The sequence below is a fragment of the Pseudomonas sp. 21LCFQ010 genome (assembly GCF_024129905.1).
Taxonomy (GTDB): domain Bacteria; phylum Pseudomonadota; class Gammaproteobacteria; order Pseudomonadales; family Pseudomonadaceae; genus Aquipseudomonas.
Genome location: NZ_JAMYDZ010000033.1, coordinates 1 through 57,671 on the forward strand (window position 1 = coordinate 1; position 57,671 = coordinate 57,671).

The 57,671-nt window shown below is 57.5% G+C and carries 54 protein-coding genes (1 of these 54 running past the window's edge); 26 read left to right on the forward strand and 28 right to left on the reverse strand.

Translation table 11 applies throughout. The features are described 5' to 3' along the window. The coding region (locus tag NJC38_RS25880; protein ID WP_253117773.1) for a transposase at positions 1–686 on the reverse strand (686 nt) is incomplete at its 3' end. 259 nt (positions 687–945) lie between these two features. Between NJC38_RS25880 and NJC38_RS25885 the strand changes: the two genes are divergently transcribed. Continuing rightward, complete coding sequence (locus NJC38_RS25885; RefSeq protein WP_045485495.1) at positions 946–1,338, forward strand: DUF3301 domain-containing protein; 393 nt, start codon at positions 946–948, stop codon at positions 1,336–1,338. A 4-nt stretch (positions 1,339–1,342) separates the two neighbouring features. On the opposite strand, the gene NJC38_RS25890 is transcribed toward NJC38_RS25885, so the two are convergent. Continuing rightward, entirely contained in the window at positions 1,343–2,314 is a 972-nt protein-coding gene (locus tag NJC38_RS25890; protein WP_253117774.1) for a CobW family GTP-binding protein, read from the reverse strand. Positions 2,315–2,359: 45 nt separating this feature from the next. On the opposite strand from NJC38_RS25890, the gene NJC38_RS25895 reads away from it, so the two are divergent. After that, positions 2,360–2,707: a hypothetical protein gene (locus tag NJC38_RS25895; RefSeq protein ID WP_045485491.1), complete on the forward strand. Its 348-nt coding sequence runs from the start codon at positions 2,360–2,362 to the stop codon at positions 2,705–2,707. A gap of 3 nt (positions 2,708–2,710) precedes the next feature. Here the strand turns inward: NJC38_RS25895 and NJC38_RS25900 are convergent, their stop codons facing one another. After that, positions 2,711–3,361, reverse strand: coding sequence for a DUF1826 domain-containing protein (locus NJC38_RS25900; protein ID WP_253117775.1), 651 nt, complete (start codon positions 3,359–3,361; stop codon positions 2,711–2,713). Continuing rightward, positions 3,361–4,569, reverse strand: a complete 1,209-nt coding sequence (gene zigA, locus NJC38_RS25905; RefSeq protein WP_253117776.1) for a zinc metallochaperone GTPase ZigA — start codon at positions 4,567–4,569, stop codon at positions 3,361–3,363. Before zigA ends, NJC38_RS25900 begins: the two co-directional genes overlap by 1 nt. 134 nt (positions 4,570–4,703) lie before the next feature. Here zigA and NJC38_RS25910 point away from each other — a divergent pair, with 134 nt between their 5' ends. After that, positions 4,704–5,105: a glutamine synthetase gene (locus tag NJC38_RS25910; protein WP_253117777.1), complete on the forward strand. Its 402-nt coding sequence runs from the start codon at positions 4,704–4,706 to the stop codon at positions 5,103–5,105. 169 nt (positions 5,106–5,274) lie between these two features. Here the strand turns inward: NJC38_RS25910 and NJC38_RS25915 are convergent, their stop codons facing one another. Continuing rightward, positions 5,275–5,796, reverse strand: coding sequence for a DUF3617 domain-containing protein (locus NJC38_RS25915; RefSeq protein WP_253117778.1), 522 nt, complete (start codon positions 5,794–5,796; stop codon positions 5,275–5,277). A gap of 149 nt (positions 5,797–5,945) precedes the next feature. Between NJC38_RS25915 and cls the strand changes: the two genes are divergently transcribed. Next, positions 5,946–7,385 carry a cardiolipin synthase gene (cls, locus tag NJC38_RS25920; protein ID WP_253117779.1) on the forward strand — a complete coding sequence of 480 codons (1,440 nt, stop codon included), beginning with the start codon at positions 5,946–5,948 and terminating at the stop codon, positions 7,383–7,385. Here the strand turns inward: cls and cfaB are convergent. Continuing rightward, positions 7,382–8,569: a C17 cyclopropane fatty acid synthase CfaB gene (gene cfaB, locus NJC38_RS25925; RefSeq protein WP_045485479.1), complete on the reverse strand. Its 1,188-nt coding sequence runs from the start codon at positions 8,567–8,569 to the stop codon at positions 7,382–7,384. The two genes, cls and cfaB, sit on opposite strands and share 4 nt — an antisense overlap. 219 nt (positions 8,570–8,788) lie before the next feature. Here cfaB and NJC38_RS25930 point away from each other — a divergent pair, with 219 nt between their 5' ends. The 11 genes from NJC38_RS25930 (at position 8,789) to NJC38_RS25980 (ending at position 22,433) form a co-directional block, all read left to right on the forward strand. Next, positions 8,789–9,421 carry a CDP-alcohol phosphatidyltransferase family protein gene (locus NJC38_RS25930; RefSeq protein WP_253117780.1) on the forward strand — a complete coding sequence of 211 codons (633 nt, stop codon included), beginning with the start codon at positions 8,789–8,791 and terminating at the stop codon, positions 9,419–9,421. Between the two features lie 42 nt (positions 9,422–9,463). Then, on the forward strand, positions 9,464–11,221 hold the full coding sequence (locus tag NJC38_RS25935; RefSeq protein WP_253117781.1) for a bifunctional alpha/beta hydrolase/class I SAM-dependent methyltransferase: 1,758 nt from the start codon (positions 9,464–9,466) through the stop codon (positions 11,219–11,221). Next, complete coding sequence (locus NJC38_RS25940) at positions 11,218–12,567, forward strand: phosphatase PAP2/dual specificity phosphatase family protein (RefSeq protein ID WP_253117782.1); 1,350 nt, start codon at positions 11,218–11,220, stop codon at positions 12,565–12,567. Before NJC38_RS25935 ends, NJC38_RS25940 begins: the two co-directional genes overlap by 4 nt. Then, positions 12,557–13,009: a hypothetical protein gene (locus NJC38_RS25945; protein WP_253117783.1), complete on the forward strand. Its 453-nt coding sequence runs from the start codon at positions 12,557–12,559 to the stop codon at positions 13,007–13,009. Before NJC38_RS25940 ends, NJC38_RS25945 begins: the two co-directional genes overlap by 11 nt. A 55-nt stretch (positions 13,010–13,064) precedes the next feature. Beyond that, positions 13,065–13,682, forward strand: coding sequence for a lysophospholipid acyltransferase family protein (locus NJC38_RS25950; RefSeq protein ID WP_253117784.1), 618 nt, complete (start codon positions 13,065–13,067; stop codon positions 13,680–13,682). Positions 13,683–13,684: 2 nt separating this feature from the next. Next, positions 13,685–14,614 carry a phosphatidate cytidylyltransferase gene (locus NJC38_RS25955; protein ID WP_045485470.1) on the forward strand — a complete coding sequence of 310 codons (930 nt, stop codon included), beginning with the start codon at positions 13,685–13,687 and terminating at the stop codon, positions 14,612–14,614. A gap of 301 nt (positions 14,615–14,915) precedes the next feature. Continuing rightward, positions 14,916–16,535 (forward strand): glucan biosynthesis protein D, encoded by a 1,620-nt coding sequence (locus tag NJC38_RS25960; RefSeq protein ID WP_045485468.1) that lies wholly within the window; start codon positions 14,916–14,918, stop codon positions 16,533–16,535. A gap of 290 nt (positions 16,536–16,825) precedes the next feature. Then, positions 16,826–18,136 (forward strand): hypothetical protein, encoded by a 1,311-nt coding sequence (locus NJC38_RS25965; RefSeq protein WP_253117785.1) that lies wholly within the window; start codon positions 16,826–16,828, stop codon positions 18,134–18,136. Positions 18,137–18,145: 9 nt separating this feature from the next. Then, on the forward strand, positions 18,146–19,456 hold the full coding sequence (locus NJC38_RS25970) for a hypothetical protein (RefSeq protein WP_253117786.1): 1,311 nt from the start codon (positions 18,146–18,148) through the stop codon (positions 19,454–19,456). Between the two features lie 203 nt (positions 19,457–19,659). Then, the gene (locus NJC38_RS25975; RefSeq protein WP_253117787.1) at positions 19,660–21,534 is read left to right on the forward strand and encodes an acyltransferase family protein; all 1,875 of its coding nucleotides are present in this window, start codon (positions 19,660–19,662) and stop codon (positions 21,532–21,534) included. A gap of 116 nt (positions 21,535–21,650) precedes the next feature. Continuing rightward, entirely contained in the window at positions 21,651–22,433 is a 783-nt protein-coding gene (locus NJC38_RS25980) for a transporter substrate-binding domain-containing protein (RefSeq protein ID WP_253117788.1), read from the forward strand. A 1-nt stretch (position 22,434) separates the two neighbouring features. Here NJC38_RS25980 and NJC38_RS25985 read toward each other — a convergent pair whose 3' ends face one another. Together NJC38_RS25985 and NJC38_RS25990 are read right to left on the reverse strand one after the other, a co-directional pair. After that, positions 22,435–23,709 (reverse strand): glucarate dehydratase family protein, encoded by a 1,275-nt coding sequence (locus tag NJC38_RS25985; protein ID WP_253117789.1) that lies wholly within the window; start codon positions 23,707–23,709, stop codon positions 22,435–22,437. A gap of 77 nt (positions 23,710–23,786) precedes the next feature. Continuing rightward, positions 23,787–25,130, reverse strand: coding sequence for an MFS transporter (locus tag NJC38_RS25990; protein WP_045485456.1), 1,344 nt, complete (start codon positions 25,128–25,130; stop codon positions 23,787–23,789). A 105-nt stretch (positions 25,131–25,235) separates the two neighbouring features. On the opposite strand from NJC38_RS25990, the gene NJC38_RS25995 reads away from it, so the two are divergent. The 4 genes from NJC38_RS25995 (at position 25,236) to NJC38_RS26010 (ending at position 28,395) form a co-directional block, all read left to right on the forward strand. Further along, the gene (locus tag NJC38_RS25995) at positions 25,236–26,141 is read left to right on the forward strand and encodes a LysR substrate-binding domain-containing protein (RefSeq protein ID WP_045485454.1); all 906 of its coding nucleotides are present in this window, start codon (positions 25,236–25,238) and stop codon (positions 26,139–26,141) included. A gap of 262 nt (positions 26,142–26,403) precedes the next feature. Beyond that, a complete protein-coding gene (locus NJC38_RS26000; RefSeq protein ID WP_253117790.1) occupies positions 26,404–27,222 on the forward strand; it encodes an alpha/beta hydrolase in 819 nt (272 codons plus the stop codon). A gap of 107 nt (positions 27,223–27,329) precedes the next feature. Then, entirely contained in the window at positions 27,330–27,728 is a 399-nt protein-coding gene (locus NJC38_RS26005) for a DUF6508 domain-containing protein (protein ID WP_052483375.1), read from the forward strand. A 79-nt stretch (positions 27,729–27,807) separates the two neighbouring features. Then, positions 27,808–28,395 carry an SMI1/KNR4 family protein gene (locus tag NJC38_RS26010; RefSeq protein ID WP_253117791.1) on the forward strand — a complete coding sequence of 196 codons (588 nt, stop codon included), beginning with the start codon at positions 27,808–27,810 and terminating at the stop codon, positions 28,393–28,395. A 107-nt stretch (positions 28,396–28,502) separates the two neighbouring features. Here the strand turns inward: NJC38_RS26010 and NJC38_RS26015 are convergent, their stop codons facing one another. The 5 genes from NJC38_RS26015 to NJC38_RS26035 form a co-directional block, all read right to left on the reverse strand. Next, positions 28,503–29,741 carry an OprD family porin gene (locus NJC38_RS26015; RefSeq protein WP_084710217.1) on the reverse strand — a complete coding sequence of 413 codons (1,239 nt, stop codon included), beginning with the start codon at positions 29,739–29,741 and terminating at the stop codon, positions 28,503–28,505. Positions 29,742–29,949: 208 nt separating this feature from the next. Continuing rightward, positions 29,950–30,879, reverse strand: coding sequence for a dihydrodipicolinate synthase family protein (locus tag NJC38_RS26020; RefSeq protein WP_045485448.1), 930 nt, complete (start codon positions 30,877–30,879; stop codon positions 29,950–29,952). Between the two features lie 125 nt (positions 30,880–31,004). Then, positions 31,005–32,486, reverse strand: a complete 1,482-nt coding sequence (locus NJC38_RS26025; RefSeq protein WP_253117792.1) for an MFS transporter — start codon at positions 32,484–32,486, stop codon at positions 31,005–31,007. 37 nt (positions 32,487–32,523) lie between these two features. Then, positions 32,524–33,372 carry an IclR family transcriptional regulator gene (locus NJC38_RS26030; protein ID WP_253117793.1) on the reverse strand — a complete coding sequence of 283 codons (849 nt, stop codon included), beginning with the start codon at positions 33,370–33,372 and terminating at the stop codon, positions 32,524–32,526. Positions 33,373–33,950: 578 nt separating this feature from the next. After that, positions 33,951–34,841 (reverse strand): LysR family transcriptional regulator, encoded by an 891-nt coding sequence (locus tag NJC38_RS26035; protein ID WP_253117794.1) that lies wholly within the window; start codon positions 34,839–34,841, stop codon positions 33,951–33,953. A gap of 145 nt (positions 34,842–34,986) precedes the next feature. On the opposite strand from NJC38_RS26035, the gene NJC38_RS26040 reads away from it, so the two are divergent. Genes NJC38_RS26040 through NJC38_RS26050 form a run of 3 tightly spaced genes read left to right on the forward strand, consistent with a single transcriptional unit; the run spans position 34,987 to position 37,855 of the window. After that, a complete protein-coding gene (locus tag NJC38_RS26040) occupies positions 34,987–36,222 on the forward strand; it encodes an argininosuccinate synthase-related protein (RefSeq protein ID WP_045485441.1) in 1,236 nt (411 codons plus the stop codon). Then, positions 36,222–36,977 carry a 2OG-Fe dioxygenase family protein gene (locus NJC38_RS26045; protein ID WP_045485439.1) on the forward strand — a complete coding sequence of 252 codons (756 nt, stop codon included), beginning with the start codon at positions 36,222–36,224 and terminating at the stop codon, positions 36,975–36,977. The genes NJC38_RS26040 and NJC38_RS26045 overlap by 1 nt, the downstream gene beginning before the upstream one ends. Next, positions 36,974–37,855, forward strand: a complete 882-nt coding sequence (locus NJC38_RS26050) for an EamA family transporter (protein ID WP_045485437.1) — start codon at positions 36,974–36,976, stop codon at positions 37,853–37,855. The genes NJC38_RS26045 and NJC38_RS26050 overlap by 4 nt, the downstream gene beginning before the upstream one ends. 121 nt (positions 37,856–37,976) lie before the next feature. Here the strand turns inward: NJC38_RS26050 and NJC38_RS26055 are convergent, their stop codons facing one another. From NJC38_RS26055 to NJC38_RS26105, 10 genes are all read right to left on the reverse strand, one after another. Further along, a complete protein-coding gene (locus NJC38_RS26055; protein ID WP_045485435.1) occupies positions 37,977–38,726 on the reverse strand; it encodes a class I SAM-dependent methyltransferase in 750 nt (249 codons plus the stop codon). A gap of 868 nt (positions 38,727–39,594) precedes the next feature. Continuing rightward, positions 39,595–40,902 (reverse strand): PAS domain-containing methyl-accepting chemotaxis protein, encoded by a 1,308-nt coding sequence (locus NJC38_RS29095; RefSeq protein ID WP_290447404.1) that lies wholly within the window; start codon positions 40,900–40,902, stop codon positions 39,595–39,597. A gap of 239 nt (positions 40,903–41,141) precedes the next feature. After that, positions 41,142–41,438: an STAS domain-containing protein gene (locus NJC38_RS26070; RefSeq protein WP_253117795.1), complete on the reverse strand. Its 297-nt coding sequence runs from the start codon at positions 41,436–41,438 to the stop codon at positions 41,142–41,144. A 13-nt stretch (positions 41,439–41,451) separates the two neighbouring features. Beyond that, complete coding sequence (locus tag NJC38_RS26075; RefSeq protein ID WP_253117796.1) at positions 41,452–41,820, reverse strand: response regulator; 369 nt, start codon at positions 41,818–41,820, stop codon at positions 41,452–41,454. Positions 41,821–41,873: 53 nt separating this feature from the next. After that, positions 41,874–43,193: an HD domain-containing phosphohydrolase gene (locus NJC38_RS26080; RefSeq protein WP_253117797.1), complete on the reverse strand. Its 1,320-nt coding sequence runs from the start codon at positions 43,191–43,193 to the stop codon at positions 41,874–41,876. Positions 43,194–43,195: 2 nt separating this feature from the next. Continuing rightward, entirely contained in the window at positions 43,196–44,524 is a 1,329-nt protein-coding gene (locus NJC38_RS26085) for an ATP-binding protein (protein WP_253117798.1), read from the reverse strand. Positions 44,525–44,537: 13 nt separating this feature from the next. Beyond that, positions 44,538–45,149, reverse strand: coding sequence for a chemotaxis protein CheC (locus NJC38_RS26090; RefSeq protein ID WP_253117799.1), 612 nt, complete (start codon positions 45,147–45,149; stop codon positions 44,538–44,540). Next, complete coding sequence (locus NJC38_RS26095) at positions 45,149–45,508, reverse strand: response regulator (protein ID WP_253117800.1); 360 nt, start codon at positions 45,506–45,508, stop codon at positions 45,149–45,151. Before NJC38_RS26095 ends, NJC38_RS26090 begins: the two co-directional genes overlap by 1 nt. A 181-nt stretch (positions 45,509–45,689) precedes the next feature. Beyond that, a complete protein-coding gene (locus NJC38_RS26100; protein WP_253117801.1) occupies positions 45,690–46,319 on the reverse strand; it encodes a response regulator transcription factor in 630 nt (209 codons plus the stop codon). Positions 46,320–46,321: 2 nt separating this feature from the next. Further along, on the reverse strand, positions 46,322–47,782 hold the full coding sequence (locus NJC38_RS26105) for a PAS domain-containing protein (protein ID WP_253117802.1): 1,461 nt from the start codon (positions 47,780–47,782) through the stop codon (positions 46,322–46,324). 222 nt (positions 47,783–48,004) lie between these two features. Between NJC38_RS26105 and NJC38_RS26110 the strand changes: the two genes are divergently transcribed. Next, a complete protein-coding gene (locus tag NJC38_RS26110; protein WP_253117803.1) occupies positions 48,005–50,494 on the forward strand; it encodes an ATP-binding protein in 2,490 nt (829 codons plus the stop codon). A gap of 71 nt (positions 50,495–50,565) precedes the next feature. Beyond that, positions 50,566–51,636 carry an HD domain-containing phosphohydrolase gene (locus NJC38_RS26115; protein ID WP_253117804.1) on the forward strand — a complete coding sequence of 357 codons (1,071 nt, stop codon included), beginning with the start codon at positions 50,566–50,568 and terminating at the stop codon, positions 51,634–51,636. A gap of 133 nt (positions 51,637–51,769) precedes the next feature. On the opposite strand, the gene NJC38_RS26120 is transcribed toward NJC38_RS26115, so the two are convergent. Further along, the gene (locus tag NJC38_RS26120; protein WP_253117805.1) at positions 51,770–52,003 is read right to left on the reverse strand and encodes a hypothetical protein; all 234 of its coding nucleotides are present in this window, start codon (positions 52,001–52,003) and stop codon (positions 51,770–51,772) included. Positions 52,004–52,601: 598 nt separating this feature from the next. Between NJC38_RS26120 and NJC38_RS26125 the strand changes: the two genes are divergently transcribed. Next, the gene (locus NJC38_RS26125) at positions 52,602–53,060 is read left to right on the forward strand and encodes a hypothetical protein (protein ID WP_253117806.1); all 459 of its coding nucleotides are present in this window, start codon (positions 52,602–52,604) and stop codon (positions 53,058–53,060) included. A 263-nt stretch (positions 53,061–53,323) separates the two neighbouring features. On the opposite strand, the gene NJC38_RS26130 is transcribed toward NJC38_RS26125, so the two are convergent. Both NJC38_RS26130 and NJC38_RS26135 read right to left on the reverse strand, forming a co-directional pair. Next, positions 53,324–53,947 (reverse strand): hypothetical protein, encoded by a 624-nt coding sequence (locus NJC38_RS26130; protein ID WP_253117807.1) that lies wholly within the window; start codon positions 53,945–53,947, stop codon positions 53,324–53,326. A gap of 6 nt (positions 53,948–53,953) precedes the next feature. Then, entirely contained in the window at positions 53,954–54,991 is a 1,038-nt protein-coding gene (locus NJC38_RS26135; RefSeq protein ID WP_253117808.1) for an ImmA/IrrE family metallo-endopeptidase, read from the reverse strand. A 493-nt stretch (positions 54,992–55,484) separates the two neighbouring features. Here NJC38_RS26135 and NJC38_RS26140 point away from each other — a divergent pair, with 493 nt between their 5' ends. Further along, the gene (locus NJC38_RS26140; protein ID WP_253117809.1) at positions 55,485–56,048 is read left to right on the forward strand and encodes a sce7726 family protein; all 564 of its coding nucleotides are present in this window, start codon (positions 55,485–55,487) and stop codon (positions 56,046–56,048) included. Here NJC38_RS26140 and NJC38_RS26145 read toward each other — a convergent pair. Both NJC38_RS26145 and NJC38_RS26150 read right to left on the reverse strand, forming a co-directional pair. Next, on the reverse strand, positions 56,029–57,054 hold the full coding sequence (locus NJC38_RS26145) for a beta family protein (RefSeq protein ID WP_253117810.1): 1,026 nt from the start codon (positions 57,052–57,054) through the stop codon (positions 56,029–56,031). The two genes, NJC38_RS26140 and NJC38_RS26145, sit on opposite strands and share 20 nt — an antisense overlap. Before the next feature lie 173 nt (positions 57,055–57,227). After that, positions 57,228–57,671, reverse strand: the final stretch of a protein-coding gene (locus NJC38_RS26150; RefSeq protein ID WP_253117811.1) for a hypothetical protein. Its footprint extends 585 nt past the window's final position; the window shows 444 of its 1,029 coding nt (coding positions 586–1,029); its start codon lies off the right edge, out of view; it ends in the stop codon at positions 57,228–57,230.

Consider the following 57,671-nt stretch of genomic DNA (forward strand, 5'->3'; position numbering starts at 1 on the left):
AGGCAATCCTTGCGGCGGTTCGCAATTTTGGCGTGGATCGCCCGCACACGGGCCTTCTTGCCGGCGCGCTGGGCCGTGCCCAGGGCGCTCTCCAGATCCCGGTAGAACCTGCCGCTTTCAAGGCGATGACCGTCGCTACAGGTGGCCGTGGTTTTCAGTCCGAGGTCGATACCCACCGCGTCCTGGCCTGGCGATAACTGCCGGTCGACCTCGACCACGACGTTGAAATACCAGCGTCCACGGGTGTCTTCGTTGAAGCTACCGGATCTGAATTTAAAGCCCGCCAGGCCGTAGCTGTCCCAGACCTTGAAGTGCTGTCTGTTGAAGACGACCTGGCCGTTTTTCCAGAAAGCAGCGCCGGCCTTGAGGGGCACCCAGCCCAGGCTGCGCCGAGCGCCGCCCGAGCAGCGCCAGCGTAGCTGGCGCTTTTTGAACTGCTTGCGCCGTGTGACATATTCGTCGGCAACAGCCTGCACCGATTGGCTGTGCAGTCCCAGGTCTTTGCCGGCCCCGTTGGTGTACTTGTGAATGTCGAACGCCGACAGAAAACGACCACGCTCACGAATCAAGCGACTACTCAACTCATTTACGTAGTTCCACACAAAATTCACAGCACGAGAAGCTTCACGCAGTTGCGCTGCATGCTTGTCTCGCACTCGAATCTTGAGGGTTTTGGTCGCTTTCATTTCAGTCATGAAACACAGGATGGGGCGGTTTTATGGATGTTAACCCCTATGACCGCTTCGCGGTGGCGCTTTCATCCCCCACCTGAAGGAAGGGGCTTTTCGCGCCAGCTTGGTAAAAATACAGATACGTTTCATCTGCGTTGCGTAACAGGACACAAATGCAGTCGTGCGAAATTTACTGCGCCCGCTCTGGCTGGAATTGATCGCACCCAGTTAATCTGTAGCAGCCTGTTTGGCTCATCGGCTGGAGTACACCGTCATGCTGACCCTGGGTAATATTTTTGTGCTGATGCTGCTCGCCACCGGGGCAGCCTGGCTTTGGCATGCCCACGGTCTGCGTGAAAAAGCGCTGGAGCGGGTCAAGCAACATTGCGCACGGCTCGATCTGGAACTGCTCGACGAGAACGTCGCCTTCAAGCGTCTGGCGTGGACCGCCGACGCCCATGGCCGCAAACGCCTGGCGCGTATCTACAGTTTTGAATTCACCGTCACTGGCGAACAGCGTCATCCTGGCAGCATTACTCAATTCGGCGCGCACAGCGCGCAGATCGAGCTGGCCCCCTATCCTTTCGAGATCAAGCCGCCACCACCGTCTGCCGAAGTGATCCGTCTCGACGAATGGCGCCAGTCGCATCAGAAATGGAAGCAATGATTTTTCAGGCTATTCGGCAAGCACTCAACCCGGCTTGAAGGGCCGCCACATCCTGAGCCTCATCAAAGATCAGCTCCAGCCGCGAGTCCTGGCGCCACTCGCTGGCTTGCCATTGCACACCCGCCCCTGCCAGCGCGTTGGCTGAACACCAACCCTGCTCGCTGTGCACCACCAGTTTGGCGCGTCGCCAGTTCAGGGCAGCCAGCCACTGCGCCAGTTGCCTGCAATCGAAACGCTGCGAAGGGTGCCAGCGCCAGCCTACGCTCCAGCCGTCGGCACTGCCCTGGCTGAGCACCCATGGCGTCGCAACATCTGCCCAGTGCGGCGCTGCTGCCTGAATGCTCGCTGGCAGTGCCTGCTCAGCCTGAGGGTTATCCACAGCTGTCAAACTGTCCACACCCGGCAACTGTGACAATGACAAGCGGCCCTGGCTGCACCAGACCCGTGGCAACGCCGGCAAACGCTCGGCCAGCCGCTGGCGGACAGCGTCGGATAAACCCTCAGCCTTGTTAAGCACCAGCAACCCGGCAGCCGCCAGCGCCTGCTGCTGGGTATCGGGCAATGGCTGGCCGGCCGCCAATGCCTGGGCATCGAGAACCATGACCGCTGGCATCACCCGCAGCACGCCCTGCCAGGGTGGCTGCTGCAACTGGGCAATCAACTGTGCCGGATGGCCAAGACCCGACGGTTCGATCAACAGCCGGTCGGGCCGGGCTTTGCGCAGCAGCCGACCCAGGCCAATCTGGAACGGCACGCCATTGACGCAGCACAGGCAGCCGCCAGCCACTTCGCCAAGTGCGATACCATCGGCGCCGGTGGTCAGCAGCGCGGCGTCCAGACCGATCTGGCCGAACTCGTTGATCAGTACCGCCCAGCGCTGGTCAGCGGGTTTGTGCGCCAACAGGTGACGGATCAGGCTGGTCTTGCCGGCGCCCAACGGGCCACCGATGACATGAGTGGGAATGTTCTGCAGCATCAGTTCGCTTCAGGAGGACAAGGTTTGCAATCACGATGGGCAACCATGCTGGCGACAGCACTGCTGACACTCGCCTCAGGCCAGGTGCGGGCCGCAGCCTGTGTTGTCCACACCCAGGCGCAGCGCCTGGATGTGAAGGTGTGTCAGGAGAATGTCTCAGTGCCAGACAACCTGTTCCACGACAGTTTCTGCCAGCCGCAACTGGCCGGGCAAAAGGTCGAGGTACAGTTTGTCGAGCAATGCCCGGCAGGCGCTTTTGGCGTATGCCGTGACGCTCAGGTTGCCAATATGCCCTATCGCGAGCATATCCACTATTACGGCGTGGCCAGCGATGCTGCGTACCTCAAACCGTTTTGCGAGGGCCAGAGCCAAGGGCAGTGGCAGACCCCTTGAGGGTCAGGCCAGCCAGTCGAGGGTCAGAATCAGGCGTCGTTCGTTACGGCTCAACGGCGGCGAACGGTGGATCAGGCCATGGCCCTCGTTGCCGATCCAGCGCTCGCCCTTGAGCAGCGCCACTGCACCGCACTGAATTTGCTGAATCAGCGCCGGGTCTTTGGGTTCGGCCTGAGCCTGCCCAAGGCGCGAGCGATCCATGTCACGCTCTTTGAGCCACTGGCTGCCGATCCCGGCGTAGGTGGTGATCAGCCGCATCGGCACGTGATCGACATGAAAACGCGGGCACATGGCGGTGTCCATCGCCCGCAGACGCAGGCCGACCCGTTCGGCACCCAGCAGGCAGGCGTAGGCGCTGACCAGCCAGGACACGTCAGCGACGAACCCGGCGTGGCCCTGCACATCGGCATAAGCGGCAGCCAGACGCTGCAGATCAGGCTCCAGATTGCCTCCTTTTACCTCCAGTGCCAAAGACTCTGACAGCGGCTCGTTCAGGGTCAGCAAGGCGCTGGCGAAATCCTGGATGTGCAGCGGCAAATGGCGTTGCCAGACCGCCAGATTGACGCCGTCCTGCAACACCTCCCCGAGAATATCGGGATTGTCGCCCTGTACCTGGCGGGCCTGCGGGCGAAACGGTAAAACCTGCGCGAGCATCAGGCAGCGTCCTCTTCATGCCATTCCCCGAACGGGTCAGGCAGCAATTGCCAGGCTTCGACGCCCATGCCCATCTCGGCATCGGTCAACAGGCAGTCGTCCAGCTCGGCGTTGAGTTGGGTGAAGTCGATGTTCTGGCCGATGAACACCAGTTCCTGGCGGCAATCACCGGTGGCTGCATTCCACTCCTTCATGATCGCCTGGAGACTTTCCTGATCCTGCGGCCAGTGGGCGCGCGGTACGAAGCGCCACCAGCGACCGGCCGGACCATGACGCATCAGGCCACCGGCCTGCGACCAACTGCCGGCCTCCTGATGTTTGCTCGCAAGCCAGAAAAAGCCTTTGGAGCGCAGCAGCTTGCCATTGAGCCAGGGCCGGTTGAGGAAGTTGAAAAAGCGCTCCGGGTGAAACGGCCGCCGCGCCCGGTAGGCCGTCGAGGCGATGCCGTACTCTTCGCTTTCCGGTACATGCTCGCCACGCAGTTCCTTGAGCCAGCCCGGCGCTTGGGCCGCGCGTTCAAAATCGAAGCGGCCGGTATTGAGGATGGTGGTCAGCGGCACCTGGCCCATGACCATCGGCACAATCTGCGCCTGAGCATTCAAGCGGCCGAGAATGGCCATTAACTCTTCACGCTCGCTGGAGCTGATCAGGTCGATCTTGCTGAGCAGAATCACATCGGCGAACTCGATCTGCTCGATGAGCAGGTCGGTGATGGATCGATCATCCTCATCGCCCATGCTCTCACCGCGGCTGGCCAGGCTCTCGGCGGCCTGGTAGTCGAGCAGGAAATTCATGCCGTCCACCACCGTGACCATGGTGTCCAGGCGCGCAATGTCCGAGAGGCTGGTACCGGCCTCATCGCGAAAGGTAAAGGTTTCCGCCACCGGCAGCGGCTCGGAAATGCCGGTGGACTCAATCAGCAGGTAATCGAAGCGGCCGTCCTGTGCCAGACGGCTGACTTCTTCAAGCAAGTCTTCGCGCAGGGTGCAGCAGATGCAACCATTGCTCATCTCGACCAGTTTCTCATCGGCGCGGCTGAGGCTGACGTCACGCTGCACCTCGCTGCCATCGATGTTGATTTCACTCATGTCATTGACGATCACCGCCACGCGCAGGTTTTCACGGTTGCGCAACACGTGATTAAGCAAGGTACTTTTGCCGGCACCAAGAAAGCCGGACAGGACGGTAACGGGAAGACGGTTCGGCATCAGGACTCACCAACAGGTTTGGTTCAGGTAGGCTGGGCAAAGCTCTGCTGGCTTTGTGGCAGCGGATTCAACGACCGACAATGTTATAGTATAACAATGCGGTTTTGCCAACCTGTTCGACGAAGGGCGCTCGCATGCCTGTGAAAACCATCGCTGCCAGTGTGTTATTGGCGCTGAGCAGCACCTGTGTTCTGGCGGCAGGCGCCAGTACGCCAACCGGCGGGGCAACCTGCGTGCGCAGCCTGAACCTGCTGTCCTGCAGCGATCTGGAAGGAAACGGCTATAGCGTGGCGACTCAGGGCGATACCACTTACCTGCGCGGCTACGAGTCCGCCAGCGCCCGCCGCTGGGCGCAGACCAACAGCCGTTATCGGCAACTGACCTTTTTTACCGGGCTGGCATCGGATGGTGAAATCTGGGTGGGGACGATTCGCAAGGTGGGCTGGACCACCATCACCAGAGTGTCCAGCTCGAACGGCACCCGCAGCAGCATCAGCTGCGGGCGGGTGACGGGGTGTCACGAGCAGAAGCGGTAACAGCTGGCTTCGCAGCTAAAGCTGCTCCTACAAGTTAATGTCGATCAGTTAAGGTCGGCGCGATCTTTGTGAGAACAGCCAGCTCATTCCCACCCGATTTCAGGCCAGAATTGGGGTGGGAAGGCAGCATTACATCCACAGCAGATGTTCCACGTGGAACACTCATGGATCAACTACGTGGCGCGACGTTACCGCACTGGGCGCCCAGCCATACGGCGCGGGTGTCCATACTGCCGTTCTGTTGCTGGCCGGATGCGTTGAAGGTGCCTTTGACGCGGGTGGTGAACTCACGATCACTGAGAAACTGCGCCTGCCCTGTACCTTGGGCTCGTGGGCAACTGAACTGGAAATTCCAGGTTTTGCCGTTGCGGTCCGTCACGCGCTGATTACAACCGGACTTGGGGTCGGTCAGCGGAATATCATCGGCCTTGACCTGAGCCTCAGTCAGGCAGAAACGCACGCCCTGCCCGCCCAAGGTAATACCTTGCTTCTGCATGGCCTGTTCCATCATCGCGCGTTGTTCAGGCGGTAGATTCTTGAGCTGGCCGAGCATGAACTGCATGTCCGGCAACGCCTGACCATCGACCTGCATATTGCTGGAGGTCAGTTCCCACAACCCCGGCTGGAGCATTTGAGCCTGGGCCACGGGCGCAGCCAGGCAAAACATCCAGGCCAACATGCGTTTGTTCATCTGCGGATTCCTCAGGTCATCATCGATATGCGTGATTTCTCGACGCTGAGGCTTAGACGGTATAAACGCCTCGCCGTTGCATGTTGAATTAAATAGCGACAATCGCACTTTGCTATGGTCTGTTTAGGCGTCTGTAAAGGAACCTCGCAATGGATTACCACAGCCCGTATTTCTTCGGTTATGTGCTTGGCTTCATTCACCTGCTGGGTAGCGTCGCGGCCATCCATGCGCTGTTGACCGTACGCACCGCGCAGGGGGCGATTGCCTGGGCGATGTCGCTGGTGTTCATTCCCTACCTGACCCTGATTCCTTATCTGGTGTTTGGCCGCAGCTCATTCGACGCCTACATCAAGGCCCGACGTCAGGCCAACAAGGAAATGAAGCACGCTATCAGCAGCCTGAACTGGCGGCCCTGGATCGATGAGGCGGTCGCTGCGCGGCGCTCCGACGCCTACGCAGCGCTGCGGGCCATGCCACGTCTGGGGCATATGCCGGCGCTGGCCAATAACGAAGTGAAGCTGTTGATCAACGGCCAGGCCAGCTTTGCCGCGATGTTCGGGGCCATCCGCCAGGCGCGGCAGACAGTGCTGGTGCAGTTTTTCATCATCCATGACGACGACCTGGGCCGCCGCCTGCAAGAACTACTGTTGCTCAAGGCATCCGAGGGAGTGGCCGTTTATGTGCTGTACGACCGGATTGGCAGCCACGCGCTGCCGGCCAGCTACGTGGAGAAGCTGCGCGCCGGCGGGGTGCGGATCAAAGCCTTCGCCACCCATGGCGGCTGGATGAACCGCTTCCAGATCAACTTTCGCAACCATCGCAAGATCGTGGTGGTCGATGGCCTCAAGGGTTACCTGGGCGGGCACAACGTCGGTGATGAGTACCTGGGCCTCAAGCCTGCCCTGTCACCGTGGCGCGACACCCATGTGCAGGTCATCGGTCCGGTGGTCGCCTGTCTGCAAGAGACGTTTGCCGAGGACTGGTTCTGGGCTACCCGCCAGCTACCGCCGCTGAGCCTGCCCGACAGCTTCCCGGAAGACGGCGTGCTCTGCCAGTTGCTCGCCAGCGGCCCGGCCGATGCCCAGGAAACCTGCTCGCTGTTCTTTGTCGAGGCCATTCATTCAGCGCAACAGCGACTATGGATCACCAGCCCGTACTTCATTCCCGATGAAGCCGTGTCTGCCGCCTTGCACCTGGCCGTGCTGCGTGGCGTGGATGTGCGTGTGCTGCTGCCGTCGCGGCCCGATCACTACGTGGTCTATGCGGCGTCGAGCCTGTATGCCTTCGCGGCCGTGCGCGCCGGGGTCAAAGTGTTCCGCTACCAGCCGGGTTTTCTGCATCAGAAGGTGGTGCTGATCGACGATGAAGTCACGGCCATCGGCAGCGCCAACCTGGATAACCGCTCGTTCCGGCTCAACTTCGAATTGATGCTGCTGACCGTCGACCGCGAGTTCGCCGCTCAGGTCGAAGCCATGCTCAGCGCTGACTTCGAACTGGCGCGGGAAATCACCGTACAGGACAGCCGGGAAACCCGCCGCCTGCACCAACTGGGGATGCGCGTGGCGCGGCTGATTTCCCCGATCCTTTAACAACGGTAAAGATCAGCGCGGGTCAGCGGCAGATGATGGCTGCCGTCGGCCAGCGGCCTGACCGCAAGAACCTGATGCAGGTTGATCCAGCCCCTGGCGAAGGCATAGGCGCAGCCGGCCAGGTACAGTCGCCAGATGCGCAAGCTGTGCTCGCCAATTAGCGCCTTCGCTTCGTCCAGATGAGCCTCAAGCCGTTCGCTCCACTGCTCCAGGGTCCTGGCGTAGTGCAGGCGCAGGCTTTCGACGTCAACGATCTCCAGACCCGCATCGCTGAGGTGCGCACTGATCATCGCCAGATGCGGCAACTCGCCGTTGGGAAATACATAGCGGTGTATGAACGTGCCGGCCCCGCGCTCCACCGGCCGACTATCAGAGTGCCGGGCGGTGATGCCATGGTTCATCACCAACCCGCCCTCCTTCACCGCGCCGAACAGGCAGCGGGTGTAGAGCGGCAGATTGGCATGCCCGACGTGCTCGAACATGCCAACGCTGACCACCTTGTCAAAACGTCCATCCTGCGGCAGGTCACGATAGTCGAGCAGTTGCAGCTCGACCTGATCCTGCAAGCCCTGCGCCTCGACCCGCTCGCGGGCCAGCGCCAGTTGCTCGCGGCTCAGGGTAATGCCGAACACTTGAGCGCCGTACTCCCGGGCGGCAAAGCGCGCCAGCCCGCCCCAGCCACAGCCGACATCCAGCAGATAGTCGCCAGGCTGCAGGCGCAGCTTGCGACACAGATGATGGAATTTATCCTGCTGCGCCTGCTCAAGGCTTTCCTGACCGGTCTTGAAGTACGCGCAGGAGTAAACCATCTCGCGGTCCAGCCACAACTGGTAAAACGCATTGGACAGGTCGTAGTGGTAAGAAATCGAGGTGGCGTCCAGGCTCCGATCATGAGCCGTACGCTTGCCGTCGTCGTCCTGCGCGAAGTGACCAAAGGCCTGGGTCAGCTGATCACCGATTTGCACCGCCTCGCTGAGCGAGCCCTCCAGCTCCAGCCGGCCCTCAACGAATGCGCTGCCAAACAGATCCAGGCTGGGACGCGCCAGCTCCGCCATCAGGGTTGGGTCCTTGACCAGGATCGTGACGCGCGGCTCAGCGCCGAATTCGAACTGCTGGCCGTCCCAGAGTCTGATCCGCAACGGCAATTGCAGGCCTTGCAGGGCACTCGGTAGTTGGGTGTACATGACCGTCCACCTCCTCATCCAGAATTGATCGGAAAAAGGTAGCTCAACCATCCTTTGAGCCGCTGACCGTCGGCCTGACGGTCAATGGCATCGTCCATGCACGGCAGTCTGATCCGCCTGAATAACAGGACAGACTTCACGTTTTACTTCATCGGGTCCTGTACGAAATGTCCGCATACACCGATGATGCGCCCAACATCTTGACCAGGACGGCCTCTCTTGATTTCGATCTACCAGCTCAAACCGCGCTTCCAGAATCTGCTGCGCCCTCTGGTGCACAAGCTCTACGACAAGGGCATTACGGCCAATCAGGTGACCCTCGGAGCCTGCCTGGTATCACTGCTGGTCGGCGCGCTGGTGACCGTCGGCATGCCGCACTATTGGCTGTTTGCCTTGATCCCGCTGTGGATGATCATACGCATGGCCCTTAATGCCATAGACGGCATGCTGGCCCGCGAGTTCGGCCAGAAGTCGCGGCTGGGGGCTTATTTGAACGAACTGACCGATGTCATCGCGGACAGCGCGCTGATGCTGCCCTTCGCCCTGCTGGCCGGGGTCAGCCCGGTGCTGGTGGTGCTGGTGACCCTGCTGGCCGTGTTCAGCGAGTACGCCGGCGTGCTCGGCCCGATGGTCGGTGCGTCACGCCGCTACGACGGGCCGATGGGCAAGAGCGACCGGGCGTTGGTGTTCGGCGTCATGGGCGCCGGGGTCGCCACAGGTTTACTTGCGCCAGCATGGATAAATTTCATCCTTGTCGTGGTCTCAGCCCTGCTGATCTACACCTTGGTCAACCGGATTCGCCAGGGCCTCGCCGAAAAGCCGCTTGCGCCGCACGACAGATCAGACTCATAACCCCCTGCTTGCCCGGTCAATATTGGCTCAAAGGAGTTTGCCATGCGCGACGTGATTGCCCTGCGCTTCGCCACCCATGACGGTGTCGAACTGTTTTATCGCCACTGGCCCGCCATGGGCCTGGCCCCCGGCAAGTCGCGGCAAGCCATCGTACTGTTGCACCGTGGCCACGAACACTCCGGACGCATTGCTCACCTGGTCGATGAACTGCAACTGCCGGGTTTCGATTTCTTTGCCTGGGATGCCCGTGGCCACGGCGAGTCGCCCGGCGCACGCGGCGACAGCCCAAGCTTTGCCACCACCGTGCGCGACCTGCAAACCTTCATTGAGCATATCGCCGCCAGCCACGGCGTCGAAACCGGCAACATCGCGGTGGTGGCGCAGAGTGTCGGCGCAGTGATCGCCGCTACCTGGGCACATGACTACGCGCCCAACATCCGCGCTCTGGTACTGGCCTCGCCGGCGTTCAAGGTCAAACTCTACGTGCCCTTCGCCCGTCAGGGCCTGGCGTTGCTGCGCCGTTTCAAAGGCAATTTCTTCGTCAACAGCTACGTCAAAGCGCGCTTTCTGACCCACGACGAGCATCGCCGCAAGACTTACGACAGCGACCCGCTGATCGCCAAGGCCATCTCGGTCAATGTGCTGCTGGGCCTGTACGAAGCCGCCGAGCGCGTAGTGGCCGACGCCCAGGCCATTCAGGTGCCAACCCAATTGCTGATCTCGGGCGCAGACTTCGTGGTTGAGCGCGCCCCGCAAGAACGCTTCTTCGAACGCCTGGGCAGCCTGCAAAAGGAAAAGCACATCCTGCCCGGTTTCTTCCATGACACCCTGGGTGAGCGTAACCGTGAGCAAGCGCTCACGCGCATCCGCCGCTTCGTGCAGCATGCCTTCGACAACCCGCCACAGCGCCATGCCCTGCTGGACGCCGACCGGGTAGGTGAAACCTGCGCCGAGGCCGAAGCGCTGGCCGCGCCATTGCCGCCACGTTCGCTGCGCAGCCTTTACTGGCGGCTGACCCGCGCGGGCCTGCGCACCGGCAGCAGCTTGTCCGAAGGGGTGAAGCTGGGCTTCGAGACCGGCTTTGACTCCGGCAGTACCCTGGATTATGTGTACCGCAACCAACCGACCGGGCGCGGCAGCCTCGGTCGGCTGATCGACCGCAACTACCTGAACTCGATTGGCTGGCGCGGGATTCGCCAACGCAAGATCAACATCGAAGAACTGCTGCGCCTGGCCATGCACAAGCTGCGCGAGCAGCAAAGCGCGGTGCGAATCGTCGACATCGCCGCCGGCCACGGACGCTACATCCTTGAAGCGCTCAAGGGCGTCGAGCCGCTGCCCGAGTCGATCCTGTTGCGCGACTACAGTGACCTCAACGTGCAACAAGGCAGCGCGCTGATCGAGAAACTCGACCTCGATGAAATTGCCCGCTTCATCAAGGCCGACGCCTTTGACCGCGACAACCTCGCCGCCCTCGATCCCAAACCGACGCTGGCGGTGGTGTCAGGCCTGTACGAGCTGTTCGCCAGCAACACTCAGGTCGGTCACTCGCTGGCCGGCCTGGCCGCGGCGGTCGAACCCGGCGGTTATCTGATCTACACCGGCCAGCCGTGGCATCCGCAACTGGAACTGATCGCCCGCGCCCTGACCAGCCATCGCGGCGGTGACGCCTGGGTGATGCGCCGCCGTAGCCAGGCCGAAATGGACCAGTTGGTGGAAGCGGCAGGCTTTCGCAAGATCACCCAGCGCATCGATGAGTGGGGGATTTTCAGCGTGTCACTGGCGCAGCGGCTGCCGTGAGCAGCCTGCGCGAACCAGGCCTGTGGAAACGGGCCGTGGTCTGGCTGCTGGTGCTGGCGCCGTTCTTTTTCGCCAGCTACGGCTTTGCCACCTGGTACACCGCCCGGCGCGACGACGTCGGCAGCCTGGCATTCGCCTGGGAAAGCCACATGCCGTTCTGGGCCTGGACCATCGTGCCCTACTGGTCCATCGACCTGCTCTACGGTTTTTCACTGCTGGCCTGCCTGACCCGCCGTGAACTCGACCGCCACGCCCTGCGCCTGCTCAGCGCTCAAGTGCTGGCGGTCAGTTGCTTTCTGCTCTGGCCACTGCGCTTCACTTTCCAGCGCCCGGAAATGGACGGCCTATTCGGCTGGCTGTTCGACGTGCTGGTCGGCTTCGACAAGCCGTTCAACCAGGCGCCGTCGTTGCACATCGCCCTGCTGGTGATTCTCTGGGTCTGCTTCGAGCGTTACCTGCGCGCTTTCCATCCGGCCTGGCGCTGGCTGCTGCATGGCTGGTTCGCGCTGATCGGCCTGTCGGTGCTGACCACCTGGCAACATCACTTCATCGACCTGCCGACCGGCGCCCTGGCCGGCTGGCTGTGTGTCTGGCTGTGGCCGGATGAAGGTCGCAGCCCGCTGCTCAGTGCCCGGCTTAGCCATGACCCGAGCCGCTGGAAACTGGCCGGTTACTACCTGCTCGGCGCGCTATTGCTGGCCTGGCCGGGGTTTAGCCTGGGTGGTGTCTGGTTATGGTTGCTGTGGCCGGCACTGTCACTGCTGCTGGTGGCCCTCAACTACCTGTGGTTCGATGCCCAAGGCTTTCAGAAGCGCGCCGATGGCCGCCTGTCGCCCGCAGCACGCTGGCTGCTGGCGCCGTATCTGGCCGGTGCATGGCTCAACGTCTGGCTCTGGACGCGCAACCAGCCGCAGGCGCAGCGAGTGCTGGATGAGATCTGGCTGGGTCGCATCGCGGGTCGTGATCAGGCCGGTCAGTTCAGGGCCGTTGTGGACCTGTGTGCCGAGCTGTCGCAGAGCGTCACACCGCCGACTTACCGTAACCTGGCGCAACTGGATCTGGTCCCGCCCACCGCACAGCAGTGCCTGGCCGCCGCCGAGGCCATCGAAGCATCACGCCATGCCGGGCCGCTGCTGGTGTGCTGCGCATTGGGCTATTCACGCAGCGCCACCGCCCTGGCGGCCTGGCTGCTGTACAACGGCCGGGCCGCGTCAGTAGATGAGGCTGTCAAACTGATCCGCCAGAGCCGGCCAGGCGTGGTGCTGCACAACGAACACCGTCAGGCACTTAGTACGCTACTGGAACAGTGCACAACCCAACCGGCAGAGGCGCAGCATGAACGCTGACCTGCAATTGCACATCATCGCCAGCCTGCTACGTCGCGGCCGGGCGCTGGACAATTTGTCCACCGGCTTGACCCTGTTGAGCCTGGCACTGGGCCTGAGCCAGCTGTGGTTTGCCCCGTCGGGCCTGCTGATGAGCTGGGTGGTGCTGTTGGTGGTATTGGGCCTGGGCGAAAAATACTACGCTCTGCGGGTAGCTTTTGATGCCGAGCTGTTTCAAAAGCTTGCCGACGACCCTGCTAACCTGACACGCAACACCCGGGCGCTGGATCAGGCTCTGGCGGCGTTCAGCCTGCAACCGGCCGACAAAGCCGGGCGTTCCTGGCCACTACGCAGTCAAGGCGCCTTGAAGCTGTTGCGCCAACAAGTGTTGTTGCTCGCCCTGCAAATCATGCTGTTGCTGGGCGCGTTACTGATTTTGCCCTGGTTTGGGCTGATGCGGTGAAGCAGCGCAACATGCGAGCAGCGTCTTTGCTCGCCTTACCGAAGGAATCTGATTGATGCTCGAATCTCTGGTCGCCTCCCTGATCACGGCTGGCGCACGCAGCGTGACCGGTGCCCGCAGCCTGTGGCTGGGCTGTACGCCGCAAGCGACGCAGCGTATCTACTTTGCCAACCACACCAGCCACGGCGACTTTGTGCTGCTCTGGGCGTCACTGCCCCGCGAGCTGCGCAAATACACCCGGCCGGTGGCCGGCGCCGATTACTGGCAGAGCGGCACGCTGCGCCCGTACATCATCAATAAGGTGTTCAACGGCGTGCTGGTCGACCGCACCCGCAAGGACGAACAGGCCAACCCCTTGCAACCCATGATTGAGGCGCTGGAGCAGGGCTACTCGCTGATCATCTTCCCGGAAGGCACGCGTAACCCTGATGAGGGCTTGCTGCCGTTCAAAAGTGGCATCTATCACCTGGCGAAAAGCTACCCACAGGCCGAACTGGTGCCGGTGTGGATCTCTAACCTGAACCGGGTCATGCCCAAAGGCCGGCTGCTGCCCCTGCCGCTGCTGTGCACCACCAGCTTCGGTGCGCCGCTGCAGGTCCAGGAAGACGAAAGCAAAGAGCAATTTCTTGCCCGCAGCCGCGAAGCGTTGCTGGCTCTGGCTGCGGAGCAGTAATGATGGAAAACCAGACTCAACTGTTGTTCATGGGCATCGGCGTCATTCTGCTGCTGGCCTCGGTCATTGGCCGGGTACTCAAGCTCAAGGCCCGTGGCCCGCATGCGGTGATCGACAACCTCAACGCGCGAATCAACGCCTGGTGGGCGATGGTGATCGTCATCGGCGTAGCGTTCTGGCTTGGCTACACCGCCGTGACCTTGCTGTTCTATGCGGTGTCGTTCTATGCCCTGCGTGAATTCCTGACCCTGACCCCGACCCGGCGCAGCGACTATCCGGCCCTGGCAGCGGCGTTCTACCTGGCACTGCCGCTGCAATACGTGCTGATCGGCATCAACTGGTACGGGCTGTATTCGATCTTCATCCCGGTCTACGTGTTCTTGTTGCTGCCGATCCTTGCCTCGCTGGGCGGCGACAGCAAGCATTTTCTGGAACGCACTTCCAAGGTCCAGTGGGGCCTGATGATCGCGGTGTTCTGCGTGTCTTATGTGCCGGCCTTGCTGACCCTGGAGATTGCCGGCTATGAAGGCCGCAACCTGCTGCTGATTGCCTACCTGGTCATCGTCGTGCAGCTTTCGGATGTGCTGCAGTACGTGTGCGGCAAGCTGTTCGGCAAACACAAGATCGCCCCCAACCTGTCGCCGTCTAAAACGGTCGAGGGCTTTGTCGGCGGTATTTTGCTGGCTTCATTGATCGGTGGCGCGCTGTGGTGGATCACGCCCTTCTCGCCCGTCCAGTCGTTCTTTATCGCGGTGCTGATCAACCTGCTGGGCTTTGCCGGCGGTATTGTCATGTCGGCGATCAAGCGTGATCGCGGCGTCAAGGATTGGGGGCATATGATCGAAGGCCATGGCGGCATGCTCGATCGTATCGATTCAGTGTGTTTCGCCGCGCCGATCTTCTTCCATCTGGTGCGTTACTGGTGGACCTGAAAACTGTAATAACGGCAGAAAAAATGATTGCCGGATATTGCAATCAGCAATGGCCTTGAGCCACTCTCCAGCGCTGCATAACCGCGCGCAGGCCTTGTGCCCAGCGGTTATCAGCGCTGCTGCAAACCTGATAAATCCCGTAAACGCCGTCCCGACTCGTCGGACGCGGCGTTTTTATTGAGGTTTTTATCGAACCGCATCTCGTCTTTGCTATCTGTTATGGGTAGTTTGCGTTCGGCAAGGAGACGTTGGCGCGCTTTTTAGTGCAGGACGCACAGAATTACTCAGAGGCTTCACCTTTATGAACCGCAGGAATCTCCTTAAAGCATCGATGGCGCTGGCGGCTTATAGCACCCTGCCGGCCTCGGGACTTTTTGCTGCACGCGCCCTCGCCGCCGCAGCCGATGGCAAAAGCGAACCGTTCGATTTCAAGCAACTGCAAGAGCAGGCCAAACAACTGGCCGGCCAGCAGTACGTCAGCACCAAGCAGGTACTGCCACCGGTGCTGGCGAACATGACGCCCCAGCAGTTCAACGCGATCCGCTACGACCCCAATCACTCCCTGTGGCGAGAGCTCAAAGGCCAGCTCGACGTGCAGTTTTTCCATGTCGGCATGGGCTTCAAGACCCCCGTGCGCATGTACAGCGTCGACCCCAAGAGCAACACGGCGCGGGAAGTGCATTTCCGTCACGAACTGTTCAACTACGACACCAGCGGCATCGACGGCAACCAGGTCAAAGGTGACCTGGGCTTTGCCGGCTTCAAACTGTTCAAGGCACCGGAAATCGCCATGCACGACATCGTGTCGTTCCTGGGCGCCAGCTACTTCCGTGCCGTCGACTCGACCAAGCAATACGGCCTGTCGGCCCGTGGCCTGGCCATCGACACCTTTGCCAAACGCCAGGAAGAATTTCCCGACTTCACCAAGTTCTGGTTCGAGACGCCGGCCAAGAATGCCACCCACTTTGTGGTCTACGCCCTGCTCGACTCGCCGAGCGCGACCGGTGCCTACCGGTTCGACATCGACTGCCAGGCCAGCCAGGTGGTGATGGACGTCCAGGCGCACATCAACGCCCGCGCCGACATTGAACAACTGGGCGTCACGCCGATGACCAGCATGTTCAACTGCGGCACCCACGAGCGGCGCATGTGCGACAGCATTCACCCGCAGCAGCACGACTCCGACCGCCTGTCGATGTGGCGTGGCAACGGCGAGTGGGTGTGCCGCCCGCTGAACAACCCGGCCAAGCTGCAGTTCAACGCGTTCGCCGACAAAGACCCGAAAGGCTTCGGCCTGGTCCAGTACGACCACAATTTCGCCAGCTACCAGGACACCACGGTCTGGTACGACCGCCGGCCAAGCCTGTGGGTCGAGCCGACCAACGCCTGGGGCGAGGGTGAGGTGAGCCTGCTGGAGATTCCGACCACCGGCGAAACCATGGACAACATCGTGGTGTTCTGGACGCCGAAGAACAAGGTCAAGGCCGGTGACTCGCTCAACTACAGCTACAAGCTGTACTGGAGCGCCCTGCCGCCGGTCAGCACCCCACTGGCGCAGATTCATGCGACCCGTTCAGGGATGGGCGGCTTCCTCGAAGGCTGGACACCGGGCGAGCATTACCCGAAATACTGGGCACGACGCTTCGCGGTGGACTTCCACGGCGGCGGCATCGATCGCCTGCCCGAAGGTGTAGGCATCGAACCGGTGCTGACCGTCTCCCACGGCAAGACCCAGGACTTCAATATCCAATACCTGCCGGATATCAAAGGCTACCGGGTGATCTTCGACTGGCTGCCGGACAGCGACTCGGTGGAGCCGGTGAACATGCGCATGTTCATCCGCTCGCGCGACCGCACCCTGAGCGAGACCTGGATGTACCAATACTTCCCGCCAGCGCCGGACCGCCGTAAGTACCCGTAACCGATTGACGCCTGTGGGAGCGAGCTCGCTCGCGAAAGGGCCATTCCAGGCGCCGCATCTATGGCGTCTGGAAAAATTCGCGACCAAGGTCGCTCCTACAGGGTGATTCGGTCACTACTGAAACATTGACAGCCGGGCAATCTGCGGCTGTTATACAAACCTTGTCACGCCGTTGGAGCGTTCGCTCCAGACACCCCCGACTCTTCTGATACCTGATCACTGCATTGACCCGTCCCGCACGGTCGATGGGCGGTAGCGTGGCTGCCTGCCTCTGCTCACAAGGCGCCTTCATGAATCTTAATCCTGTACACCTCGGCCCTGTCGCTGGCGGGTCGCTGCTGGCCTTCGATAAGTCCGCGCTTATCACCTGGGTCGCGATCAGCCTGCTGGTGGTCGAGACCTTTTCCGGCGCGCTGCGCTATTACCTGGACCTGGCCGGGCTCAGTCCGCTGCTGTACCTGCCCAAGGCCGCCTGTGTGCTGCTGTTTGCGCTGCAGCTGCTGAGTTTTCGTGGCGGGCGGCTGTTCTGGCTGTGCCTGTTGGGCTGGCTGCTCTCGGCGCTGCTGGCCATGCTGCACGGCGCCAGTGTGCAGAACCTGGCGTTCAGCTTGTTCGCTGTCAGCCCGCTGCTGTTCGCGGCCGTGTGCAGCCCGCAATTGCTGCGCCACCAAAAGCTGCTCGGCTGGAGCATTGGCCTGTGCCTGCTGGCCAGCCTGATCGGGCTGCTGCTGGACAAATACGCTCAGGTGCCGTGGAAAGGCTACAACTACAACCTGGGCGAAACCGAGTTGAGCGGCAATACCTCATGGAGCGCCGACGATCAGGACCGGGTCGCCGGTTTTGCCCGGGTGTCGAACATCCTCTCCACCCTGATCGCCCTGTACAGCCTGTACATGATGCTGTTGTTGCGCTCCTTGCCACTCAGGCTGGTGCTCGGCGCGGTGGCGTTCGGCGCCATTGTGCTGACCACCAGCAAGGCACCGGCCGGCGCCTTTGCCCTGACGTTGGGTTTGCTAATGATCCAGCGCCTGACCTGGACCTGCCGGATTCTCTGTGTACTGATCGTCGCGATCGGCCTGTTGTTGCCGTTGATGGGCCTGCTGTATGACTTCGATGCACACACGGTAAGCCGTGGCGGCAGTTCCCTGGCCTCGCTTTACGACCGCCTGAACAACACCTGGCCACGGCTGTTCGACGCCATGCAACTGAACGGCTGGGGCTATACCGGCGCAGGCTTCGGCATGGTCGGCAGCACCATGGCGCTGTTTCCGGTGCCGGGCGCAGAAATCCTGCTGGGCATGGATAACAGCGCGCTGTACCTGTGGGCCATGCTCGGCGTGGCCGGGCTGCTGCTCTATAGCTTGCAGGTCGGGCTGCTGTTGAGCCTGCTCAACGATGCCAGCCCGCTGGCGCGCATGCTGATGTCGATCGCAGTGTGCTGGTGCCTGATCAGCTGGACCACCGACATGTTTGAAATCGCTGCAGCCAATCTGTTTCTGGGGCTGGTCATCGGCTACGTGATCAATCCACGGCCTGGCAGCGATTCCCTGCCTCATTCGCCACCAGCGCTCACCCCCCTGCCCTTCAGGGCACTGCAATGAGGCCCCGTCATGCTGCATGCTCTATCTCGTACCAGGCTGCTGGTGCTCGCCGGCTGGCTGAGCGGGCTGGCGACCGCCCATGCCGAGCCAGCCAGCGAACCGCCGCCGTTCATCCTCGGTATCTCGACCCACTTGATGAATGTCGAGCGGCCCGTCGAAGCGCCGCTGAAGCGGGCGGCCGAAGCCGGCTTCAGTGCGGTCAAGGACGATGTGTTCTGGTCCACTGCCGAGCCCAAGCGCAATGAGTTGCGGATCATCCCGCAGTGGCGTCGCTATCTGGAGCAAGCCAACAGCCTGCAACTCGAACGCCTGGCGATTCTCGGCTATAGCACCCACTTTCACGACAACGCCAAGCCGCGTACACCTGAAGTTACCGGGCCGTTCCTCAATTATGTCGATTACGTCAGCCGCCAACTGGGCAACCGGGTCAGCTATTACGAAATCTGGAACGAGTGGGACCTGCAGGGGCCGCGCGACCGCCAACTGGCTCAGGACTACGCGGCACTGGTACGCAAGACCGTGCCGGTGCTGCGCGCCAATACCCAGGCCGCACCCGGCAACAAGGCACTGATTCTCGCAGGGGCGGTGACCCCCGAAGGCATGGACCACGGCTTTGCCGATCAACTGATCGACAGCGATACCCTGGCGCTGGTCGACGGTCTGTCGATCCACCCCTATGTGCATTGCGCAGGCAACAACGGCAGAACTCCCGAAGCCTGGGGGCGCTGGGTCAGCGACTACGAAGAAAATATCCGCAACAAGGCCGGGCGGGCGATCCCGATCTACCTCACGGAAGTCGGCTGGCCCAGCCACAAAGGGGCCTGCGGGGTCAGTGAAATGACCCAGGCGCTGTACATGGCACGCATCTGGTTTCTGGCGCGCAGCATTCCCAACGTCAAGGGCATGTGGTGGTACGACCTGTACAACGATGGCCCCGACCGCTTCGACCAGGAACACAACTTCGGCATCCTCAACGAAGACCTGTCGCCCAAACCGGCCTGGACCATGATGCGGGCCATTGCCCCGGTGGTCAGGGACTTCGCCTATAACGCTGAGGCCAGTGTGGTGTCCGGGCCGACCTACCAGTTGTACTTCAGCAACGGCCAGCAGCGCCTGCTGGTGGCCTGGACCGTCGGCAAGCCGCTTGAGCTTGGCCTGATCAGCCACGCGCCTGTGCAAGGGCCGGTGCGCCTGCTAGACACCCGCCGGGCCGCCAATGGCGAGGTCGCCAGCGAGCAGTCATGGCAATGCGCAGGCGAGCACTGCACCGCATCGGTACGCCTGGACGACTTTCCCAAGATCATCCGCCTGACCCCCTGACTCTTAATACCAATACTGTTCGGATAAGCGCCGCATACCCGGTGGGAGTGGCCGGCCGGCGCTCCGGTTGCCGACGAAGACGGCGGCACATTCGCAGCATATGTAGTGTTTTTACTGGCCTCTTCGCGAGCAAGCTCGCTCCCACCGGGGGGCATACAGTACCTAAACGAACAGCATTGCCCTTCACACCGGTTGCTCTCTCCATGACCTTCAGAAAAGACATCAACGGCCTGCGTGCCATCGCCGTGCTTGGCGTGCTGCTGTATCACTTTCATCCGGCCTGGCTGCCCGGCGGTTTTGCCGGGGTCGACGTATTTTTTGTCATCTCCGGCTACCTGATCACCGGCATCGTCCTGCGTGGTCTGGGTAACCAGAGCTTCAGCCTGGTGCAGTTCTATCGCTCGCGGGCGCAACGGATCATCCCGGCACTGGCGGTGTTGTGCCTGGTGTTGCTGGGTGGCGGCTGGTTCTACCTGTTGCCTCTGGATTACGCCGCGCTGGGCAAACACGTGGCCGCCAGCCTGGGCTTCGTCTCCAACATTGTCTACTGGCGCGAAGCCGGTTACTTCACCGCCGATGCCCATGAGAAATGGCTGCTGCACACCTGGTCGCTGTCAGTGGAATGGCAGTTCTACCTGCTCTACCCCGTGGTCCTGCTGCTGCTCAAGCGGCTGGTAGGGCTCAATGCGCTGCGCGGCTGGATTGTTGCCGGTTGCCTGGCAAGCTTTGCCTTATGCCTGGCAGCCTCGCGGTACTGGCCGGAACCGGCGTTCTATCTGCTGCCGACCCGCGCCTGGGAACTGCTGCTGGGCGCGGTGGCCTGTGTGTTTCCGGTCAAACTCAAGCCAGCCCAACAGCGTTGGCTCGAAGGTCTGGGCCTGGGCCTGATCCTGTTCAGTTTTGCCTTCATCAAGGTTCAGCAGACGTGGTCCGGTTACTTGGTGCTGCTGCCGGTACTGGGAACCTGGGCGATGATCGCCGCTGCGAGGCAAGACTCGCCGGTGACCGGCAACCCGCTGGCACAGTGGCTCGGCAGCCTCTCTTACTCGCTGTACCTGTGGCACTGGCCGGTGGTGGTGGTGATGAACTACGCCGGCTGGCTGGGCGATACGCGCAACGTCATGCTGGGTATGAGTGCCGCTCTGCTGCTGGGCATGGCCTCTTACCGGCTGGTAGAAAAACCCGGCGGCAACAGCCGCCCGGCACCCGCCAGGAAGCTCACCGCCCTGTCGACCCTGATCACCCTGGTGTTTGTGGGTGGGGTGACGGTCAGCCTATCTGAAGGGGTGGTATTACAAGCGCGCAGCATCAGTACGTCTGATAAAGCCCGTTTTATCCAGCGTTACGTCGATAAGCAAAATAACCTCTATGAACCTTACTGGCTCAAGTGCGATGCCTTCTCGGCATTCACCCAACGCGGTCAAACACAGATCGACGCAAGCTGCACCCGCCGCCAGGGTGAGGGTGGCGTGCTGCTGTGGGGCGACTCGCATGCCCAAGCCTTGTCGTTGGGCCTGCGTACCCTGCTGCCAGCGGGTACGCCGTTCTATCAGGTCACCTCGGCCAGTTGCCCTGCGCGCTTTACCGCCATCGACCGGCGTGGCGCCAGCGGCCGGGCCTGCGATTACGCCACGCGGCTGGCCTGGGACAGCGTCGAGCAGTTGCGCCCGGACGTCGTGGTCATGGCCCAGAAAGACAATCACGACCAGACCGCCTGGAATGCCCTGGCGGCACGCTTGAGGGATTACGGCGTCAAGCACATCGTACTGGTAGGCCCGGTGCCACAGTGGAGCCCGTCGTTGCCCAGCGTGATCGCCAACCGCCACTGGGAACAGCGCGAGCCTTACATTAACGACCCGGCCCTGAACCGGCATTTGATGGCCGTGGACCAGGCCACCCGGCACCTCATCGACCCGACCAGCATCCGCTTCGTTTCGTTGATCGAGCAGTTGTGCAACCAGCAAGGCTGCCTGGCACGCCTGGGCGGTAATGACGAGCTGCTGCAGATCGATGACGGCCACCTGAGCGCCGAGGGCTCGCTGTATGTGGTACGCCATTACGTGCTCCCACAGCTGTGACTGTTGATCCCTTAAGAGAATGGATAATTTGCGCACTTTCCTGACATGGATAACATGCCTGCCATGCTCAGCCCCTATCATGGGCCACCCGCAGACACCTAGAAAGGAATTCAGGCATGGGCTTGCGAACACTGATCATGGCCTGCGCGCTGGCCTGCCTGCCAAACCTCGGCATGGCCCAGAGCTGGCTGGCCGGCGGCTCGGAGTGGCGACCGTTCAGCTACAGCGACGAGCAGCAGAACCTGCAAGGCATTGCGGTGGACATCACCCGGAAAATCCTCGAAAAGGCCGCCATCCAGACACGCTTCGTGTCTTACCCGGTCAATCGCCTGCAAGCCATGCTCGATAAAGAGCAACTTGACCTCAGCTATGCCGAATCGAAAAACTGGCAAACGCCTGAAGTAGCCGAGCGCTATGTGTTTTCCGTGCCATACCTGAAAGTGCGTGAATACCTGTATTTCGCCAAGGATCACCCGGCCCGGGACAAGCCGGTCGACACCTTGCAGAACCTGACCATCGGCATGGTCCGGGGCTACAACTATCCACGTCTGGACCCGGCGTTCGAGGCCGGGCGCTTGATGAAGCTGGAAACCTCTCAGGACCTTGCGCTGCTGGAACTGTTACAGGCACGACGGGTGGACGCCGTGGCGATGGTCGATGACCTGTACAACTATCTGATCGTCACCCACCAGATCGACCCGGCGCAATTTAGCCGCGGCGGCCAGCTCAGCGAAGCGCCGCTGGCCATGATGCTCAACAAAAAACACGCGGCCCTGCTGTCCGCCATCAACCAGGCCATCCTCAGCCTGCAAGACAGCGGCGAGGTGGCGCGTATTCATGACGCCTACCTGCCAGCGCGCACCGCGCTGGCCTGTAATGCACCGGACCCCGCCTGCTGATTCAGAAGCGTGGTTTGAGCGCCGTCCAGTCCGGGCGGTATTTCTGCATCTGGGTCACGTCATTGCGCGAGCGAATGCCGCAACTGTGGTACAGGTCGTTGAGCTTGCCCAACTGGTCGTAGTCCAGCTCCACCCCCAGCCCCGGCGCATCGCTGAGCGCCACACAGCCGCCCACGATCGGCAGCTTGCCGCCCTTGATCACCTCTTCATCGGGCTCCTGCCATGGGTAATGGGTGTCGCAGGCATAAGCCAGGTTCGGCACCGCCGCCGCCACATGGGTCATGGCCATCAGGCTGATGCCCAGGTGCGAGTTGGAATGCATCGACACCCCGAGTCCGAAGGTGTCGCACATCCGCGCCAGGGTCTGCGTATCGCGCAACCCGCCCCAATAGTGATGGTCGGCCAGAACAATCTGCACACTGTTAAGCGCCACGCTGCGGCGGAACTCGTCGAAGTCGGTGACCACCATGTTGGTTGCCAGCGGCAGGCCGGTGCGCTTGTGCACCTCGGCCATGCCCTCCAGGCCCGGGCACGGATCCTCAAAGTATTCCAGAGCGTCGCCCAGCCGTTCGGCCATGCGCAGCGAGGTGTTCACTGACCAGTTGCCATTCGGGTCGATGCGCAGCGGCGCTTCAGGAAACGCCTGGCGCAGCGCCTCGATACACGCCACTTCATGCTCCGGCCCGAGGATCGTACCGGCCTTGAGCTTGATGCTCTTGAAGCCGTTCTCCTCGATCATGGTCCGCGCCTGGGCAACGATCTGCTCCGGGCTGATGCCCTCGCCCCAGCGGTCGGGCTTGTAAGGCGAACCGATATGTTCGGCATACTTGAAGAACAGATAAGCGCTGAACGGCACCTCGCGACGCACTGCCCCGCCGAGCAAGTTGACCAGCGGCATGCCCAGCGAACGGGCCTGCAGGTCAAGAAACGCCACCTCGAAAGCCGAATAGGCATTGGCCACCTGCTTGCTCGGGTGCGACCCCGGTGCCAGCTCGGCCCCGCCGCTCACCGGCTGCAAGCCCGCCACGGTCTTGACCACCCGCATGCGCAGGCCATTGAGGTCGAAAGGGTCCAGGCCCACCAGGCTGCCTTGCATGGCCTGCAACACCGCCAGCACCGGCGCATCGCCATAACTCTCACCCAGGCCGATCAGGCCGCTGTCACTCTCGACTTCGATGATCGAGCGCAGGGCATAGGGTTCATGAATGCCGCTGGCGTTGAGCAACGGCGCATCACGGAAGGCAATCGGGGTGACACGAACCTGTTTGATTTTCATAAGGAGGTAGCTCCGTTAGCAGGGCGAAATCGTCCGCCTCGGGCAGCGCACTGCCCGAGCGGGAGAAGGTCGGAAAGTCAGGCCGCGCTGGCCGATGGAGCTGGCTTGGCGCCCTTGCCCTGACCTTTGAGGGTGCGGGTCATAAACACCAGAATGCCGGCGATCAGCGATACCGAGGCCAGGCCAATCAGCCCGCCCTCGATAGAACCGGTGCTCTGTTCCAGGTAGCCAAAGGTGGCCGGGGCGACGAAGCCGCCGAGGCTGCCCACCGAGTTGATCAGCGCGATCACCCCGGCGGCGATCCGCGCATCCAGATAACTCTGGGGGATCGGCCAGAACAGCGACGATGCCGCCTTGAAACCAATGGCCGCAAAACAGATCGCCACGAAGGAGAACACCGGCCCGCCGGTGGTCGACATGAACAGCCCCACCGCCGCAATGATGAAGGCCGCCGAAGCCCAGGCCTGTTGCCACTTGAAGCGTGCCGCCAGGCTGGCAAAGGCGTACATCGCGACCACCGAGATGATCCACGGAATCGAGTTGAACAGCCCGACCTGAAAGTCGCCCAGCCCGCCCATCGAGCGGATGATGCTCGGCAGCCAGAAAGTGCAGCCGTAGATGGTCAGCGAGATGGAGAAGTACAGAAAGCAGAACAGCAGGATCTGCGGGTCGCGCAGCAGGCGCAGCGACGACTGATGCACCTCGACGCCACCGCTGGCCAGTTCACGCTGGCGCTGCTCTTCGTCGATGCAGGCGGTCAGCGCCTGGCACTCGGCAGGGCTCAGCCACTTGGCGTCCTTGGGCAGCGAGTCCAGCCAGAACCAGACAAAACCGCACAGCAGCACCGAGAACATGCCCTCGATGAAGAACATCCACTGCCAGCCGTGCATGCCCAGCCCTTCGATGTTCAACAGCGCACCCGACAAAGGCCCGGAGATGATCGAGGCCGCCGCCGAGCCACTGAGAAAAATCGCCATGGCCTTGCCGCGCTCACCGGCTGGCAGCCATTTGGTGAAGTAATACACCACACCAGGGAAAAACCCGGCTTCGGCCACACCGAGCAAAAAGCGCAGGATATAGAACCAGGTTTCATTGGGCACGAAGGCCATCGCCGTGGCGACCACGCCCCAGGTGAACATGATCCGCGTCAGCCAGATCTTCGCGCCGTAGCGTTGCAGCAGAATATTCGACGGTACTTCGAACAGCGCATAACCGATGAAAAACAGCCCGGCGCCCAGCCCGTAGGCCGCCGCACCGATGCCCAGATCGGTTTCCAGATGGCTGCGCACGAAGCCGATATTGACCCGGTCGATGTAGTTGACGATGAACATCACCACGAACAGCGGCAGGACGTGGCGCTTGACCTTGGCGACCGCGCGGGCGACCAGTTCGGGGTCTGCTTGAGCAGGGACAGAATGCATGGGACGGCTCCGATGGTTATTTTTGTGGAGGTGCGTCGATCATGTGCTCTGCTATTGTTCCCGTCTAATCCAGTCTGACACTTGATTGATACCTGGAAGATATCAATGTTCGAACTCGCCCAACTGCGTTGCTTCGCCACCGTGGCCACGGAACTCAACTTTCGTCGCGCTGCCGAACGGCTGAACATGACCCAGCCGCCCCTGAGCCGGCAGATCCAGTTGCTGGAACACAATCTGGGGGTCGAGTTATTCACCCGCAGCACCCGCAGCGTTGCATTGACCGCCGCCGGGCGTGCGTTCTTCATTGAGGCCCAGCACTTGCTGGAGCGTGCCGAACAGGCGGCGCTGGCGGCGCGGCGCATAGCCCGCGGCGACATCGGCTCGGTGAGCATCAGCTTCGTCGGCAGTGCGGTGTATGAGTTTCTGCCACGGGTCATCGCCGAAGCCCGGCTCAGCCAGCCCCAAGTGAAGATCGCCCTCAGCGAAATGAACACCGCCCAACAGCACGAAGCCCTGCGCGCCCGCCGCATCGACCTGGGCATCGTCCGCGCACCCTTGCTACAGCCGGGTTATGAAAGCGAATGCCTGGTGCGCGAGCCCTTCGTCCTCGCGGTACCGGCCAGCCACCCGCTGGCCAGTAGCGAACGGGTCGCAGTACAAGACCTGGCCGGGGTGCCGTTTCTGATGTACTCGCACTCGGCCTACCCACCATTCAACGAACTGCTCACCGGCATGTTCCGCTCCGCCGGCGTAGCCCCTGAATATGTGCAGTGGCTGGGCTCGTCACTGACCATCCTGGCGCTGGTCAACGCCGCCATGGGCCTGGCCCTGGTGCCACGCTGCGCCACCAACGTGGTGTTTCGCGATGTGGTGTTCCGCGACATCAACCTGGGTGAAGGCATCCAGAGCGAACTGCACCTGGTGTGGCGCAGCGACAACGACAACCCGGCATGCAGCATGCTGCTCGAAGCCATTCGCGCGGCGGTGCATCAGGGGGCAAGCACCCCATAAATCCTGTAGGAGCGAGCTTGCTCGCGAAGAGGCCGGTAAAGTCACAGCATCTGCCTCGAATCTGCCGCCGTCTTCGCCAACAGAGCTGGCTCCCACCTGACCGCGTTGAGCTTACCTGATCAGCATTACCCCGTAGCGGCAGCAACGCCCACACCGCAAGCAGCACATCCGTGCAAGCCATCCGCCGCGCCATCAACCATAGTGAATTACCGCAGCCCGGCTGCGGTCACTACTTCTCAACCGCCTATCAGTGGAGATTGTCATGAGTACATTCGTTACCCGCGATGGAACCGAGATCTATTACAAGGATTGGGGTACAGGCAAACCGGTACTGTTCAGCCACGGCTGGCCACTGGATGCAGACATGTGGGAGTACCAGATGCACTACCTGAGCAGCCGCGGCTATCGCACCATCGCCTTCGACCGGCGCGGTTTCGGCCGCTCCGCTCAGCCGTGGGAAGGTTACGACTACGACACCTTCGCCGATGACATCAATGACCTGATCGAACACCTGGACCTCAAGGAAATCACCCTGGTGGGCTTCTCGATGGGCGGCGGCGATGTGTCACGCTACATCGGCAAGTACGGCACTTCCCGTGTGGCGCGCCTGGCGTTGCTCGGCGCGGTGACACCGATCTTCGGCAAGACCGCCGACCACCCGGAGGGTGTGGACAAGTCAGTGTTTGACGGCATCAAGGATGGCCTGCTCAACGACCGCGCGCAGTTTATCTCCGACTTCGCCACACCGTTCTTTGGCCTGGATAACGGCCAGAAAGTCTCCGACGGCGTGCTGACCCAGACCCTGAACATCGCCCTGCTGGCCTCGCTCAAAGGCACGGTGGATTGCGTGACTGCTTTTTCGGCAACCGACTTTCGCCCGGACCTGGCCAAGGTCGATGTACCGACCCTGGTGATCCATGGCGACGCCGACAACATCGTGCCGTTCGAGGTGACCGGCAAACGTGCCGCCGAACAGATCGCCGGCGCCGAACTGAAAGTCTACAAAGGCGCACCCCACGGCTTCGCCGTGACCCATGCACAGCAACTCAATGAAGACCTGCTGGCCTTCGTCGGTGGCTAAGACACCTTGAAAACAGCCGGGAACCTGATCCACGCTCGCCACTCCAAGCAGCAGCAAACAGCTGTCGAGCGCCTGGACAGGTCCCCCGCCCCTTCATGGATGTCTATATGCCTGCGCAACTGGATCCACAACCTGCCGACCTGGATGAGTTGCTGGGTTTTCAGCCGCTTCTGTACCCCGGCGGCCGCCCTATCGAAGCCATTGTCTCGTATCACGACGGGCGCTGGCCGGTGTATGCCGACGTCGTCAACGCATTCTTCAGCGCAGCTGGCAAAGACTGCTGGACAGACTTCAACTACGGCATCGCCGAATCAGGTGCCATGCTTGGCGACCCGCAACGGGTCGCCAACGCCACGCTGGACGAGCTGAAAAGCATGCTGACCTGGTGCGTACGCGGCGAGCGCTTTTGCGACGGCCACCACGGATCGGTCATCGAAAGGGGCTACATTCTGAACCTGCTGCAACGTCTGAAGGTTTTGCGCCAGCATCTTGCAGCCGCGCAATAAGTGAGTGCCCTGCGGAACCGGCAAGGCCCAAGGCCGGTCGCAGTACCTCCTCTGAATTCATTTGCACACAGGCCCAGCCATGTCCATCGTCGATACCTACCTCACCGGCCTGTACCAGGCCCTGCCTGCGCAAGATCTTGAACAGCTCAAACACAGCCACGGCGCCTCAGAAGCCGATCTGAGCAGACTCCTGGCACGTTATCCACAGGCACCCGCCAGCCTGCTGGAACTGCTGGGCCGCCTCGACGGCACGCATTTTCGCAAGTACCCCAATGGCGAAGTCTTTGTACTGGTATTGGGCTCGGACGTCTTCGAGTACCCCTACTACCTCAGCTCCGTGGAGCAGATCCTTGAAGAGGCCGGGCAATACAACGACAGCATTGCCGACGTGTACGGCGACTACGTCGACGAAGACCCGGAACTGCTCGATCCTGCCATCGACGGTCAGTTGGCCATGGGCGAACGTCTGTGCTTTTCGCAGTGCATGAACAACGGCGGGACGTCGCGGCTATACATCGACTTCAACCCGGCAGCAGGCGGCAGCGTGGGTCAGGTGGTGCGCTACCTGCACGACCCGGACAGCTACAAGGTGATTGCCGCCAGTTTTGATGACTATCTCAAGCAACTGATTGACCAGAACTACGAATTCATCTTTGAGGATGAGTGAGAAGGGTCGGTTTAAAGCCATCATGGGTGGCCGCTATCGGCAACTCTGACGGTGTGGATAAGCCATGAAAAGTGCCTTATCCACAGGCAGTCATCGAAGCCCGGACCCTACAGCAGTTTCAACGGATAGCTCAGAATGATCCGGTTTTCGTCGTAATCCGATGAATTGAAGTCCCTGCGAACACTTGCGTTGCGCCAGCGCAGGCTGACGTTTTTCATCACGCCGCTCTGCACGACGTAACCCAGTTCGGTTTCACGTACCCATTCGGAGCCGTTGTCCACGCCTCTGAGCTTTACATGATCGCCTTGGACATAGCGGGTCATCAGGGTCAGCCCCGGTATTGCATAACCGGTAAAGTCCAGGTCGTAACGCAATTGCCAGGATCTTTCCCGTGGGTTGTCAAACGCATGGTTGAACGTGTTGTTGGCCAGGTAGATGCCGCCGGTGCCCGCAATCCGCATCCAGCCGCTATCACCACTGACCTGCTGCAGACCGACACTCACCGTGTGCTGGCGGACGTTCAGCCCGACCAGGGCAGAAGCGGTGCGGTTGTCCAGCCGACCGGCTTTGGCACTGCCGTCATCCTGGCCGCGAAAGTAGCCCAGGTTGGCGTTCAGGTTGATGCCTTCAGAGAGCGCGAAGCGTTGATTCAGACCGATGTATTGCTGTTGATAAATATCTTTCAGTTCACCCGCCCACAGACGCAGCGTTGTGTTCTTTGATGGGGTGCGATAGTCACCACCGAGGTATTTGAACGAGTCGCTGGATGCCCCCGCGTAAGCCAGATCCTCCATCGAGGAGTCATTACGCAGGCTGGTTTTGGTGAACTCACCGGCATACAACGTCCAGTTATTGATGTCCTGCGACGAGAGTTGCGCCCCCTTGAAGGTTTGCGGCAGCGCTCTGAAGTCGTCAGCGGTAACCAAAGGCAGGTTCGGCATCCATTCACCGACTTTAAGTTCGGTGGCCGAGATTTTAGCCTTGACCGCTACGCCCAATCGGCCAAAGCTGCCAGCCGGATCACCATCGGCATCCCTGGGTAATAACAGCGCGCCGTAACGACCGGCACCTCCGTCGAGCTTGATCGCATATTTACCCAATACATCGACGCCGAACCCGACAGTGCCAGGGGTGAAGCCCGAACGCAGATCCAGAATAAAGCTCTGGGTCCACTCTCGGGCTTCCTGAGGGCGCGCGGCGGCCGAGGTGAAATCACGCTCAAAGTAGAAGTTTCTAAAATTAAGAGTGGCGCGACTGTCTTCAATAAGACCTTGCGCCAGCGTGTGAGATTGAAACAGCAAGACCGCAAGTGCCACGCTGATGGCCTGGCAACGACGAATGTTCATGATCATGATATCCCCTGTTGTTGTTATTTAAGGGAGTGGGCAACCGCTGAACGCCAGAAGGGCAAATATCACTTCGTCTCTCTGGGAGAACGGAGCTATTGATAAAGTCGCGAGTGAAACTTGGAATTATGGGCAGGGCCTCGTATCAACAAGGCCCCGTCCAGATGGCACGACGTCACGCAATGCCTGCACAGCATTGCGTCAGCGCTTAAACCAGGCCAGCAGAACGCAGAGCAGCCGCGATTTCCTGATCGGCGCCCTCAGCCAGGGGCAGCAGCGGCGAGCGTACGGTCGCATGGTCCAGAATGCCGCGCGTCACCAGGCCATGTTTGAGGGCCACAGTACCTTCCATGTGCGAGCCGCGATGGTAGACATTGCGGGTAACAGGAAGCAGCTTGTCGTGGATGGCACGGGCTGCCGGGTAGTCCCTGCGCTTGCCCGCGGCAATCAGTTCGATCAACGGCTCAGGGGTCAGGCCACCGTAACCGACCAGCGCACCGTCTACATCGAACATGGTGTGCAGCAAGTATTCGTCATGGCAGGTCAGAATTTGCAGGTCTGGCACTTCTTTGCGGATTACCGGGATTTCGGTATCCCAGCGACGCATGTTGCGCACGCCGTTCTTCATGGCGAATACGCCTGGCTGACGGGCGATATCCAGCTGGGTTTCCAGGTCGTAAGTGGCCTTGGTGACATCCGGGTACTGGAACAGGATCAGCGGCAGGCCGCTGTGCTCATAAATGGCCCGGTAGCGGTCTTGGGCAGCACCTTTTTGATAACCGAAGCGCAACCAGCCGTGGGAAGGATAAACCAGGCCTGCGGCGGCACCGTTATCCACCGCACGCTTGGCCTCTTCGGCCGCCACCTGAGTGCCCTCGCCAGTGATGCCGGCGATAATTGGCAAGCGACCTTCAACCGACTCGCTGAATGCGCGGATCACCTGAGCCTGTTCAGCCTGAGTCAAGAAAGTGCCCTCACCGGCATGGCCCAACACAACCAGACCTTTGACGCCTTCGAAACTGCCCAGCCAGCTACCCAGCTTTTGAATGGCGGCAAAATCAAGTTTGCCATCACGAGTAAAGGGTGTAATAGGGGCAGGAACAAGGCCTTTAAGGTCGATGGTATTTTTAGTGCTCATTTTTATTTCCTCTTTATTTACCAATAGTCCACAGCTACGCGTGCAGGGGCGCAAGAAACACATCAATGCATTTCTTGAATTTTCGTTGTTTATTACAAGACAGCGTTTAACGATCACTTACAGCGTCAAGGTGATAGTTCCTCAAGAACTCGTCCCTTGGTTTCAATTGCAAACAGTGCCGTAATACACCCGGTTATCAACAGTACAATGGCGAACGTGCCAAATACGTAATGCACACCGGCTCCGGATATCGCGACGCCCACGACCAAGGGGCCCATGGCCGACCCCAGGCGCAGCCAGGCACTGCCAATGCCTGTTCCCAGTGCTCTCAAACGCGTTGGAAAGAGTTCAGCCGAGTACAGATAAAGCGAGAACGTTACGGTCTGCAACATGGCATAACCCAGGCCGGCCATCATCAGAATCTGCAAGGGCGTAGTAGCGCCGGTGGCGGCCAGCAGCCCCAGAGGAATGGCAGCGCAGAACAATGCTCCGATGTACCAGCGGCGCCGCCCGACCTTATCGATCAATAGCGCGCAGATGACAGCCGCCACCACCCCGGCAGCCGAAGTCATGAAACCGTAGGCAAGACTGGTTTCAAGCGGCAGATGGAAATGCTGACGATACAGCGTCGGCAACCAGGTAATCAGGCCGTTGGCAACCATGTAGGAACCGAACCACATGGCCCAAATCACCAGCGAACGCTTGAAGTACATGCCCTTGAACAGCTCACGCCAGCCTTGGGCCGCATTTGGCCGCGCAGCCATGGGCATTTCGACGACCGGAGCCAGGGTTTTGCCAGACTTGATAACGCTCTGCTCCAACCGGCTCACGATGCGATCGGCCTCTTCAACACGGCCCTTGGATGCCAGCCAACGTGGCGATTCAAAGAGGAAGAAGCGCAGCGGGATCAACAGCGCAGCAGGTACAAGACCGACAGCGAACATGACTTTCCAGCCATACACCGGTACCAGGAAGTAACCGATAATGCCGGCGCCGACCAGACCAAGCAGGAACATCACCTCATAGAGCAGAAAGAAACGCCCTCGTTTCTTGGAGCCGATCAGCTCATTGACGTAGGCACTCGCCACCGGTACCTCTCCTCCCGTGCCTATGCCCTGTATGAATCTGAACGCCATCATTGCCACCGCACCGGAAGCAAACAGGCAGGCAACGTCCATGGCAACGAACAGCAGGATGGTGAAGGTCAGGACTTTCATCCGGCCAATACGCTCAGCCAGCCAGCCAAAGAACAACGCCCCGAATAACTGCCCCAAATAGCCGGCCGACAGAATCAAGCCAATCTGACCCGGTGTCAGGCTCCACTCTTTGGCCAATACCGGCATGGCATAGGCAATAGCAATGACGGTGTAACCATCGAAAAACGTGGCCGCGCCGATCACATTGCGTGCCCAGAACACTTGGCGGGTAACCGGTAACCGTTCAAGCCGGGCACTGATGCCTGCCTGCCCTTCTATCACGTGCGTCTTACTGTCCACCTCGGCGTGAGGCGATGAAGCGACTTGCTGTATCAACATGATCCTTCCTCTTATTATTTTTACTTTCAGAGGGCGAGCGCCTACACACCGTGAAAAACACAGAGCACTCACACGTTGTTTTGATGAGCGCGAGAAGCGCTCTATTTATCTACCCATAGGTACTGGCACCCACACTGCCATTGGCTTCAAGTGCTTTACCTATGGACTTCGCCGCGCGTTGGGTTAACGCCAGCGCACGGAGTTCAAGTTCTTCAGCCGTGCAACGAACCGTCGGCGCCGCAATACTGATTGCGCCGACGGGATAACCGTCCACGTCCAGAACCGGAACAGCGAGTATTCGCAATCCCTCAGTAAACAAGGAGTTGGTCAGGATGAACCCGCGTTCACGGATCTGGCTCAGTTGTTCATGCAGTGGAACGTCCGAGGCATGTGGCTTCATGATGAAAGGGGCCAGTTGCGGTATGGCCAGGATACGGTTGACTTCAACTTCGGGAAGAAAGGCCAGGATCGATTGGCCTATTGCAGTTTGAGCAGCAGGCACAGTGGTGCCTGTTCGAATGTCGACACCCAACCGCGTGACGCCGGCCCTGACCCGCTCCAGATAAAGCACGTCAGCCGACTGTAAAACAGCAAAACTGGCCGCCTCCCCCACTTCACCGACCAGCGTACGCAGGATAGGCCTGACGATACTGCGCAAATCGGTGCGCGCGATGGCATGAAAACCCAGGTCGAGAATTTTCAGCGTCAGGGCGAAACGTCTGCTTTCAGGGATCCTGGAAACGTAACCGAGATCAACCAGCGTATTGAGCATCCGAAACGTGGTGCCAGGGTCCAGATCAGCCGCAGCGGCAATCTGGCTTAACGTCAGCTCTTCATTCTCGGCAGAAAATGCCTCAAGCACACGAAACCCTTTGGCCAGGGATTGCACGGTACTACGGGCTTTCTTGTCGTCCAGCTCTTGTGTGAACCCTGCTTCTTTTGCGGCTTTGGAATTCATGTTCGCACCTTTTTTTGTTTTTTCGGATTGCGAAATTTATTTCTTTCAATTAGATTAGCACTCTAAGACACCCTCGCCTATTTAGATTTAAAAATAGATATCGAGTTTTTTATTCCTTTCTGGAATTAAAACGTCTCTGCGGGCATCGCCGCGTCGATATGAATAGCTTACTAATGTCTTATATTTCAAACCGTTAGCTAGCTAAGTACGCCCTTCTCAGATGTCGCTTGGCGTAAGCGCAATACCTGAATTTTTTCTGCTGCCCCATCCAGATCCAACTGATTGATCAGAACCACGAGTTCATTTGTGAGGATGAGAGTGAACTCACTTGTGGAAAACTCGACTCATCGGGTTATCCACAGTTAAAACCAATACCGTTCAGATAAGCGCCGCATGCCTTTGTGGGAGCGACCTTGGTCGCGAAGACGCCAGTAAAGACATTACATCTGTTGTGAATGTGCCGCCGTCTTCGTTGTGGTCCGGCACTCCGGCAAGCCCACCCCACCGGTCTAACTGACCAATATTGCAGTTAAAACCAATGCTGTTCGGATAAGCGCCGCATACCTGGGGTAGCTTGCTCAGCAAGGCAAGGGTTCAGCGAGTTTTTCCGCCAGAAAGTCGATCAATACCCGGCATTTGGGCGGCAGGTAACGGTTTGGAGGATAGAGAATCCAGGCCCTTCCATGATAAGTCGTCTCATACCGCCATTCGGGCAAGACCTCGACCAGGCGATGGCTCGACAGACTCTCGGCCGCCGTGAATATCGGCAGGCAACCAATACCGAGATTGGCGCGAACGGCGCCCAGTCGTACCTCGCTATGGTTGCTGGAGAACCTGCCTTTGACGCCGACAGTGACTTTTTCACCCGTTTCCAGATGCCTGAGTTGCCACCGACTATCACTGGGCGTTTCTCCCAGATAGATGCAGCTATGAGAAGCCAGGTCTGCCGGATGGGCAGGCGTTCCGGCCTGCGCCAGATAGTGCTCGCTTGCACAAAGTACGTGCTGCACATCGCACAGCGGGCGGGCGGCAAGGCCCAAGGGTGGCATGTCGGTGATCCGCACCAGTAGGTCGAAGTCGTCGAGCAAGTGGCCGGGTTGATCGGTCAGCATCAATTGCACGTCCACTTTGGGATAACGCTGCAGGAACTCAGGAATCAGCGGGCTGATGAGGATCTTGCCGAAGGCTTTCGGTGCACTGATCTTCACCTGGCCCTGTGGACTGCTGACAAAGCGCTCCGCTACATCCTGTGCACAACGGGCGGCTTTGGCCATTTCCAGGCAGTGGGCAAAAATCTCGGTACCGGCTTCGGAAAGCCGTAGCTTGCGCGTGGTTCGTTCCAGCAGCTTGACCCGCAGCGCCTGCTCCAGTGCCGTGATTTGTCGGCTTACCGCAGAAGGTGTAAGCCCCAGCGATCCGGCCGCTGCAGAAAAGCTGCCCAGCTCCACGACCCTCGCGAATACCAGCATGTGCGGCATCAGCCGAAGAGGAGATTCGTTCTCGTAGCGCAAAACTGTTGTCCTGAAGGTAGGGCTAATTATCAGCCCGGGTCACGCCAATAATTCCGGCACTGGACAGGAAAGTCCAGATCAGCCCGCCTTGAGGATAATTGGAATGGCCCGTGGAATGGATGTTCGTAGTCTGGAAGACCTGCTGTTCGTATCGCATCGGACTCAACACATCCTGACTCTTTTTAGCGGTGGCCTGGATAGCACCTACCTGCTGCACAAGCTGTCCTCGCTCGGCTGCAAAGTCACCGCACTGGCCGTGGATGTGGGCGAAGGCATTGACCACGCAGAGCTGTCGAGAATTACCGGTTTTTTTGGCGTAACGCTGAAGCAGGTGGATGGCTGCAGCACTTTCGTGGAGCAAGCAGTCCTGCCGGCACTTCAGTCAAACGCTCAGTATCTGGGCATGTACCCGATCAGTTCTTCCCTTTCGCGACCGATCATTGCCCAGATAGCGGTGGAGACGGCGCATAAACTGGGCTGCGGCGCCATCCTGCATACCGCCAATCAGTCGCAGAACAGCCTGCGCCGCCTTAACGGCGCCATCAAGCAACTCGGTTTTACCGGCTTCGCCGGAAGTCCGTATGAGTATTCGGCGCTTACCCGAGAGGAAAAGATCGCAGAGCTCAATGCAATCGGGCTAGGCGGGTTCCAGTCACGCAGCATGAGTGGCGATGCCAATCTCTGGGTGCGCGAATATGAATCCGGCAAGCTGGATAACCCTGAAGACTTCTGCATTACCGAAGACATCTACTCCTGGACCAGCACATCCCATCCCCGTGCAGGCGAAGAAATGGAAATCGAGTTCCGCGGTGGCCGACCGTTCTCGCTCAATGGTCAGGTACTGCCGTTGCAGGAGCTTATTCATAAAGCCAACTATCTGGCCGGCAGCTTCCAGATTGGCCGTTACAGTGGTCTTGAGCATCTGGAAGGTGGTGAAAAGGTATTCGAAGTCAGGGAAGCGCCAGCAGCATCAGTGCTCATGCTGGCCTATCGAACTCTGGAAACGGCGGTACTGGATGCCGACCTGATTCGGGAAAAGATCACCCTTGAGCAGCTTTGGGTGCGTGAAGCCGTCGAAGGGCGCTGGTTCTCGCCGCTGAAGGCTTCGATTGATGCCTTCATCCAGCAAACCAGCAAGGCAATCAACGGCAAGGTAAGGCTCAAGCTCAGCACCGGCAGCGCTCAGCTTGCCGCTATCCAGGCCTCGTCGGCGCTCTATCTGACCGACCGGGACGGTTGGGAAAAGGAAACTGCACAGGAGCGCGCCAGTCGCAGCCTGGCGGATATGCATGGTGCGCACGTGCCACAACCGGTGCGTAAACTGCAAGGAGTGGCCTGATGACTGTGTTCACGACAGAGATTTGCCTGAGCCACGCCGGGCAATTGATTCTCGGAACCGACCTGCGTAGCCAAGGCTGGGCATTTGGACGCAGTACCGATGTGGCCCGCTGGTTCAACCTGGACGACGAAAGCTGGCAGGAGTTTGCCGCTTACTGGGAGGGGCTTGCGCTCGACGAGCACATGGCCGATCACGGCACATATCGTTACCGGCGTTACAGCGAATTTGAATTCCAGAAGGGCGGCAGCCTGAAGAAACTGCCGCACACGCCTTACGAGCAGCCCAAGAACATCAACACGCTCAATGGTGGCGTCGCACGTCAATTCCCGCCTCTGGAGCAAGGCTTTGTCGACCACCCTTTCTTCAGCGCACTGCTCGCCGGTATGGCGGGCATATTCGACGAGGCGCAAGGGCAACGCTGCCGGTGGAACATCCGCCTGCATCCTTATCGTATCGTCACCAATGACTACGAGCAGGGTAAGCCCACGCCTGAAGGCCGTCACCGCGACGGGGTGGACTACATCATCATGATGCTGGTGCGGCGGGTCGGCATTACCGGCGGCATCACGCGCGTCTCTTCGCCAGACAACACCACGCTATTTGAAGGCATGCTTGCCAGATGCCTGGACATGATCGTCGCTGACGACCGGCAGGTTCTGCACGAGGTGTCGCCAATAGATTGCGCGCAGTCGGGTGAGGAAGGCTATCGAGATGCCCTGATCATCGCGTTCACCCGTATGGAGTCGCCAGCATGACGCTGTCAAAAATGAGAGTTTCCGAACTGATGCTGCTCAGCGTGGCGATTGTCTGGGGGACCAGTTACGGTGTCGCCAAAGGCGCGCTGGCGTTCTATCCGGTGATCGGGTTCCTTAGTGTGCGCTTCATCATGACCTTCGTTCTGTTGTTGCCCACGCTGCGCGGACACCTGAGAAGCGCGCTGCCTTCCGGGCTTATCCTTGGCACGTTGCTGCTAGGTATTTTCCTCTGCGAAACCTTCGGCATGGCGCAGACCTCGGCGAGCAATGCGGCCTTTCTGATCAGCCTGTGCGTGGTGTTCACCCCGTTTGTGGAATGGCTGATCTTTCGCCAACGCCCAAGCGTCGAGATGTTCGTCATCACCGGGGTTTCGCTGCTGGGTGCGGTGCTTCTGACCGGGGCCGAAGGGATGCAGATGAACCCGGGTGACTGGCTGATGATCATGGCGGCAGTCTTGCGTGCCTTCATGGTCTGCCTCACCAAGATTCTGCTGCAGAACTCGAAGATACCAGCGCTGGCGATTACTGCAGTGCAAGTGGGCGTGGTCGGGTTCGGCAGCCTGCTCCTGCTGTTGATCACCGCAGGGGCTATCCCGCCGCTGCCCGATGCGCCGTCGTTCTGGATAGCAACCGTGTACCTGGTGGTGTTCTGCACACTGTTCGCATTCTTTGCCCAGAACTACGCACTGAAACACACCAGTCCCACGCGGGCGTCCTTGCTGATGGGCATGGAACCGCTGTTCGGTGCCTGTTTCGCGGTCCTCTGGCTCAATGAACAACTGACCCTGGTGTCGTGGACCGGCGGCATGCTGATCGTCATCGCTTCGCTACTGGGCATGCGCCCCCGCAAGGAAGAGAAACTGGCCGCGCCGGCGTAAATACCCAGGCACAGACATAAACCCCGGCTCCGGGAATCTGCCGCAGGCCATGCTGCCTGCGCAGTTTCCTGGAGCTGTCGTTTCCTTCACCCCGCCGTCCATGCCCGCCAGCAATGCGCGTTCAATCAGTGGTTTTCACACAAACAAAAATCGCATTGCCGCCCACCCCATCCCAGGCGGCGATCTTTTCGTAGTCGTGTTCAAACATATGCACCTCAAACCATGGCTGCAGCAATGCCTGCAACTCGGCGAAACTGGTGGCCACCATCGGGTGTTCATCGCGCCAGGTCTGGGTCACCCCATCACAGGTCTTGTCGATACGCAGGCGTAGCGACTGCCGCTGACCTTCGCCCGGATAGTGCCAGGCCGAGCCGAAGGAAAACTGGCTAGTGCCTTGAGTCGCCGTGTGGCCCACCGACGAGCCGTTGTCGATACGTTGTCTGTCCACCGAGTTGAAACAGAACACACCCCCGTCGCCCAGCGCGGCATGCACCCGGGCAAAACAGGCTTTGAGCCGTTCGACGTCGGCGTTGTAGTGGATGGAGTAGAGAAAACAGGTGACCAGATCCAGCGGTTCGCTGACCGTGAAAGCGCCCATGTCCTGACACATGAAGCGGGCCTCGGGGCAACGCTGCGCCGCGATATCGAGCATCGGCTGATTGATATCCAGACCCGCGCTGCGGTAGCCGGAATCGAGAAAATGCCGAATATGCGGCCCGGTGCCACAACCCAGGTCCAGATGATTGACCCCGCGATTGCCGAACAACTGATGAAGCCGGCCAATACCCCGGCTTTGCGCCTGATAGTCGATGTCGGCGCACATCAGGTCGTAGTAGCCAGACAGATCGGTATACAGCGCATTGGAGGTCATAGAGAACCGGCAGGTTGGGCAGGGAGAATGGGGCGCGGCATCATACCCTATGCGCTTAAGAGCCTTTGCTCCTGCTCAGGTACAACCCGACCCGGTTCACGCTCCAACTGGTGATGCCGGCCATCTGGTTGACAGCATCGAAGTGATCCATCGGGTGGGCCGAGCGAATCACCTTGCCCAGATGCGACCTTCTACAAATCGACCCCGTCGACGCGGCGGGCAAAGCGATCAATCACTTCAAGAGCGGGATGATTTTCGGCTGAGTGGTGGGCGATCCGGTGACGGTGCTCTGCCGCGACGACGCCCCTTCTAGCACCGCAATCATCGAAGACCATGGCGCGCTGTGGGGCGCGAGTCAGTTGGCGGACTTTTCCGCTATTTTGTTTAGCGCAGGCGGTGGCTACCACTTGGCTGCATGAGTTCGCAGGCGCCGAACGGAACAGCATTTTTAAGGATATTCAGACGCAAATTCCATTTCCGGTCAGTGTCGTTGACTGGTGCTACAAGACCGTCAGCAGTGGTGGATTGACCGTGGTGTTTGCGACCGCTACTGCGGTACTGTGCCCTGACCGACCCGAATGGGGTCGACCAGCAGTTCCGCTACGGCTCGGTCGGACTCGATGCTCGCTAGTGTGCAAGGGGCGTTTCGGTCTGCAAATTGGAAGGCTCGACCTCTAAATTTCTGACGCCACGAAAACCTAGACCTACTCGATAGGTCTGGAGCGTCAAATAAGAAGACATCTTAAAAATAAAGTGAGCCCGCGCGGCGATGACCTCGCGGGCATAAGAGAAATTAATTCCGAAGTGGTCCGTCAGTATAGAACGGCCAATTTTTTGATCACGTCATCAGCCTTGAATAACGCAAAAACTAACGATTTTCTTTAAACAGCGTAGATACTGTACGTGCAACGTGGTCGGCACCGTCGCTTATTTCACGCATTATCGTAGTAACCGATACAATCTGATCGTTGCTTTCATCGGCGCTACTGGCGATGCTATTCATGTTAACGTTGAGTTGCTGAGTCAGCTTCCCATTTTCAGTAACCACACTCTGAATCTCCACGGTGGCGCGGCTAGTACGAGCTGCCAGCAAACGAACCTCATCGGCAACAACAGCGAAACCTCGACCCATCTCGCCAGCACGAGCCGCTTCAATGGCGGCATTTAGCGCTAACAGATTAGTCTGCTCTGCCACACTTTGAATAGTCGTGACTATTTTCTCTATATCTTGGGCCTGGGTATTTAGCTGATTAATTAAAGCAACTGCATCATTAATGAGACCTACTGTATTTTGGGATTGCGCAATAGAGCTTCCAAGAGAATCAATTCCACGCAATGAAATTTGTGAGGTCTCTTCAGCGGTCGTAAAGGACAGCTCTGCGGCCTTACGAATTTCTTCTGTCTTGTGTCTCTGGGCGCTTACGTCAGTTGCAAATTTAATTATTTTTATTACCTCGCCATCTCCATCAATAACCGGATTGTAGGTGGCCTCAAGGTAAATGATATTCCCTGATGAGGTTTTACGCTCAAACTGACCTGCGAAAAACGTCCCACTTTTTAGACTCTGCCAAAAGCTGGGGTTTTTTTGGTAAAAGTCGTCGAAACAAAACATTCTATGATGTCGACCTTTTACATCCTTCAATCGGTAACCCATAGCACTGAGAAAATTATCATTTGCCGTTAGCACCACACCATCAGGGGTGAATTCGATAACGGCCATTGATCGATTTATAGCGGCATATGCTGAATCAAGAAGCAAAAGGTTCTCCTGATTGCATGTAACATCAGAAGCAATTTTGCAGACCTCGATCGTTTTATTCTCTTCATCTTTCACAGGAAAATAAGTAGCTTCCAGCCAAATGAAAGAGCCATCTTTTTTTAGCCGCTTGAACGTCCCTTTTTGTGACTCGCCACTCGCTAGGCTTTGCCAGAATTTTTTATACTCACCAGCGCTATAGTAAGAGCTTTCACAAAAAATTCTATGGTGTTTACCTATTAATTCTTCACGGGCATAACCCATGGTTTCCAGAAAAATATCGCTCGCGTCAATAATGTGCCCATCGGTTTTGAAACGAATAACTGCCAGGCTTTGCTCCAAGGATGAAGCACGACATTGAAGCTCAGTTATTTTTTTCTGGTAGCCTAGAATTTCGTTTTTTTTATTAAATGAGAACATGGCTTATACTCCGCATTTTCTACCTTATGGGCAACGAACCTGATGAGCGATCAGCCAACTTTTTCCATAAAATTCTATCCAAAAAAAACTAACAAGCCTTGGCATTTCTTACATCATATTCGCACAATTGGCCACTCTTTATTTTCGATACACTCTGAGCAATGGAAAGATTGGAACAGACATTTGTCAGTTTTTAGGCAATCTCCACTCTGTATCTTTTATTTACGCACGTTGCCAACTCAAGCATCCGTCTTCAATAGACGACTCAAACCGCGCGTTTCCAACATATTGATCATGACCTCGCTGGCGTTGCTCAGCAAAAGATGGCGCCCCAAGCGATTTGATTCAATCTTGGCAGTAATTAGCACTTGCACACCAGCAGCATCTATTTCCACGACATCACATAAATCAATTTCTATTTCCCTGGCCATGGGGATCAAATCCAGCAACAGTTGCTGTTGGGCAACTGCCGTGATCATGGTCAGGTCTCCTTCTTTGATGACTATGCGCTGAAACAGGCGATCGACGTCGCACATAATAAAGCCCTCTTTATAGAAAGATCATTCCATAAACCATCGCCAATAGATGGTGGGGCTGGAATGGCTTTAATACCCAGTGCTTGACCCCTGAATTAAGCGCGTGCCGACGAACCCCATCGTCAATGGCCGCTGTAAGTATGATAACCGGCGTGAATCTGCAGCCTGGCAAGGATCGGACGTTCTCCACAAAGGACACCCCATCCATCGCCGCCATATCCATATCAACCAGAATCAGATGTGCTTTGTTCTTACTTAGCCAAGCCAGAGCGTCGCTAGCCTCGCAGCAGTTTATCGCGTCGTAACCGCCCCCCTTAAGGGTGATCGTCAGCATTCGGCTGAGGGAAGACGAGTCACTAACAATCAAGAGCGACTGAGCCATGGGATGCACTCCAACAGAACCGGTTAAACAAAAACTCAACGCGGCGCTTCAGGCTAATGATCAGCCCGAATAAATACAGTGAAATGACCACCATCGACAGCTTCAAAAGCTGTCAACTTTTCGATCAGCAAAGCTGTCAATACCTTACCTTCGTTTAATAGCAACATTCCGTTGCTTGCGTTTAGATTGCGGTCGAGCACCATCCCGGGCAATAAGCGCCGCACATCCATTATCTTGACTGAGGGGTCGATAAAGTTTTCCGGCAGATAACGGGTACAAACTTCGATAAACGGCTCAATCAGTCCGGGATCGTAGAGACGAGATTTATTGTGCCGCAGATGCATCAGCACCTCATCAGGGGTGAGGTAGCGATCCAGCACCAGTGCGCATTGCAGCTCCACATAATCAACCGCGAGCTTCAGGACTCGCGCCCCTAAAGGAATGGCCTGCCCCATGAGGCGATCAGGAAAGCCGCTGCCATCCCAGTGTTCTTGGTGATGACGAATCAGGTTGTTAGTCTCTTGCAATGGCTCAAGCGCCATCAACAGAGCTTCACTTTTGCCAGGATAACTTTTGTAGACATCGGCTTGCGTGCGTAATAATAGGTCGGCAGAGTCCAGCAACATTTGGTCACTCCAGCCCAGCTTGCCAATGTTGTACAAGGCTGCCGCCATGGATAGGTTACGGGTATCTGCCTCGCTGAAACCTTGGTGGGAACAGTAGGTGCGAACAACTTCTATAACTCGTTGATTGGTCTGGCGAGCACGCGGCAGGCGCTGGTTGACCAAGAGCGAAAACACCTCTGTACTGGTTACGTAGCTGTGCCGTAATTCATCGTAAGCCAGATCAAGCATGTCTGCTATCTGTTGTAACTCCGCCGTACGCGCCTTGACTCTATGTTCAAGGCTGTCATTGAGATCGCGCAAAGTTTCGTTCTGCTCACAGCTAAGTTTCAGCAGGCTGTCCCGATCACGGCGCACATTCTGCATTTCCAGAGCCTGCTCCAGCGTGAGCCGCAGTTCTTCATCATTCCAGGGCTTGCTAATGTAGCGAAAAATGTGTCCCTCATTGATTGCCTTGGCAATCATGCTCATGTCGGCATAACCGGTCAGTAGGATATTCATGCACTCAGGATCACGCTGATATACCTCGCTGAGCAGGGTTGGCCCATCCATGCCTGGCATGCGCGCATCGCTGACAATTAGATCAATATGGTGAAGCTCAAAAAGGCCCAGTGCCTGCTCGCCACTGGTCGCCAATAGCAAGTCATACGGTTTGTTCCTTAGTACACGGCGCAGGCTGTTGAGAATATTCTCTTCATCATCCACCAACAGAACGGTATAGCGTTTGTCGCTTTCGGATACCGTATTCATGATCAGTTTCCTTCTACGGAAGAGATGAAGAGAGTGGCTGCCTGAGGTTGGCGCAGTGGCAGCCATATCCGGAAGCAACTGCCGCGGCCCGGCTCACTCTCAACAGTGAGCTTTCCATGGTGCTTGACGACGATGTTGTAAGATAGCGACAGGCCAAGGCCTGATCCCATACCGACTGGCTTGGTGGTGAAAAACGGTTCGAATATCCGGTTCTGGATATCAGCAGGGATACCATGGCCGTTATCTGCAACTTCGATGAATACCCCGTTGCCTTCGCGGCCGCTGCTGATGATGATTTCACCGTGGGCACCAACGGCATGGCTGGCATTGATGATCAGGTTCATAAAGACCTGATTGATCTGCGAACCCATGCATTCGATCGGCTCAATGTCGCCGTAGTACTTGATCACCTGCGCCTTGAACTTGATCTCGTTCCAGATAACGTTAAGAGTACTGTCCAGCCCCTTGTGCAAATCAGCAAGTTGCCATTCACAGCTATCGACGTGTGAGAACTCGCGCAAGTCCTTGACAATCCGGTTGACCCGATCAAGCCCGTCGATAGATTCAACCAACAGATCGTCGATGTCCTGACGCAGAAACTTGTAGTCCGTCTTGTCGCGAAGCATCGCAAGCTCAGGGTGATTCTGGTCGTTGCTCACATCGCAGGCCAGCTCGTAGGCATCAATCAGAGCGAACAGATCCGCGAGATAACCACTTAGACTGTTGACGTTGGAAGAAACAAAACCAATCGGATTATTGATCTCATGAGCCACACCTGCTGCGAGTTGGCCTATCGCAGCCATTTTCTCGGATTGTAATAACTGCGCCTGGGCCTCCTCAAGGCGCGCAATCAGGCATGCTTGAGCGCTCTTTTCTGTTTCAAGCAACTCGTTGAGTTGCGCCAGCTCCAACTGCCGGGCAGCAGCGTCGGTTGCATCGCTGATCGCCAGACCAACCCCCAGAGAGCCGCCATCGGCGTCCTGTACCGGAAAGAAGGTACAATTCTGATACATGTGCCTGACTGACCCGCTGATAGGTCGAGTACTACCAAAATTGAAGAGGTGCGGCCGCTGCTGCCAAGAGGTGAAAGCAAAATTCTGCAGAGTGAAGACACTGTTGATCTTTTGCCTGGTCCAGCGCTCGGGCAACTCCGGGAATGCTTCAAACAGGGTATGCCCAAGCAAGGCCTCAGCAGGACGGCCGCTATTAATCGACATGAAGTGATTGGAGAACAGGATCTTGTACTCCTTATCAACCAGCAACACGCCCATGTTGATGGCCTTGAGCATGGACTCAAGGGTTTCTCGGGAAATAGCCTTGTTATCTGTCATGAAGATGCTCCTTTCAAAGCCCGTCAAGCAGACGATCAATCGCGCGAACGACGATTCCGGCAGTACGTTCAGTTATGCAAATCAGCAGGTCGCAGGAAAACTGATGCGCCTCAACCTCGAAGCGGATTTCCAGCACCATCGCTAGGTGCTCATTCAGGTTCAACTCTTCAAGACAGTTCTGCGGTTCATCGCGACGTACTAAAATCGAAGGCGCGTCGTAGCTCACCTGGATTGCCACCTGCCGGGCCAACCCGCTAATGCAAGCACCGGAGAGAATATTGGTGACATCGAGCATCAACTCTTCCTGTTGCTCCGGGCCACTGCCTTCATACCCCAGTAGTTCAGCCAGCTCATCGGCTCCCATGGCACCAAAGCAAACGAACACTTCCCCACGCAACTCGCCCAGAAAGGATTGCCGCGTCACGATCATGAAAATGCTGCGCAGATGTTCCGGAATCGACAGGTTGTCCTGTTCCCGCACCAATGGATGAATGAAAGGAACCGAGAGCGTAACGATGGTATCGGTCAACAGCGCCAAGCGCTCTGCAGCCTGTCCCATGGCAATATTCATCAGTTCCTGCAATGCGTCGCGTTGATCTTCGGTGAGCGCGGCCAGGGTTTCCATCACAGCACCCCTATGTAGTGCAAAGCATTGAGTACAGCTTCAGCCGTCACCGGCTTCGCCACAAATGCAGCAGCCCCCAGATCAAATACCCGCTGTCTGGCTTGAGGCTGGATATCTGCGCTGATCACCACAACAACTACATTGGCGTCTTCACGCTTAAGGGCTTCGAGAGTCTGGAAGCCATCCATGATGGGCATGGTCAGATCAAGAAACAGCAGTTCCACCCACCCTGCATGGTAGGCCTCCATCACCTCAGCGCCATTGCAGGCCTGACGGATATCCTCGGTCAATACTGGGGGGAGTGAGCGCAAGACCAGCTTGCGGGACATTGATGAGTCGTCGGCTATTAGTACTTTCATGGCGAACTCCACCTTTCTGAAGTGTCCCTCAGCCTCAGTTGGGCTGGAGAAACAACAATTCATGGGGACTTGCCATCAATCTCGCTCTTCGAGTGGCTATAAGCCATCAGACAATGATGATCTTGCGTTAGGGATTTGCGAAGTGTGTAGGGATTTTCCTACATGGCCTGCCACATTATTTTCAGATCCAGTTCTGGGTTATGGCATAACGCACCAGGTCGGCATTGGAGAGAAAGTTCATTTTTTCCATTAGCCGGGTTTTATGAGTACTCACCGTCTTGTTGCTAATCATGAGCTGTTGTGCGATTTCATTGACACTCAATCCTTGGGCCAGCAGCCGTAGAATCTGGAACTCGCGGTCCGATAGACTCTCACCGGGTGCTGTAGGACCGGCCGTCGTGCTTTGCAGAGCTATCTTCTCGGCCAGCACTGGATCGAGATAGCGCCCTCCCGTAGCGACCTTGCGAATGGCCGCCAGCAAGGTCTCGGGGTCACGATCCTTGGTCAGATAGCCAGAGGCTCCGGCGCGAAGGGCACGCTGGGCTATATGGGTCTCGTTGTGCATGGTAAGAATCAGGATCGATAGTTGTGGATAATGTGCACGGATACGCGCGATTAAGCTTTCGCCACTTTCCCCAGGCATATTCATGTCCAGCAAAAGTACGTTCACCTGATGCGTACGCAAGCCATCAAGAACCTGAGCAGCATTCTCGGCCTCTGCCACTACCTCAAGGTCTTTAACCAGAGCAAACAATTGTTTAAGTCCCTCTCGCATGATCCGATGATCATCGGCTATCAATAAGTGAATCATGTTCAGGCACTCCTGTGATCTGGAATCCAAAGCCGTACGGTAGTACCACTGCCCGGCGTACTGGAAATTTCAGCGCTACCCCCCAACATGAGGGCGCGCTCACGCATGCCGAATAACCCGAGGGTCTTGCCTCCCAGATTACCTAGTTCGAATCCTTGACCATCATCAACGATTTGTAGCAACCAGCGTCCGGCTTCATGCGTCAGCATAATGTCCACACGCGAAGCATTGGCGTGCCGGGCAACGTTGGTCAGGGACTCTTGGGTCACTCGGAAGACCGCCGTAGCGTCGGCATCATTCAGGATCGGTAACTCTGCTGGCAAGTCGAGTGTGCAAGGCATAGCCCATTGGCGTGTGAACTCATCGGTCAGCCACTCCAGCGAGGCCGCCAGCCCCATGTTTAAGGCTGAAGGGCGCAGAGAATTTGAAACATTGCGTACGACCTGTACCGTCCTGTCTGCCAACTGCAGAAGGTTGCCAACCTGTTCTCCCAGAGCCGGCAGTTGCACACCATACTGAAATCTGAGCAGCGATATGCCCATCCGGATCGCGGTCAGGTACTGGCCTAGCTCGTCATGAATCTCTCTGGCGATAAATTTGCGTTCTTCCTCACGTGCATTCTCTCGGCTACTCAACAACTCATGCAATTGGGCATTGGACGATGCCAGGTTGCGCTGAGCATTGCGCAATATAGAAATGTCACGAATGACTGCCAGCAAACTGGTCAATCGTCCCTGCATATCCCATTCAGGTACCAGACTGATCTGAAATACTCGCTGTTCCCGCCGGGAGCGCTGTCGCACGTACTCGTGCTCCACAATGCGTCCATGCTCTGCAGCCTCAATGATGGCCTCAATCAGCATGCGCGATTGCACACCTGGCCAAAGGACGTCATCCAGCAAGTGTTGTAACAGGTCTTCCTTGGGCTGGTTCAGCCACTGCTCCAGAGTCGGATTGACGTACAGCAGTCGGCGGTCCGGGCTGAGACGAGCAATACCATCAGGAGAGTTTTCTACCAACGTACCGATTTCCTGCTGACGCTCACGCTCCTTGCGTTGAACCTCGCGAAGATCGGTGAAATCTCGGGCAATACAAACAATTCGCCGAAGCGCAGCTGCATCGTCCTTCAACGGCACTAGATTGAAATGCAAGTAGAGTGGCTGCGCACCACAGGGTAATTGGGTATCGAGCTCAATCGGCCCGGCGACGTCGATGCAGTGTAAACAGATTGCTTCCACGATATTGGCGACTTCGCGTGTCAGAAATTGCCTGATGGCTTTACCGATCAGTTCGTCCTGAGCACGAGCAAGGCGGCGATACAGAGCGGGGTTGGCCTCCAGACAGGTCAACGCCAACGTCGGCCCGACCTCCAACAGGCACATCATATCCAGCGAGTGCTCAAAGATTTCCCTATAACGGGGCTCGCTGTGTTCACGCTTTTCCTGCGTCGGGGTCAATTCCATATGTCCGGTATCCATAGACGAGCTGAGGCGATGATAGTCAAAGCCAATTGCGAATGAGCAAGGACAGCTAGCTTTTCACCCCCGGAATTTGTGCGTGATAAATCGCGCAGCAAAATGTAATCCGCTTTTCTTCAATGAGCTGGACATTTTGAGAAGCCGGCTCAAGAATGATGGCATAAAAACATTACTCGCTCACAGTGCCGCCAAGGCAGGGAGCACGCGATGAGCCAGGTCAAGCCCAGCATTGATTTTCGCCACTGGATTTGGCGGGCTTTTTTGCGAACGAGCCTGGTGCCCTTGGTGGTGGTCGAGTTCGCCCTGCTGACTGCTTATTTTCTGGCCAATCAATCAATCCTCGACTCGCAAAGCGACTATCTACACCAAAATGCCATTCGGGAACTGCAAGCCTCGGTAAAACAGAACGCCCACATTATTGATAGTGAGCTAGATCAGATCAGTTCTTTAGCTCGGCTGCTGGCCAGCACTGTCGAAACAGAGCTTGCCGAGACGCTACCCTACGAGCCCGCCAGACTGGCCATCAGCCCAGACGGCGTCCGATATAGCGATGTTAATGATGGAGGCGCGGCGTCTTTCTATTCCAATCTCACGCCTTTGGATCGGCAAAACCTGGACATGGTCTCCCGCCTCAAGCGTGTCGACTACATGATGAAGGCACTCCAGCAAGGCAACCCGCTGATCACCAGCGTGTACTTCAACAGTGCCGACAGCTACAACCACATTTACCCTTGGATCGATACCCTGACCCAGTACCCCCATGACATGAACATACCGCTGTTCAACTTCTACTACCTGGCAGACAGCAAACATAATCCCCTTGGTAAACCGGTGTGGACCGAAGTCTATCTGGATCCGGCAGGCAAGGGCTGGATGATGTCCGTGGTCGCACCGGTCTATGGCGGTGACACCCTTAAAGGCGTTGTGGGTATCGACGTCACAGTGAATGCCCTTCTTCAAAAGATTGCCAAGCTCCATGTGCCATGGGCTGGCTACCTGACACTGGTGAGCAAGAAACACAGCATCATTGCTCTGCCAGTTGAGGCCGAAAGCGACTTTGGCATACCGCCGCAGGAAATCCGAACCGGTTACACAAACATCAGGCACGAAAACTTCAAGTCCTCAGAATTTTCCCTGACATCCCATCCTGACCTTCGCGCTCTTGATTTGGCACTAAACCTCCATCCAGACGGGCTGATTTCCGCAGAACTGGACAAACGCACCCACCTGATGGCCTGGAGCACGATCCTCTCGGCAGAGTGGAGCCTGCTGGCAGTGGTTGAGGAACATATCGTCATGCAGGAAATCCAGCATCAGGCAAGACACTTCCAACATGTTGGATATTTGATGGTAGCTGGCCTGCTGGTTTTCTATGCCGTTTTTTTCGCCTGCCTGTGGCTGCGCTCGCGTAATCTGAGCCAGCAACTCAGCGTCCCTATGATCGGCTTGGCCAATATGATGCGCGAAATTGGTCAAGGCAATTGGGCGCCGCAAGCAACTCGTTCAAGCATTAATGAATTTAACGCTATGTCCAGTCAGACCCTGGAGATGGGCAGACAACTGGCCGTAGGCGATACTCGTCAAAAAGCAGCCCAGCAACGGCTGCAAATGGTGCTGGAAAGCGTCACAGAAGGCATGTGGGAGTACGCTCCCCAAACGGACACCTTTATGTTCAAAGGACCGCTCTGCACGCGCTTTGGGTTACCAGCACAAAACGTCTCGCCCCAGTACTTGCTGGGACTCATGCCAGAGGAAGATCGGCAGGGCTTCTGGCGCTTGCTGGAAGTCGCACAATCCAAGGAGGCCTGTGTAGCCGAAGTTGAATTCCGCTTGCCTGACCGGCAAGGAGAACTGATCTGGCTGCTTTGTCGCGCCAGCACCTTGAGCAGTCCGACCACTCGCCTCCCCTGCGTGGTCGGCACATGCGTCGACATCGATACTCTAAAACGGGTCGAGCAAGATCTACGCGAAAAAACCATCGAAGCCCAAGCAGCAAGCCAGACGAAATCGCGCTTTATCTCAAGTATGAGTCACGAACTCAAGACGCCACTGAACGCGATTCTAGGGTTCGCCCAACTCAGCCAACTGCACCCCAACATAAACCCCGCCCAAGCGCACGCGTACACCCAAGAGATCATGAACGCCAGTAAACATCTTCACCAGTTGGTCGATGCTCTGCTGGAATGGTCAAGCCTGCAAGCTGAAGCACCACGTCTCACGCTCAAACCTGTTGATGTCGATACATTGTTTCAAGAATGCCTCGCGATGATCACCCCGCAGATCTTGGCTCAAGGGCTATCACTGAAAATCGAGTCCCTGTCACAGCCTTGTTTCGTTATGGCCGATGGCAGACGTACCAAGCAAGTGCTTATCAACTTGTTAACGAACGCCGCCAAATACAATCGAACGAATGGGTCTATCGTTATGGGGGCTGAGGTTGATGAAGGGCTGCAGGTTGTCCGTCTTTTTGTCGAAGACAGTGGACAAGGCATCGATCCTGATCTGCTGGAACAACTGTTCCAGCCATTTCAACGCTTGGGTAAGGAGAACTCAAAAATCCAGGGGACCGGGATCGGCCTTGCCCTGTGCCGGGAGCTGGCGGAACTCATGGGCGGCAGAATGGGAGTCATCAGCAGGGTCTCAGCAGGAAGTCGGTTCTGGATAGAGCTGCCGATGGCTTTCAACCAGACAAAGTAAGAATTTAAGCAAAGATCACCGGTAAAAATTGAAAAGACTTTTTCGCACAGACTTATCGGAGGGAGTGAAAGATGTTCTCATCCATCAGAGACGATGCCGTTATCGTCATTATCGACGATGTAGCTACCAACATCCTCCTGCTGGAATCCTGTCTGCGCGCCTTCAACCTCCAGCACATCCAAACCTTCTCAAACTCTGCTGCGGGTCTTCAGTGGTGTCAGGACAACGATTGGGACCTGCTGCTGCTGGATATTGATATGCCTGCGCCAAATGGCTTCGACATACTCGACGCCTTACAGGGCAGAAACCGTACCGCCTCGTCGATCATTATCGTCACCGCCCTAGATGACCCGCATAGTCGGCGTATCGGCCTTGAAAAAGGTGCCAATGATTACATCTGCAAGCCAATCGACATGCCTGAGGTCCTGTTGAGAGTTCGTGGCTGCCTGATGCAGGCACAAAGTAGTCGCCTCTTACAGATTGCCAAGCACGAACTAGAACTCAAGATGGAGCAACGTACGGTACAACTCCAAGAGAGCTACCGCGCGATGTTACGCAGCCTGAGCCGCGCGGCAAGCTATAGAGACAACGACACCGGTGACCACATCGACCGCATCGGACAGTCGGCAGCACTGCTGGCCAAAAAAATCGGCATGCCAGCTAACTGGTGCAATCTGATTAGGCAAGCAGCGCCCATGCACGATGTGGGCAAGATCGGTGTGCCAGATAGCATTCTGCAAAAATCTGGTCCGCTGACTTGCGAAGAGCGTACACATATGCAGACCCATCCCCGCATAGGTTACGAAATCCTGCACGACCCTCACGGCTCGGGATTAACCGATATGGCCGCAGAAATTTCCTTGGGGCATCACGAAAAATGGGACGGTACTGGCTATCCTTCGGGACTGAAGGGCGAAGACATTCCCCTGAGCGCAAGAATTGTCGCCCTCTGCGATGTCTATGACGCCTTGCGTATGGTCCGCCCTTACAAATCAGCATGGGACATCGAAACGGCCACGACTTACATCAAAGAGCATGCCGGTAGCCATTTTGATCCTGTTTTGAGTGACGCTTTTTGCGAAATAATCAGCGAAGTCGAAAAGCTCAGGTTTGTTCAGAGCAAAGATATAGATGAGCGCTGAACAGCGTTGATTGTCCAGCATTAGTTTGTGGTCGAAAGTGGAGGCTAAACTGAAAATCGTCAGTCGGATGAGTTGCCACACCAAATCTGGTCAGGCGCAGTAACATCGAAGTCTCGATTCAGACATGGCTGCCCTACTGCAACTTTTTATAAGCATGTGAGCCCAGTATGCAGTTGGCCGCACCGCTCAGGCTGCCGCTGCGCAGCACCGCCAGGAACACCCGCTGGCTTTCCCATTCAAGTCCGCTCATAGATTCCTGACCAATGATTGCTCCATTGTTGCTCTTCTGCCCAGACAGGTAACCGGGGATCATCCGTCCCGACTTATCCACACCCAGCATTGTAAGGATCACAGATATGCGATTCACCGGCCACTGCCGCTGCGGGCAGGTCAGCCTTGAGGTCCAAGCCCAGACCCTGCCGCCCCTGTATGCCTGCCACTGTCTCAACTGCCAGCGCTGGAACGGCAGCGCGTTTGCTTTGCATATGCTGTGCGCTACATCAGCGGTGTAAGTGGTGGGAGAACATACCACCTACGTACACGACCATAACGGACACAGCTGCACGCAGTACGTCTGTTGCCGATACCATAAGACCAGCGCTGCACCCGGTATGAGGGTGGTACGCGCAGGAATCCTGGAGGGCAGCGAGAAGTTCGTCCCCGTGGCGCATCTCTGGCCCCGGCGCAAGCAACCCTGGCTGGTGCTGCCCGAAGATGTCCCACAGTGGCAAGAGAGCCCGACGGCGGTAGAGTTTGGCCGCGCGTTGAGCGGGTGAGGCAATCAGGCGCTAAGAGCAACAGAAACAGGCGAGCGCGTATCGACGCCAGTGCTGGTCACCGTCCTGTAGATAGATTGTATCTATGAGCTAAAGAACCACCAATCCAGGCCGATGGTAGCTGCATATAACCCTCAAACCTGACCAACGGATGAGAAGATGATCATAGGCACATCGACGTCTGCCAGCATGACTCTGCTTTCTAATGCAGCGGTGGATAAAGCTCAGGCGAACGATACCCAGAACACCATTTCTGCCAGCTCGCCTGCCGTCGAACGACCTGAAGGTGTGAAGGTCTCGCTTTCAGGCGAAGGGCTCCAGAAATCGTCCGATGAAAAAAATGCCAACCCCAATGCAGACATTGAATCGAGCGGGCTTCCGGACCAGACACAAAAGCTGCTGAAGATGATTCGCGAGTTGCAAAAGAAGATCGAAGAAAAGCAGGCGCAGATGCAGGAAGTTATCGCTGATCAAAGCCTTAGCCCAGAGATCAAACAGTCTCAGGTCGGCTCCCTGCAGTCCGAACTCGCCACCCTCACCGCCAATCTGATGACTGCTAACAACACGTTGGACAAGCAGTCCAGAAATGGAACCCTGTCAGCCGGGGAGGCACAGCAGGCCGCCAGGCTGGCTATGAAGAAATCCTGATCGATAACTAAATGATCGAGATGAATGAAAGGCTCCCCCTTAAGGGGAGCCTTTATTCGCTCTGGCCAGTGTGTATAGATAAAAAGGTACGACACAGGAAAGCCCAGAAACTCAGGCCGAAAATCGCGTTGAAATTCACCGAAAAAAAATTAGGTACAACACAGACCTACCGATCAGCACTTTTTTTAGGGCTATGTTGGATAATAAGGTAGAACACAAGACTCAAGGAATGCAACCTATGCGGCTACCTCCGCATTGAAGATTCACGGAGAGGTGTATTTTCCGCTGGTCTGCCCCTTCAAGTGTTCGATATAGCTCTGCAAAGCATCAATCACCGCCTGCTGTGCTGCCGGCGCACTTCGGCCAAATGCGATCCCCATGGATGTATCAACGTCTGGCCGACATCGGACCTTCTGCGACACTGTCGGGAAATCGCCATCACGGGCGAGGAGCAATAAAGCATCCTCCAAGCAAAGCATCCGAGCCCATAAACCGTCGATAGCCGGCACGCCATCAACCTTTGACAATGCAATAAATGCTCTTTTGTCACCGCTGACCAGCGACGAGTCATCGCTCTCACAGAGCGCTGCAAAAAGGATTGCTTCGCCACTGTCTATGTCGACTCGATTAAGCTCAATCAGGAGGTTGGCGTTCGAGACAGAGACGTCGACTTCGATCGCCGATAAAACAAGCCGTCTTGCTAGGTCGACCGCTGTTGCTGTACCGAGTTTCTCTAGCGCTTTGACATCGTTAGCAAGCCTCAACTGAAATTTCAGTTGAGGGAGCACAGCCATGTTTTCCATCGTGCAGCCGAGCAGGCCGATCAGTTCCTCGATCAGCCCGTACTGACAAAGCTTCCGCGCGGCATCGCTATCGAGCAGATACAAATACTATCACCCTTGAAATCCCTGCATCGCTAACAAATGCTCAGCACTCTCCTCACTGATAGCATCCAGGTCTACGTTGGCGAGAAATTTCTCTCTTACCAAGGAGATAGCATGGATACGTTGCTCAATAAAGTTCAGCGCTTGGTTCGCTCTCATCCAGTCATCATGCTGTTTTGCATAGGATAGGATGAGGTGCCCTCGATCAATACCAGTAGCTTTACCTAAAGCCATGGCCTGAGCAGCCAATGCAACTGCAGATGATGCTCGGGAAAACCGGTCCACAACATCGGAGTGACCATTCCTGATCATCGCGAGTGCAAAGTGGTCAGCCTCGCTTTCTTGGCCATCGCGCAGCGTTTGCACGCGCCCCTCCAAGCCAACAACTACTTGAGAGATTTCCTCATCGATCAAAGCTCCATTTTCGCCCACATGACCACACACAATGTGCGCAAGCTCATGAGCGAGGACAAAAAGCTGCTTTGCATTCTGGGCGTAATCATAGCCCAACAGAATGGCTGGAGATCCGTCGACCATCACAGCCATACCGGCCATACGTTTAGTCTTCTTGGGCAAATCCTTGAGGAACAAGACAGGTATACCGTGAGCCCAACAAAGATTTAGTAGCCCCTCAAAACCCATAGTCGCGTCATTATGAGCATCGCGAGCCATGAGATGAATGGCACCAGGATCCGTTGGCAACTCGACATACTGGTTTCGCTTCGCTCGGACCGCTATACGAGCCATCGCAATGCCGAGCGCCGCGGACACATTGAGTTCGTCAGCAGAGGTATCGGCTCGATGCTTGAAGTTGGCCTGCGGTGCATGGGCATTGATAGCTAGCTGACCGTCTTGACCAAAAAAGACGTCCAAACCAAGCCGCTGCTTCAAAATGATGGCGAACTGAAGAGCACCAGCGCTGGTTTTCAGCAGGCTATTGTCCCACCACTCGGGCAGCATACGGTCCACAAAAGACTTGGGAAAGCCGGCAGCCTGCAGGCTTTCGTAGGCAGACTTCACGGTTATTGGAGTTTTTGCGTCTTGCATATGCAACCTCCTCTAACGCGTCTCCGGGGGGGCTATCTTCCCATGGTAGCGCGGTAGTGCGCAAAAAGTAGATCAGCCAGCAGCTTGGCATGCTCTTCGCTTCCGTCCCAGACTTCGCTGAGTGCGGTCATGAGCACAGCGCAGTTACGCGGGTCGGGTGTATGGGCCTTGGGCAACGCAGTGTCCAAATCTGCATATTCGCATAGAGCCCTTAAGGTTCGACTCAATTTCTTAGGCTTGCAGAAAAGATTCCTATACACCTGAGACTGATTGATCTGTGTGACTCGTGCTATGGATGCACTGGTTCCCAAACCACGTTCGGCGAAATACGCTCGCAGCTCTGAGACGATTTGGTGGATTGGTTTATGCGAATTCATGGACTAAAATTAGCATAAATGCATTACCTTTGATCTATACACCTTACAGGTTGTCGGAACCACAAAGCAGCAATACGTCCGATAGGGCATCATTACGCATTTTCTAAGGATTAGGCATGCGCGAAACCGAAATCAAACTGGCTCTGACCGATCACCTTTCCCGAGCGGCATCGATGCCGCTGCATTTCCTCGAAGAGGTGGAAATCAATGGCGGTGAGATTCGAGCCGACCTCGTTCAGGTTTCGGACATGCACTGCTATGAGATCAAGAGCGAAGGCGACTCCCTGAAACGCCTCATTGGTCAAGGATCGCGTTATGGTCGTGCGTTCGATCAGGTGACCCTGGTCACTGCTGAGTGTCATTTGGCCAAGGCAATGCCAATGCTCCCACTGTGGTGGGGGGTCATTGTCATACCAAAAGAGTCTGGATGCGCTCTACGCCAAATCCGCAAAGCCAAGCAAAATAAAACTCACGAACCAGAAGTTCTGGTCACTCTGCTTAAGCGTGAGGAAGCACTCAAGATTCTTGAAGAAGAAGGCATCACGAGAGGCTTCAAAAGCAAAAGCCTCTACATGATTCAGGGTAAAGTCGCTGAGCTCGTACCGATTAAGCGGCTACGCGAGCGAGTAAAGCAGGCATTGGTCGAAAGGGCTGCCGGGGTTACAGATACTGCTCTTTGAGCACGTATGCTACGTGGTGACTCCAAGCTTCTGTGATGTGGTAATGGCCACATTTTTTCTTCTTGAGTGCCACATTCGGGTCTGCACGCTCCTCAAGCAGATCATCCCCGAACGAGTAGCCCTTCCCTTTGAAGTCTGGGTAGTTGTTCACCAATATCTGAGAAAGTGCCACTGAATCAGGCGCGGTTTTTCCTGCAGCACGAAGAATCAGCCAGTTGTCATCTCGTGTGTAGCGAATCGCAATGCTGTTGCTCCTACGCTCTAAGGCTGTCTCAGACCATTCTGGCGACAGAGTGCCGTAGTCTCCGTAGCCAATTTTTAGCGCAGGCACGCTGGCAGAAACCGCTTCCCAGAATTTCCAGTCATTACGGTCGAACTTTGCGGATCCTGTTTTTACTGCTGCGAGGCTTGCCGGGAATGCGCCTGAGATTAGGTGGACGCTGGAATACCCAATGCCTGACAACTGCTGCATGGTCACACCAAACGCTTGTACGTCGGCCGGCGCCCATGCTTTGGGGCTCACTCCCAAGTCGACAAACAGCTCGGCTCTACGCCCTGCTGCCTTGAGCGTAATCAGGCAACCACTCACTAATTGAAACTGCTGCGCGCTTAGGTGAAAGGAGCTCAACCGAATCCGAATGGCTACAGAAGGAAGTGAGGCCGTCGCCTGCAAAAACTGGCTCCCCAAACCTGCCAGATACGCAGGGCCGATTACCGGCGAAACAGACAGGCTGAACGTGCCAGCAAACTGGAGAAAAGCCAGCAACTCAGTTTGGCGTACTGCCGTCAGATCACCGCTAGGCCCCGAATAGTCCACATAAGTCTCATGCGGCCAAACGTTGCGCAGATTTTTTATTAGATTGGTATGCTGCTTGCTTGTACGAACCTCAATGCATGGTTTCACACGTAGCAGCAAAGCTGGATCGATCTTCTCGAGCGCACGTTGCTCGTAATTTTGCCATTTGATAACCGGGACGTACTTCGGATGACTCGAATAATTGCCCATATTGCCTCCTTGGCAGACAGATCAGAAAAGAATAGCCAATCGCCACTACAGCATATCCTACCCTAATGGATTGCACGGTAGGATGCTATTTCATCATGAACTGCTCCAACCTGTTAGGTCCTGGAGTTCCTAATCGTCTGCAGCCCACAAGTGCCCAACGAGGGCTTAGAAGGTCACATACGATCACTCATCCTGTCTTTGACGTAATCAAACGACCAATCTGCCAATCCTTCGTACCCAGCAACGAGGTAATTGGATCGCACGCCCTCAGAGGTATCACCCATGTATGCCATAAGTTCTAAGGCACGCGCTTTCTCGGAGAAAGGCAATCCATCCCACCATGAAATGCGAATAGCATGATTCTCGCAGCACATCAGACAAAAACGAAGCAAAATATCAGGTAGCTGAGCGCCCTCACCTCCCGACTTGGCAAGAGAGTACATGAGTTGTCGACATGCTCGGTCACTCGACTCATGCCATGCAAATACAAATGCCCATCCTTTTTCAGTTGGAGCGGTGAAAAAAGTTAGAAGATCCATAGGTTCTTTAAAAAGTGCTAAGTCTTGCAGCAATCCACCTTGAAAATCAAAATCCGGAAATAGTAGACCTGATGCTTG

Coding starts and splice junctions, on each gene's coding strand:
- NJC38_RS26040 (WP_045485441.1), top strand. CDS start 34,987: ATGGCCCGTGGAATGGATGTTCGTAGTCTGGAAGACCTGCTGTTCGTA.
- NJC38_RS26015 (WP_084710217.1), bottom strand. CDS start 29,741: ATGAACATTCGTCGTTGCCAGGCCATCAGCGTGGCACTTGCGGTCTTG.
- NJC38_RS26085 (WP_253117798.1), bottom strand. CDS start 44,524: ATGACAGATAACAAGGCTATTTCCCGAGAAACCCTTGAGTCCATGCTC.
- NJC38_RS26140 (WP_253117809.1), top strand. CDS start 55,485: ATGCGCGAAACCGAAATCAAACTGGCTCTGACCGATCACCTTTCCCGA.
- NJC38_RS26020 (WP_045485448.1), bottom strand. CDS start 30,879: ATGAGCACTAAAAATACCATCGACCTTAAAGGCCTTGTTCCTGCCCCT.
- NJC38_RS25890 (WP_253117774.1), bottom strand. CDS start 2,314: ATGCTGCAGAACATTCCCACTCATGTCATCGGTGGCCCGTTGGGCGCC.
- NJC38_RS26050 (WP_045485437.1), top strand. CDS start 36,974: ATGACGCTGTCAAAAATGAGAGTTTCCGAACTGATGCTGCTCAGCGTG.
- NJC38_RS25915 (WP_253117778.1), bottom strand. CDS start 5,796: ATGAACAAACGCATGTTGGCCTGGATGTTTTGCCTGGCTGCGCCCGTG.
- NJC38_RS26095 (WP_253117800.1), bottom strand. CDS start 45,508: ATGAAAGTACTAATAGCCGACGACTCATCAATGTCCCGCAAGCTGGTC.
- NJC38_RS26030 (WP_253117793.1), bottom strand. CDS start 33,372: ATGAATTCCAAAGCCGCAAAAGAAGCAGGGTTCACACAAGAGCTGGAC.
- NJC38_RS26115 (WP_253117804.1), top strand. CDS start 50,566: ATGTTCTCATCCATCAGAGACGATGCCGTTATCGTCATTATCGACGAT.
- cls (WP_253117779.1), top strand. CDS start 5,946: ATGGATTACCACAGCCCGTATTTCTTCGGTTATGTGCTTGGCTTCATT.
- zigA (WP_253117776.1), bottom strand. CDS start 4,569: ATGCCGAACCGTCTTCCCGTTACCGTCCTGTCCGGCTTTCTTGGTGCC.
- NJC38_RS25990 (WP_045485456.1), bottom strand. CDS start 25,130: ATGCATTCTGTCCCTGCTCAAGCAGACCCCGAACTGGTCGCCCGCGCG.
- NJC38_RS26125 (WP_253117806.1), top strand. CDS start 52,602: ATGACTCTGCTTTCTAATGCAGCGGTGGATAAAGCTCAGGCGAACGAT.
- NJC38_RS25955 (WP_045485470.1), top strand. CDS start 13,685: ATGGAAAACCAGACTCAACTGTTGTTCATGGGCATCGGCGTCATTCTG.
- NJC38_RS26000 (WP_253117790.1), top strand. CDS start 26,404: ATGAGTACATTCGTTACCCGCGATGGAACCGAGATCTATTACAAGGAT.
- NJC38_RS26010 (WP_253117791.1), top strand. CDS start 27,808: ATGTCCATCGTCGATACCTACCTCACCGGCCTGTACCAGGCCCTGCCT.
- NJC38_RS25985 (WP_253117789.1), bottom strand. CDS start 23,709: ATGAAAATCAAACAGGTTCGTGTCACCCCGATTGCCTTCCGTGATGCG.
- NJC38_RS26105 (WP_253117802.1), bottom strand. CDS start 47,782: ATGGAATTGACCCCGACGCAGGAAAAGCGTGAACACAGCGAGCCCCGT.
- cfaB (WP_045485479.1), bottom strand. CDS start 8,569: ATGTACACCCAACTACCGAGTGCCCTGCAAGGCCTGCAATTGCCGTTG.
- NJC38_RS25895 (WP_045485491.1), top strand. CDS start 2,360: ATGCTGGCGACAGCACTGCTGACACTCGCCTCAGGCCAGGTGCGGGCC.
- NJC38_RS26145 (WP_253117810.1), bottom strand. CDS start 57,054: ATGGGCAATTATTCGAGTCATCCGAAGTACGTCCCGGTTATCAAATGG.
- NJC38_RS26135 (WP_253117808.1), bottom strand. CDS start 54,991: ATGCAAGACGCAAAAACTCCAATAACCGTGAAGTCTGCCTACGAAAGC.
- NJC38_RS25960 (WP_045485468.1), top strand. CDS start 14,916: ATGAACCGCAGGAATCTCCTTAAAGCATCGATGGCGCTGGCGGCTTAT.
- NJC38_RS25970 (WP_253117786.1), top strand. CDS start 18,146: ATGCTGCATGCTCTATCTCGTACCAGGCTGCTGGTGCTCGCCGGCTGG.
- NJC38_RS26100 (WP_253117801.1), bottom strand. CDS start 46,319: ATGATTCACTTATTGATAGCCGATGATCATCGGATCATGCGAGAGGGA.
- NJC38_RS26055 (WP_045485435.1), bottom strand. CDS start 38,726: ATGACCTCCAATGCGCTGTATACCGATCTGTCTGGCTACTACGACCTG.
- NJC38_RS26045 (WP_045485439.1), top strand. CDS start 36,222: ATGACTGTGTTCACGACAGAGATTTGCCTGAGCCACGCCGGGCAATTG.
- NJC38_RS26090 (WP_253117799.1), bottom strand. CDS start 45,149: ATGGAAACCCTGGCCGCGCTCACCGAAGATCAACGCGACGCATTGCAG.
- NJC38_RS29095 (WP_290447404.1), bottom strand. CDS start 40,902: ATGTTCTCATTTAATAAAAAAAACGAAATTCTAGGCTACCAGAAAAAA.
- NJC38_RS26075 (WP_253117796.1), bottom strand. CDS start 41,820: ATGGCTCAGTCGCTCTTGATTGTTAGTGACTCGTCTTCCCTCAGCCGA.
- NJC38_RS25980 (WP_253117788.1), top strand. CDS start 21,651: ATGGGCTTGCGAACACTGATCATGGCCTGCGCGCTGGCCTGCCTGCCA.
- NJC38_RS26080 (WP_253117797.1), bottom strand. CDS start 43,193: ATGAATACGGTATCCGAAAGCGACAAACGCTATACCGTTCTGTTGGTG.
- NJC38_RS25910 (WP_253117777.1), top strand. CDS start 4,704: ATGCCTGTGAAAACCATCGCTGCCAGTGTGTTATTGGCGCTGAGCAGC.
- NJC38_RS25950 (WP_253117784.1), top strand. CDS start 13,065: ATGCTCGAATCTCTGGTCGCCTCCCTGATCACGGCTGGCGCACGCAGC.
- NJC38_RS26005 (WP_052483375.1), top strand. CDS start 27,330: ATGCCTGCGCAACTGGATCCACAACCTGCCGACCTGGATGAGTTGCTG.
- NJC38_RS25885 (WP_045485495.1), top strand. CDS start 946: ATGCTGACCCTGGGTAATATTTTTGTGCTGATGCTGCTCGCCACCGGG.
- NJC38_RS25945 (WP_253117783.1), top strand. CDS start 12,557: ATGAACGCTGACCTGCAATTGCACATCATCGCCAGCCTGCTACGTCGC.
- NJC38_RS25900 (WP_253117775.1), bottom strand. CDS start 3,361: ATGCTCGCGCAGGTTTTACCGTTTCGCCCGCAGGCCCGCCAGGTACAG.
- NJC38_RS25935 (WP_253117781.1), top strand. CDS start 9,464: ATGCGCGACGTGATTGCCCTGCGCTTCGCCACCCATGACGGTGTCGAA.
- NJC38_RS25975 (WP_253117787.1), top strand. CDS start 19,660: ATGACCTTCAGAAAAGACATCAACGGCCTGCGTGCCATCGCCGTGCTT.
- NJC38_RS26035 (WP_253117794.1), bottom strand. CDS start 34,841: ATGCTGGTATTCGCGAGGGTCGTGGAGCTGGGCAGCTTTTCTGCAGCG.
- NJC38_RS25995 (WP_045485454.1), top strand. CDS start 25,236: ATGTTCGAACTCGCCCAACTGCGTTGCTTCGCCACCGTGGCCACGGAA.
- NJC38_RS25965 (WP_253117785.1), top strand. CDS start 16,826: ATGAATCTTAATCCTGTACACCTCGGCCCTGTCGCTGGCGGGTCGCTG.
- NJC38_RS26110 (WP_253117803.1), top strand. CDS start 48,005: ATGAGCCAGGTCAAGCCCAGCATTGATTTTCGCCACTGGATTTGGCGG.
- NJC38_RS26070 (WP_253117795.1), bottom strand. CDS start 41,438: ATGTGCGACGTCGATCGCCTGTTTCAGCGCATAGTCATCAAAGAAGGA.